Source organism: Halalkalibacter alkaliphilus (genome assembly GCF_023555415.1).
GTDB classification, from domain to species: Bacteria; Bacillota; Bacilli; order Bacillales; family Bacillaceae_D; genus Halalkalibacter; species Halalkalibacter alkaliphilus.
The window spans coordinates 115344-173014 of sequence record NZ_JAKRYL010000001.1 but is presented as its reverse complement, the minus strand read 5'-3'; the positions used below and the strand labels follow the sequence as shown (position 1 = coordinate 173014).

Below are 57671 nucleotides of genomic sequence, written 5' to 3'. Positions count from 1 at the left end.
CAATGGTAACACCAAAACGTGAACCGGGTGAGCATGGATCATAAATCGCATGCCCAACCTGAGTAGAGTGCTCAGGATTGATACGCAAGCCGACTTTTTTACCAGCTTGAAGTACTTTGTCCTTAAACTTTTCTATCTGCGAGAAAGAGTTAAAGATAATATGATCACAATAAGAAATGATTTCGTCAATCTCATCATCACGATAAGCTGGGGCAAAGACATGATTTTCTTTGCCCAACTCTTCATGACCAAGTCTTGCTTCATATAACCCGCTTGCTGCTGTCCCGCTCAAATACTTCCCAATAAGGGGGTACATCGTCGACATCGAGAAAGCCTTTTGTGCCAGGATGATTTTCGCACCTGTCCGCTCCATGACGCCGTTTAAAGTCTTTAGGTTCTTTTCCAAAAGATTTTCATCTACTACATAACAAGGTGTTGGTAATTCTTCAAACCGCATTTTAACGTACAGTCTCCGCTTCTTTGATCGGCTCATTATCCACAAGTTCTGGGTTTAAGCTTTCTTTCCAAGGTAAGCCCCACTTGTTTAATGCTTCCATGAATGGATCTGGATCGAATTCTTCAATGTTGTATACGCCTGCTTTGTTCCATTTTCCAGTCATAATCATCATAGCACCGATCATGGCAGGAACACCTGTTGTATAAGAGACTGCTTGTGAGCCTACTTCATTGAAGCATTCTTGGTGGTCACATACGTTGTATACGTAGTATGTTTTTTCTTTTCCATCTTTTTTCCCTTTGAAAATACAACCGATGTTTGTTTTTCCTTTTGTACGTGGGCCAAGAGTAGATGGATCAGGTAGTAGTGCTTTTAAGAATTGAAGTGGAACAATTTCTTTCCCTTCATATTCAATTGGCTCAATTGAAGTTAAACCAACATTTTCAAGACATTTTAAATGAGTTAAGTAGCTCTCGCCAAATGTCATGAAGAAGCGAATACGTTTAATGCCAGGGATATTGACAGCAAGAGATTCAAGCTCTTCATGATATAATAAGTACATATCTTTTTCCCCGATTTCTGGGAAGTTGTAGACACGTTTGATTTCCATTGGATTCGTTTCTACCCATTCGCCGTTTTCCCAGTAACGTCCGTTTGCAGAAACTTCACGGATGTTGATCTCAGGGTTAAAGTTCGTAGCAAAAGGATAGCCATGATCTCCTGCGTTACAGTCAAGAATATCGATGTATTCAATTTCATCAAAGTGATGCTTTAGTGCATGGGCAGAAAAGACACCTGTTACCCCAGGATCAAATCCGCTTCCTAAAAGAGCTGTGATTCCAGCTTTTTCAAAACGCTCGCGGTAATCCCACTGCCATTTGTATTCAAACTTTGCCGTATCTTCCGGCTCATAATTCGCTGTATCCAAGTAGTGTGTTTTTGTTGCAAGGCAAGCATCCATAATTGTTAAATCTTGATATGGCAACGCTAAGTTTATAACGATATCTGGCTTTACCTCTTCGATTAATGCGATTAATTCATCAACATTGTTTGCATCAACTTGTGCAGTCGTAATTTTCGTTTTCCCGCCATCGAGTTTCGCTTTTAAATCATCACATTTTGACTTTGTACGACTTGCAATACAAATTTCTTCAAATACCTCGCTGTTTTGAACACATTTGTGGATGGCTACAGATGCCACTCCACCACAACCAATAATAAGCGCTTTTCCCATTATCCTATCTCCTAACTAAATAAATTTTACAAATGGAAGAGAAGTCTTAACAAACTCATAGAATATCTATACCCAAAGATTTTATGGGTATAACCTATCAAGAAACGTTTGAACAACAAAAAGCAAGTGCCAAACGCATGATTGCGCACAACACTTGCTAAGATATTATTAGTCATAAATATTAAAAAGCATAGTAATTCCTGACAAACGTCATATGTATACGTCTGCTACCATAAAAGTCTAAGAACATTATGATAGAAAGCTCTTTAATATTTCAAATATCTTAATTGGATCAGAGTCTATATAGCAAATAATTACTTTTTAGCACTCTTATTGACCGTTTCACAAGTTGATGTGCAAAATGCACTGGTTGTAAAGTAACCAACTTATAAAATTTGAGCTTTTAACTCAATCAATAAGGCAACTAAGTTGCCAGTCGGCTTTGACCAGCTGTCCGTATGGCTTTAACTTACCGTTTGTAAGTGGTCAAAATTATCTGCTTGGAAAGACCTGATTTCAGTAAAATTTAGCTCTCCAAATAATGCTTCTCTAGCGTAGCAACATCTAATCAAAATATCAATAGGGATATTGAAAAAAAATAAAAAAATTCAACTAGGAATTTTATCCATTTTTAATGATGGAATCATTTCGATTATCTATAGAGAGGCGAATAAATCTAAAACAAAACAAAATACTTCTTGATATTAATTATTAATAAGTATTGATTTTAGATTTTGTTGGTGATAAACTAAGAAAAAAGTTGGCATTCATAAGAAGTAGCAAGGAGGAATAATCATGTATAAAGTAAATAATTCGATGGTAATTGAGAAAATGGACGAGCACTTTTGCCTTGTATCTGAATTAAAAGGGAAGAAAGTAGTAGAGATGTGCTTTGCTACAATTGAAGATGCACTGTCTTATTCATTTGAGCGTAAGTATTGCACAACTTGTTAATGGAACAAGTGATCATATATAGTAAAAGCTAGCCGTATAAATGTTTGACGGCTAGCTTTATTTTTAAAATCATCCTAATTCCAGCAATCGTGTTTCGTTTAAACTTCGTGGCTTGAGTTTTATTTTTATAAATTATACTTAATAGTAGGTGTATTTAATGGTAACTAAGCAAGAAATTCGTGAGTTGAAATGGGAATATTTAACAGGAAACAAATTAGGGAGGTTTCCCTTTCCATTACAAAACCGTATTCCGAATTTCAAAGGTGCAGAAAAGGCGGCGAATTTTGTAATAACTATGCCTGAATATGAAAAAGCAAAAGTAATTAAGGTTAACCCAGATGCTCCTCAACTTCCAAACAGAGCACAAATTTTAAAAGACGGAAAGGTCCTACTCGTGCCTACACCAAGGCTAAAAGCTGGCTTTATTATGATCAAGCCAGAATGGGTTCCTGCTGGTGAAGAAAGAAAGGCAGCTAGTCTTTCCCACATGAAATCATACGGAAGAGAAATTGTGCTTACTGAAGTTCCAAAAATAGATCTATTTTTCGTTGGCTCTGTCGCGCTACATAAAGACGGTAGAAGAATTGGTAAAGGTGAAGGATATGCAGATAGGGAATATGCCATTATGCGAGAACTTGGGAATCCGGATGTTCCAGTTATAGGAACTGTCCATAGTGCACAATTAACAGATATTGATATACCAAGGGATCCGTTTGATCTAACAGTTGACAGGATAGCAACTGAAAGTGAATTAATTAAAACTAACTCCCCTTATAGGAAGCCAGCAGGAATCCAGTGGGAGTTAGTAACTGAGAGTGAATTTGAAGAAATGCCTGTATTAAAAGAGATATGGGAGCTTACAAGAGGCTAACTTTCCTTTTTCTAAAGAAGGTGGGATTGTTTTGCCCTTTTAAACAATTACCAATAAAACAAGCCTAATTCCATTGGAACTAGGCTTAGCATTGTTACTTCTTAACCACTGGTATCCAAATTTCACTCTTCTCCTCTTTGCTTGCTAGTATTTCAGGAGCTTCTGCATGCTCATACCCAGAGGAAGGGAACCACTCTGAATATATTCGTCCCCACATATCTTGGACTCGGTCCCAATCTCCTTCTATCTCGAATACAGCCCATGAGAGAGCAGGAATGTGTAGTTCGGCAAAATGAAGGGGAGATTCCTTTGTAGTTGCAGCGGCAATATAATAATCCAGTTCGCCCTCGTTTGTTTGGTCATCTGAAAAATTTGCGCAAACATTAAGCAAACCATGTGGTTCGATATTGGAGATTTGTTCAATCTCATTGATTGTGTGTGCACTTATGGTTTCCCACATCTCATCAATCTCAGGGTTCGTTCCACCCGCAACTAATTTGATCCTGTTTTTTACTCCTACAATTTTAAATGCACCCATTTCTTCCAAACGATAATTCATTTCGGTTCCTCCCTTTATGGTTAATTGGAAGGTCATGCGGGGATAAGCTTTTAGTGAATGTCCATTCGCCCTAGCTTCTGATGGAGTGACTCCATGAAGGTTGTGAAATGCCCTTGCAAAGGAATCGGGTGAATGGTAGCCATATGTGATTGCCACATCAATCACTTTCATGTCCCGGTCTTTCAAATCAAATGCTGCAAGTGTAAGACGTCTTCGTCGAATGTATTCCGAAAGTGTCACGCCGGCAAGAAATGAAAACATTCGTTTGAAATGGTATTCAGAACATTGTGCTAACCTCGCCACTACTTCAAAGTTAATCTTCTCTTTCAAATGTGCTTCGATGTAGTCAATGGCTCTATTCAAGTTTTCTAGCGAATCCATACGGAAGACCTCCCTTTCACAAAAAGAGTAACAAAATATCCATCTAGCAACCCGATCTTTCGTGCACAAATATGTAGGGTTGTTATTTTAACATAATCTGATGTTGAAAAAGTGATATAAGTGAAACCTGCTTCTTCTAAAAGCGTATATATAAGATAAAAAAATAGGGTGGGAAGGCACCCAATGGCCATTTACTGAGAGGTGGGATGTTGTGTATTATGGCTTAGAACCGAATTTTTGGCTGAATTTAGTACTGTTATTAACGGTTGTTGTAGTATTGATCGTATCATTTGATGTAATTATGAGAAGGTGGTTAAAAGTAAAGAGAGAAAGTCTTTTTTTATATCATCACGTTAACAATAAACACAAAAAAATTGATTGGTCGATCAGAACTTTTGTTATTGTCATGATTATAATTGGGTACATCCTTAATATCCAAAGGGATTACATGGATCGTATGTGGTTTTTTGAAACATGGTTTATCATACTTATTTTTATATTTTTGTCAGGAACAACTCAAGCATATATGGAATGGAAATACGCAGAAAATAGAAATGCTTATCGATTAACTCTAAGTCAATTAGCGTTTGCAACGATATTATTCGTTTTGATATACAAGACGAATTTCTTCGGGCTTGTTGGATAACATGGTAATCCACTTACAGGAACGACTTAACACTTTGCAAGGGTTACTAATTAATATGGAAGTAAAGATTTTAATTGTTTCAAGGTGGTGCTTGAAAATGAATAGAAAAACAAAAGCGAAGATTGGGTTAATTGGATCACTGATTATTTGTCTCTTTGGGGTATATCGCTTACTAGTAGAATTTCCAACTGATGTTTCTCTAGTATTTGTTCCAATAGTATTTGCAGTTTCAGGGTTTATAGGTGTTATAACTATCCTTAAAACTTTTAAAAGAATTGAATGAGTCTATTCCATGTTGTTTTAAAGTAGCAGCATTAATAGCTTCTCTTCATCAATGTAGTGCAATCCTTGAATAAGTAGTGGATTGCACTTTCTTTAGTAAAGACTGGGTCTTTAGGATGCAAATTAATTTTCTTCAAGGAGGGTTTTAATGACTGATAAAACGACATTAGATAATTTTGAAGAATATAATGACCCTATTTTATATGATAAGGAGAATAATATATATCTAGAGGATATTACTTTTTTAGAAAAATGGGCATCAAGAACAGAAGGAATAATTATTGATTTAGCTTGTGGTACAGGTAGAGCAACTATACCTTTAGCAAGGAAAGGATACAAACTAATAGGTGTGGACCTTCATAAAGGTATGTTAAATGAAGCAAGAAAGAAAACGTCTAATCTAAATTTACAAATAGATTGGATAACACAAGACTGCTCTAAGTTAGATTTGAATGTAAAAAGTAAGTTCATCTATTCCGTAGGTAATTCGTTTCAACATTTCCTCACAAATGATGCTCAAGATGGGTTGTTAATGTCAGTTAACAGGCATCTAGAAACTAACGGGATATTTATTTTCGGTACAAGATTTCCAAGTAAGGAGGAATTATTTCAACAGAGTAAAGAGGAATATTGGAAGACTTATATAGATACGGAAACTCAAAATAACGTAGATGTTTATACGATTTGTAGCTATGACCCCTTAAATCAAGTGCAGCATAATACAACAATTAGAAAATTTAAAAATATGGATGAAGAGGTAATCAATGAAGTAAGGACCAGTATAAGCTTACGTTATGTATTTCCAAAAGAAATGGAACGGATTTTAACTGTTAATGGATTTGAAATAATCAATGTTTACGCAGATTGGAATGAAACTCCTTTAACAGAAGATAGTTATCAAATGATTTACGTTTGTAGGAAAATTACAAGATAGAAAAAGTATTTTCGTTCTTTGATGAAATGAGAGCGTTTGTGAAATAAGAGCAGTTGCCTTCTTTACCGAAAAAAATAACAGCCAACTAGGTCTAACCTGATTGGCTGAATGCGAATGAAGAGAAGAAGGTTATTGTTTTAAAGATAAGGAATGTCCTGATCTGTAATATTTATTGAAAAAATTAGTTTTTCTTTCTCAAATAAAGCTTAAAGCATCTTTTAAATCATCAAGTAAATCATCGACTTCCTCAATCCCTACCGAATAGCGAACAAGTCCCTCTGGTATTCCTAATGCAGCGCGCTCTTCGGGGGTATTTTCAATATGACTTGTCGTTCGAGCTGGACCTACTGTTGTTTCGACTGCACCAAGGTTAGCGGCCTTATTGGCAAATTTTAATTTAGGCAAAAATTTGCGAACCGAATCTAACTCTCCTTTAACAGCAAAGCTTAACATTCCACCGAACCCCCGCATTTGCTGCTTAGCTATCTCGTGATTAGGATGGGTTTCTAATCCAGGGTAAAATACCTTATCTACCTTTTCGTGTTTTTGTAAAAAGCGTGCAATCTTCTCGGCACTCTCACATTGCTGTTTAACCCTTAAATGTAGCGTTTTCATTCCACGCAATAGTAAATAGGCAGCCATAGGATCAAGGCTAGCCCCATTGATTTCACGGTAATGAAAAATTCTTTCTATTAGCGTCCTATCATTACTGCAAACTACCCCGCCTAGTGCATCAGCGTGGCCTCCTAAGAACTTAGTCGCACTATGAATGACTAAGTCAACACCGAATTCAAGAGGGTTTTGAAGGATAGGGGTAGCAAATGTATTATCGACAAATACAAGGGCGCCAACTTTATGAGCGACTTTGACCATTCGTTCGATGTCTGTAATTTTCACTGTCGGATTTGTAGGGGTTTCTAAGTAAAGAATTTTGCATCCTTTTTTCACTTCAGCTTCAAGGGTTTCGTGATTTCCTGTTTCGCAAAGGGTAACGTCTATGTTAAGTTTTGGGAGGAATTCTGAGAAAATTTTATTCGTTCCACCATACGTGTCTTTTATAGATACAATACGATCTCCTGGTGATAGCACTGTAGCTAAAGAGTTACTAATTGCAGCCATGCCAGTTGAAAAGCTAGTGGCCGCTTGGGCGCTCTCTAAATTTTTCACTTTGTCTTCGAAAGCTTGAACAGTCGGATTCGTGTTTCTTCCATAAATATGACCAGGCTTTTTACCGGTGGCTACTTGGAACCAGTGATCAATGTCATCATACCCGAATGAGACGCTATGGACAACTGGTACTTGTGTTGCTCCATGTACTAGGTAGTCTTTTTCTCCTGCCCAAACTGATCGAGTCCCCAAACTAACATGTTCCAGCCTTTTCATTGCAATCACTCCTTCGAAAAAGTAAAAGCTTCATAATTGGTAAGAAACTATATGGTAATTCCAACTAATTGGAATCACTCGCTAATTGTTTGTAAATGGATACACAAAATTGAAAGTAACTACTTTGCTATAAAGTCAATTCGTGAGGAAAGTGAATATAGCAAAACCATTTTCGGGTTAGGGGCTGGTTTCTGCCATCACTATCCTCACGAATGAACTCATAAAAAATAGGGCTTACAAGTGGTAAGCTCTATTTTTGTAAAAGCTGAATTCTATAAAAACGATATATATTCGTTGCTTTTTTAACAGGTTGAGAAGCAAGTTTTACTTAATATTAAATTTACTAATATGATATATCTTATTGCCTTATAAGTGTTCTTACCAATATAGAAGATAGATAATTTCTATGCTGAAATGAGATTGAAATCAATAAACCGTAGAAACAAGGGTATTAAACTAAGTAAAATCAAATAAATAAAAGCAACCGAAGATAAATTGATATTTCGGTTGCTAATTCTTAACTGTTATTCAAAGATTCACGGACACTGAGAAACACAAAACAAAGCTTACAAACAGAGTTGTTTTCTTGCTTGAGAAGTCGCATTAATTTGTTTGAGATGCGCGGTCTTCTTTACATTTTTTTAAACAATATCTCTCATAGTTTGGCCACTTACAAATATTCGTTTACTTCTATCATCCATAGTTAATAAGAATATTTCTTTAATACTTTCAAATCCGTGGCTTTCAGCTTGCTCCTGTAGCCAGGCAGTAGTAAGGCCTAACTTTTCTAAATTTGCATAGTTGATCTTCCCTTCTAAGATAAGTACAGAAGGATATCCTTTCTCAGGGGGAACTTTCATCATGTCGTTAGGTGTTAATGAGTCATATTTGGATTTTTTTATAACGCTAATCTGTCCATTAGGTTCTAAAATGGCATAATCAATCTCCGTTAAATCGCTCGCTTGGTTTAGTCTTAAATCCATCATAAGTGATTCAACCGTAATTTTCGCTTTACGCATTTCATCTACCAAGATGTGTCCTTTATTAATGATAATAATTGGTTCCGCCTCTACGATACGCCTTATCCTGGCGTTCTTAAGAGCTAAGTAAGATAGGGTAAGGTGTAACCCAGCAATAAATGAAGCAGCAGCCAAGGGACCGCCGAGCGCAATATCTCCACTTGATAAAGGTTCACCAACCACATCCCCTATAATAACTGCAAAAATAAAATCAATGGGATGAAATGAAACCATCGAGCGTTGACCTAGGATTTTCACTACCATAAAAATGTAAACATATATGATAGTAGCTCGTATAATAAATCCGTATATAGGCAAATCCTCTGAACCATTCCAAACCTCCACAACTTCCCCTTCTTTCTATCTAATTCATATTATTACCACCATGTCCCTTTTGCCCTTTTCTATACCAAGCAACGAAAGAAATTATCGTCGTAATTCAGGTAACGGGGCTAAATTCCAGAAATAAGGTAGTAGAGGGTGTTTGAAAAGAAGTAAGCATTTAATTGTTAAAAATGATATTATTAAACCATTAAAAAATGAGAACAGTGAAAGAAAAGATGTTAGCTGGAGAAATATACAATCCGTTGTGCCAGAATTATTAATAGATAGAAAAAGAAGACAGGAGGGGAATATGGAAACCACGATTAGAAAAGTTGATAAGCAACAAGTGTGGGAATTAAGGCATCAAGTTATGTGGTCAGATAAACCTTTTGATTATATAAAATTAGAAGATGATGATTTAGGTTTTCATTTTGGTCTTATTAGGGAAAACAAATTGATTTCTGTCGTTTCACTTTTTATAAATAATGAAGAAGCCCAATTTAGAAAGTTTGCAACTCTACAACAAGAACAAGGGAAAGGGTATGGAAGTGCCTTGTTAGATTTTGTATTGAAGGAAGCGAAGATCCGTGGCGTCAAGAGAATTTGGTGTAATGCCAGAATAAATAAGGTTGATTTTTATAGGAAGTTTGGTTTACAAGAGAGCAAATCCAACTTTATAAAAGACGGGAAATCCTACGTTATAATGGAGAGATATTTGTAATTGATTAGGAGCTACCTTTTTGTATGTATATGAAAAAAGTACTTAAACAGTAGTAAGACAAGCATAACGAAATAGTAAATATAGACTATGGGAGCGGTACTGGACTAATTAGTTTAGAATTCTCAGATTTAGTAGAATCAATGTTTATATTCAACAGTATTAAGTGATCTCTAAAAAAGAACCATTCATATAAGGGAGGATGTATCATGACCAAACATCAGATTTATACAATGAGTGTCGCAAGAGTCTATCCCCATTACGTTACAAAGGCGGAGAAAAAAGGACGTACGAAAACAGAAGTCGATGAAATCATCCGTTGGTTGACAGGGTATAGCCAGGAAGAGTTAGAAGCGCACCTGGAAAAACAGACAGACTTTGAGACTTTCTTTGCGGAAGCTCCCAAACTGAATCCTGCGCGTGCTTTGATCAAAGGTGTGGTCTGCGGTGTCCGAGTGGAAGACATCGAAGAACCAACTATGCAGGAAATTCGCTATTTGGATAAGCTGATCGATGAGTTAGCAAAAGGAAAAGCGATGGAGAAGATTTTACGGACATAACAATTAAAAACGAAGAAACACTGAAGTTTAGGGATGGCTAATAGACTATGTTAAAGATGAAATCATAATCAAGTAACTCCAGTTAAGGCTTGGGAAGTTCTTATTAAGCCGATATAGCAGAAAATCAACTACAATTGTAGTAATACTACTACTTAGTTTGTTTCGCTACGTGAATCGATAGCGGAACGTGGAAATTTTTTAAGGAGGGAACACATATGGAAGTATTTGAAAAATATTTAGCAGGTATCGATAACCCTGACCATCGTGACCGAACAGAGGAAATTTTGACGTGGGTTGCTAATGAATTCCCACATTTGGAACCACAAATCAAGTGGAATACTCCTATGTTTTCCGATCACGGCACATATATTATCGGCTTTTCCACAGCGAAGCATCATATGAGCGTTTCACCCGAAGAAGTAGGAATGGCGCACTTTGCTGATGAGATTGCACAAGCAGGCTACAGCGCTACCAAAGGATTGTTTCGAATTCCGTGGAAGGAGCCGGTGAACTACGAATTGCTTGAGAAAATGATTAAATTTAATATTAAGGATAAAGCAGAATATACGAATTTTTGGCGGGAATAGAAAATTAGAGGATTGTATGTTTCAGCAAATCTTTTCCTTATTCCAAAAATATCCTAAAAATGTATTAGATCCTTTTTTGATAAGGATTTTGAGCATTTTATTCTTGATATATAATGATAGATAAGGTATAGTTTTGGTACCTTATTGAAAGGAGGGTTATTAAAAATGATGCATGCAGGAAGATTACGCCAGAAAACTTTGAACAATAAGTAACTTAATATGTTCAAAGGCTCTGTTTTCTTAAAGCAGAGTAAACGGGAGTAGTCTGCACATTTTTAATAATCTTCAACGGGAAAGTATACACTTTTTTACGTGAAGAAAGGCAGAATACATCTGTCTTTTTTTCGTATGTCTTTTTTACTCATACAAAGGAAGACATCTATTTGATATAGCCTCGTTTACTCAGAAACACAGACAGTAGTCGGTCTGTGTTTTTTTGATTACATTCCTTTTAATTCCACAAAAAAGGGAGTGTGAAAATCGAACAAAGATTGAAACTGATTAATTAAATTGGACGACAACTATAAAATGAATATTTGGAGGAAATGAACATGAATACACTTAAAGTTAAACAATTAGCAAATTTTAAAGGACTAGATATTTTAGAAGACACGATAAAAATTAATGAGTCTGGTGTTGACTTTCGAGTAGCACATGCCAAAGATCAAAGCGGGAATAAATGGATACTAAGGATTCCACGTAGACCAGAATCTATGAGACATGCCATACAAGAGAAAAAAGCGTTAGAACTCATTTGTAATTATGCAAGCTTCGAAGTTCCCGATTGGTCTATCTTCTCAGAGGACTTAATTGCGTATAAACAATTAAGTGGAGTTCCTGCCGCTACTGTTGACATTGAACAACAAGGATATATATGGAGTTTTGATGAAACCAAAGTACCAGTTGAATATTATCAATCATTAGGAAGAGTTTTAGCCGAGTTACACTCATTACCTCACCAAGAATTTAAAAATATCGGTATGGAAATTCTTAGTGCTAGTGAGTTAAGGGTATCCATGAAACGGCGAATGGAACGGGTGAAAGAACAATACGATATCAATCAAAATTTATGGGACCGCTGGCAGGCATGGCTAGCTGAAGACTCTTTTTGGCCATCTCATGTAGGGGTAAAACATGGAGACCTCCATCCAGGTCATACCCTAATCGATAAGGACAATCATGTAACTGGCTTAATTGATTGGACAGAAGTTGGGATAGCTGATGTGTCTGTAGATTTCATGTCGCATCACCTACTCTTTGGTAGAGATGGACTAACAAAATTAATCGGCGCTTATGACAATGCCGGGGGTAAAACTTGGTCAAGAATGGATGAGCATATTGTCGAACTTCTTTCAACAAGTGGCATCACTGTTGCCGAATACGCTAATGTCTCAGGTATGAAAGACATGCATGATCTAGCTGCACAAATGCTTGCAAGTGAAAGCTAGATATTTTGGCCCACACTTTGTTGAAGTTATTGGCGTAACTCAGAATGAAGCGGGAAGATGTGTACTAGGCATTCCTAGAACAGGGAATAGAGCCTTTTCAAACTTATATAAATGAAAAAGTAACTGCTTGTTATGCCTTTCACAAAAGTGATGAAGGCTAAAACAAAATAGAGAAGTTAGGGAAAAGTCTTTCATAAAGCCGATGAATGACAAAACAGACTAGAAATACAGAGGAAAAATTCTTCATAAAGCCGATGAATGACAAACAGACTAGAAATACAGAGGAAAAGTTCTTCATAAAGCCGATGAATGACAAAACAGAACAGAAATACAGAGGAAAAGTTCTTCATAAATCAATATGAAATTTCTATATTGTGGATAGCCACTTCTTCAACTAATGATTGCGTTCCTGTATTAAAACAGGGACGCATTTTCTTTTTGTGACACACAAAAGGAAATGAATGTTAAACTCAAAACAACGATGATTTAAGTAACGAGCAGATCTCTTTAATATGAAGGAGAATGCGGAAATGAAAAGGTTACTTTACAAATCCTTAAATAACTATACAAGAGAGGGGAAAGTATGTTTTATTTTAAACTTAATGATGATTCTGAGTTGCGTTTGTTAGAACCTAGGCATGCAGATAATCTTTTCATGTTAACAGATAATTCAAGAGATTATCTCAGGGAATGGCTGCCTTGGGTAGATTCCACAAAAGACATAAGCAATTCAAAGGAGTTTATAGAAGTTACACTTAAGCAATTTAGTAATAATAATGGCTTTCAAGCTGGTATTTGGTATAAGGGCGAATTGGCCGGAGTAATAGGGTTACATGGTATAAACTGGGCTAATAAATCAACTTCAATTGGCTATTGGTTAGGTGAAGGATTTCAAGGTAAAGGGTTAATGACCAGTGCTTGTAAATCAGTTATAGAATATTGTTTTAATGAATTAAATTTAAAAAGAATAGAAATCCGGGCAGCAACGGAAAATTATAAAAGCCAAGCTATTCCTGAAAGGCTAGGCTTTCAAAAAGAGGGTTGTCTAAGAAGTTCTGAATTTATATATGATAGATTTGTTGATCATTATGTATACGGGTTAATAAAAGAAGATGACAACCGACTTATATAACAAAAGAGTGCGTTGATCAAGACAATCAACGCACTCTTCCGTGAAAAAGGTTGGTTTTGAAACTACCAAAATTTCAATTGCAAAGCAGGTTAGAATTTATTATGTGTTAATGATGACTTTCATGATGTCCTTCATCCCTTTTACTTGGTAGAGAATCAATGTCTTCTTCGGAGAGGGAGCCCGCAATAAATTGTTTCGTTGGCATCACTTTGGAATCAATCGTTTTTGCTTTTATTTTTACAAAATAGAGACCGTCTTCTTTAATGAGCGTATTTAAGTTAAACATACCGTTTTCTTCTTGTCCAATAATCTATTTCTTCACTATTATCCTTCAATAGAGCCCGTTTGCTTGAGGATAATTAAAGTGCTGACATAAGAATAAACAACTAAAAATGAAGACCAAATGACAACTGTCTGTTAGTATCACTTTACTAGAGTTTTTTTATTGTTGTAAATACAACAATAATAGGTTGAATTTAACGTGTGTCATTTATGTTGCATTTGCAACATAAATATATACAAAGGAGGTAATTATGAAGGAAATTCTTCGTGAAATTGGGATGATAGCAAGGGCGTTAGATTCTATAAGTAATATAGAGTTTAAAGAATATGACCTAACAAAGGGGCAGTATTTGTATCTTGTACGAATATGTGAAACCCCAGGGATCATTCAAGAAAAGTTAGCTGAGATGATAAAAGTAGATCGAACAACAGCAGCTCGTGCTATAAAAAAACTTGAAATGAATGGCTTTATTGAAAAGAAAGAAGATACACATAACAAAAAAATCAAAAAACTTTTCCCAACAGAGAAAGGAAAACATGTTTTTCCTTTTATAAAAAGAGAAAATGATTATTCCAATACGGTTGCATTAAAGGGATTTTCCGAAAGAGAAGTGGAAGCCATTTTCGATCTTCTTCAAAGAGTGAGGAAAAATATAGAGAAAGACTGGGAATTTGTAAAAAAGGGAAACAAGAGAAATTATTGATTATCTGAAGGGGCGATGTATGAAGATGACTGTAAAAATAAAAAAGTGCAACCTTGAAGAATTACAAATACTCCAAGAAATAAGTATTGAAACATTCAATGAAACATTTAAAGGACAAAATTCGCCTGAAAATATGAAAGCCTATCTGGAAAAAGCATTTCATTCTAAACAATTGGAAAATGAATTATCCAACCTTTTCTCGCAATTCTTTTTTGTTTATTTTAATAAAGAGGTTGCTGGTTATTTAAAGGTTAATACCAATGACGCTCAGTCTGAAGATATGGGTGGTGAATCACTTGAAATTGAAAGGATTTATATAAAGAACAAATTTCAAAAACATGGACTTGGTAAATATCTACTAGATAAAGCTATGAAAATGGCGGTGGAACGTAATAAAAAGAAAGTTTGGTTAGGCGTATGGGAAAAAAATGAAAATGCTATTGCTTTTTATAAAAAAATGGGGTTTGTTCAAACTGGAGCCCACTCTTTTTATATGGGTGATGAAGAACAAGTGGACTTTATTATGACCAAAACACTCAACTAACTTTTTGAAAGGTGGATTAGTATGTATATTCCTTCACATTTTAAAGTCACAGAAACAATGAATTACGAGATTATGAAAGAATTTAGTTTTGCGACTCTTTTTTCAGAGCATAATGGAGTGCCATTTGCAACTCATTTACCGTTACTTTTGAATAAGAAAAATACATATTTATATGGACACTTTGCTCGTCCAAATCCTCAGTGGAAAGATATCGAAAATCAAACCGTTTTAGCTGTTTTCCACGGTCCTCATTGTTATATATCCCCATCCTGGTATGAAACAAATAAAGCAGTACCAACTTGGAATTATGTAACCGTTCATGTTTATGGAGAAGTCGAGCTTTTAGAAGATGAAAATGAGTTAATGGATTCCTTACATGAATTGGTAGTGAAATATGAAACTCCTGACAGTTCATACAGCTTAGGAGAGGTAGATCCTGAGTTCCTCGCTGGCATGAACAAAGGAGTTCAAGGTTTCAAAATAAAAATCACTAAGATAGAAGGAAAAGCTAAATTAAGTCAAAACCATTCAGCACTGCGACAAGAGCTAGTTATAAATCAACTAGAACAAATTTCAAATACTGATGAGCAACAGATTTCTTCATTAATGAAGGCAAATCTAAAAAAGTAATTGTTTCATGTTATTTACGAACGAGAGCGATGATTGAGTAACATAATAGTTTTTAAAAGGAGAGATTCATCGGTTCCTTTTTGTATGTTAAGGTTATTATTGGAAGGAGAATGTGGAGATGAAAAGTTTAGTTCCGATTTCACTATTACTATTAACTCTGTTGCTTTCTGCTTGTTCCAATGAGGAAGTTATTAAGCACGATTATTTATTTACAGGCGAAGGACAATATTGGGAAGCTGAGTACATTTATGAAGGAACAGAGATATGGGGAGAAGAAAATAATAGAACTACCTACTCACATGAAAAAAAGGATACATTTGTACTTACATTTAAAGGTTCTTTAGATGAGATGCAGTCAATAAAGAATCTTGATTATTCTTATCAAACATCAGCTGGAGGAAGCAGTGTTAGCAGGGAGTTTGACCAACCACCTAATGATATTTCATTTAGAACAAGTGGTGGAGGAACTGGAGCTAAAATCAACAAAGATGAAACCATACCTGTAATTGTTAAATGGAATGGTTCTGAAGAATCATTTGAGTTGATAAATAAAGCAGAATAAAAACCAGTCTTTTTTATCCATCAATATGAAAGCACACATCATTTGATAGATTGATGTGTGCTAGTTTTTATGTACTTTTATTTTTAGAAATAAATAATAAAAGTTGAGTAAAGATAGCTAGAATAGGTAATTCCAATAATGGTCCTATAACTAATGTCAGAGATATTAATGGTTGGTCTGGAAATGCGGTAATAGCAATTGCTAAAGCGATAGGCGAATTTCTAGCTAAAGTTGTTAAGCTTAAACTTGTTCTGTCGGAGTTCGGGAACTTCATAAGCTTTCCAATCTTTTGACCGACGAAGAAGTTTACAATAAAAAATAAAAGGATTGGTATGGTAATTTGCCACATTAAATCTAAATTATCAAGCAATAATTGCCCTTGTGAAGCAAACATAGCAACGATTGCAAGACTTAGAAAAATAATCGGTAATACGCTGAGATTGGATAAAAGATGATCTCTTACCTGCTGCTTATTTCTCAAGAACATTTTTGTTAGAAAAGCTAAAACTAATGGTATAAATAAAACAATTAAGATACTTTCATTAGAAATGAAAGCTCTATAACTCCAGTCGTTCCACCAAAAATAAGAAGATAAATAGGCAGCATAATGACTTGTAAGATTAAGTTTAAAGGTAAGATTGCCGTTGATAACGCAACATTTCCTTTTGCTATCCCTGTAAAGATTAAATATCAATCAGTGCATGGTGTAACCATAAGCATAATAAATCCAATATACAATGCTGGGTTATCACCTAGAAATACCAGTGCCAGCAGCCATGCTAGGAGAGGTGTCCAAACAAAGTTTATAATGACTGAAGTGTATGTCAATTTGATGTTTTTAAAAGCTTTTTTTATTTCTTCACCGAACTGTTGCAGTGGATCGTGGAGTTGTACAAGTTCTTATCATCCATGATCACCATAATCAAATCTAATTAAAACTTATTAAAGTTATTATGATTTTAATCACAAAGAACCTTAGCGGTAGGTCTTTTCAAAATAAGCGTTCGGTCATAAATGATGGGTAAAGTTTTTTTTGGCAGGGTAGGGTAGTTTAAGAAACTTTTAACAAAGGATTACGTAAAGGTAGTTAGAAAGTTTTATGGGAGGGAATTTTTTAATGTTATGGAGTAAACCAAGCTGTACTTTTTGTGAAAAAGAAATAAAAGGGGATGACGTAGTTTTTGTGAAAATACGTTACCCAAAGCAAAAAGGCTTCACTGAAATTAAGGCATATTTAAGAAATGAAGGTAAATTTATTTGTGAGGAGTGTTTTAATAGTGAATCAAAATAAACCTAATTAATCTACCGGATTTGATAGTATATTAAGCCGTCGAAAGTCTCATTCAACACAAACTTGCAGGATGCATAATAAAAAGTAGGGAGATAAAATTGGAAGTTACAAAAATTAGAAATGAACTATCTGTAAAAGGTAAAAATGGAATTGGATTTTTATTTTCTGCTGTTGTGATTTGGTCAATCATTACAATAATATTTCTACAACCAATAGAAACACAACAAAAAAATATATATATGTTATTTTCAACAGGTTTAATGTTCCCATTATCGGTTGGAATTTCTTCGTTAATTCGGGCTGATTGGAGACTTAAAAATAATCCATTAGGTGATTTAGGTTTATATCTAAATCTGGCTCAAATTATTTACTTTCCTATCCTTTTTTGGGGGATAGCAAGAAATCCAAATGACGCTATTTTATTCTTTGCAATAATAACTGGGGCACATTTTTTTCCCTACGGTTGGTTTTATAATGCTAAACCTTTTTATATAATGGCACCAATAATCTCGATTGTAATAATGTTTTTGGGGTTATTTTTAAACGGAGAAAATTTATGGTTAATCCCACTATCTATGATAGTACTAATTCTGTTTTTGATTTTTTGGCTCATCGTAGACTATAAGAGGAAACCTTAAAGGAAGTAAGCAAAAAGAGTTGAACTACTTCACGAGATAAAGAGTAAGAAAAGTAGGAGAATAAGGTTGAGTACGAGTGCGTGGTGTAATGAAAACGATCATTCAAATGTTATTATTAAAGTAAAGTTTAACTAACCGAGATGGGAGACTTTATAATGAGAACGGAAAAAGCAAAAATGTTAGCTGGAGAAATGTACAACCCTGCTGACCCAGTATTACTAAAAGAACGTGAGGAAGCAAGAAGAAAAGTTAGAATCTATAATCAAACATTGGAAACTGAAGGAGAGAAACGGACTAAATTATTAAAGGAATTACTTGGCTCAACTGGAGAAAGCGTGTACATGGAGCCAAACATTAGATTTGACTATGGCTATAACACATATGTAGGCGAAAATTTCTTTGCGAACTTTGACTGTACGATCTTAGATGTTTGCGAAGTGCGGTTTGGGGATAATTGTATGCTCGCACCTGGAGTACAAATTTACACAGCGACACATCCTATTAACCCAACTGAACGTAATTCAGGTAAAGAATACGCAAAACCGATTACTTTTGGAAACAATGTATGGATTGGCGGAAGTGCAGTCATAAATCCAGGAGTAACAGTAGGAGATAATGTTGTTATCGCATCAGGTGCAGTAGTTATTAAAGATGTACCAGATAATGTAGTAGTAGGTGGTAATCCAGCCAAAGTAATTAAAAAGATTGAAATATAAGCTAATGTACTAAAGGGTGCGCCTGTCTCAATAAGTCACAACAACGTTCTTTCATTATTCTGCTAAGGGAGCAACTTAGCTCAACAAGAAAATAAACTATAGTAGGGGGAGAAGCTATGGGAGGTAATAGGAAAGAAAAAATCTATTATGAACGAGGAACAGAGGATCTAAAAAAGAAGAACATTCGCGCGCACAAACTTATTAAAGAATTTAATCATGTTGAAGTTGAGGAAGATGGAAAGAGAGAAGAGATTATTAGAAACTTGTTTGGGAGTGTAGGCAACAACCCAAGTATTGAGCATAATTTTCATTGCGACTTAGGCTACAACATTCATGTTGGTAATGACTTTTACGCTGGCTATAACTGTACGATTTTAGATATGGCTGAGGTAAGAATTGGTGACAACTGTATGTTAGGTCCTAACGGTGGAATCTATACTGCTGGTCATTCACTTGAATCTACAGGAAGGAATAATAGTGGATTTGCTATACCTATTAAAATCGGTAACGATGTCTGGATTGGGGGAAGTTGTGTCATATTAGCTGGGGTTGATATTGGTGAGAATTCAGTGGTTGCTGCTGGTTCTGTTGTTACCAAGGATGTCCCTGCTAATGTGGTTGTAGCTGGAAATCCAGCGAAGATATTAAGAAGTCTTTAGGGTTGATAGATGCAAAGAGCAGGCGGAATTTCTCACCAGCTCTTTGCGTTTTGTACGTATTACATAACTAACACCCACGCCAGCACTAAAATCACAGCGATAATGGGAATAAGTGCAAGATACATGATTAATTGATTATTGATACTTCGATTACTGCTATAGTTGGAGTCTTCAGCTCTTGTCAGTGATAATGTAATGACTAGAGCTGCGATACACACAATTGCAACTAATATAATTAAAAAAGTCATACGGCCTCCCCTGGCAACTCTCTAATAAATTATCTTACAGTTAAAATAATTAAAATAAAACCATTTTATTTTGCTCCATTTTCTCATCTGTTTTTTATTGGAACTGAATAAGAGCATCTTTAAATTTCAGTATTTAGCAAGCACATTACTCGGAAAAAGCTTTTGCATACTGAACGATACCATGCACATTTTTAAGAGAATGATCAGTTAATTCTAGAGCCATGAATACGTCATCAAGCACCTCAAAATGTACTAGTCATTAAGAAGCGTTTACGCACTAAGTTCTAAACATAAGTTCAACAAACAAAAATCTCCATTTTTTAGTATATTTTTATTTTATAAAGTGATGGTGTCGAGGTCAATCTCAATCTCAATCTCAATATTTTACTACCTGTTAAACAAAGCAGGCAGAAATCCTTTAATATAGAGGGAAGTCTTGTTTAATTTTTTGAAGAATCGAAAGTTAGTTGAGCAAGCTATAATACTAATGAAATACAAAATAAGGTGGAAAAGCAAGCGAAAAGTCTTTCATAAAGCTGATGAATTACGAAACAATACAGAAATGCAGGAGAAAACGTTCATCATAAATGTATTAAAGTTTTCTTTTTAGTATTTAGAAAGTTTTTACAAAAAATGTGAAGGGATTCACTTATGGTAACGTGCAACTGATCTAATAACAGAGTATACATAGGAGTTGATCAGATGGAAGAACAAGTTCAAAGGTATTTTGCCGATTTAGAATCAACAGACAAAGAAACTCAATATGAGGCATACAAGAATATATTAACTTTAACAGAAAAAGAAGTGAACTGGGCATATGAAGTTTGGGGTCAACTAGTACAAGATCTAACCGATCGTGACCATCATAAAAGATCTCGAGCAGCACAATTTCTTTCTTATTTGGCGATAAGTGATCCAGAAAAACGAATGCTTACGGATTTTCCAGCCATATGGGGAGTGACAAGAGATCCTAAGTTTGTCACTGCAAGACATAGCTTGCAATCGATCTGGAGAATAGGATTAGCTGGGGATGAACAATTAGAATTGGTATTGAATCACTTTACTACTCGTTTTAACGAGTGTGTAGAGGAAAAGAATTATACGTTGATTCGATATGATATGATCCAAGGTCTTAGAAACTTATATGATGAAGTAAAGAAAGAAGAGATCAAACAAAAAGCCCTAGATTTAATAACTAAAGAAGAAGATAGTAAATACCAAAAGAAATATGCAAGTGTATGGAAAAATGCATAGTCGCGGGTACAGGGACATTTCGCCACTTCTTTAAGAAGTGGCGAAATGTCCCATGTTGATCTAGTGTACACATATGGCTAGGTCTTTCATGATAAGCATGCAGGTGATTGCTTATGCTTCTACTTTTTGAAAAAACTGAGGTAAATGTTCTTTATGAGCTTCTAACATCTCATTGATAATTTCCTTGGCAATTGAATCAGACGGAGTTAGGGGATTGATCGTTAAAGCAAGAATGGCTTTTTCGTAATCTCCTGTAACGGCAGCTTCTGCTGCTACTCTCTCAAATGATTTAATTTGTTGTACTAAACCTTGAACTTGTACGGGTAATTCTCCTACGACAATTGGTTTTGGACCATCTTTTGTAATCATACAACTCACTTCTACGGCCGAGTCGGAAGGAATACCAGTGATTGCCCCATTATTTTGTGTATTAACTGGTTGAATATCGCGCTTATCATTATAGATGGAAGAAATTAATCGAACGGCTGCGTCACTATAATAAGCTCCACCACGTTCCTCGAGCTGTGGTGGTTTAATAGCTAGATCCGGATTTTTATAAAGCTCAAATAGTTCTTTTTCCAGCTTTTGTACAACTTCAGCACGTGTTTCTCCGGTTTCGTAGTTTTTTAGTTCCTTCTCGAGCATTTGATCTTTTTTGTAGTAATACATATGATATGGACAAGTTAGAACATTTAAAGAGCGAATAAATTCGGGTTCCCAACCTAATCCGTCAATGTTTTTCACAAAGCTGCTGTTGGCTGGATCTGTTAATAGATCTATGACCTTATCTTTTACACTGATTCCATCAACGTAGACATCTAAGCCGTATACCATATGATTTAGTCCGGCAAAGTCAATTCGAATTCGGGAGTGATCTACATCTAATAATTTTGCCACGCCCATTTCGATTCCAATTGGAACATTACATAGACCTACCACTTTTTTGATATTCGAATAACGTAATACGGCCTCAACAACCATACCAGCAGGGTTTGTAAAGTTAATTAACCATGCATTAGGACATAGCTCTTCTATATCTTTACAAATATCTAATATAACAGGTATCGTGCGTAGACCTTTGAATAATCCACCTGGGCCATTCGTTTCTTGTCCAAGGACTCCATATTTTAAAGGAATTCTTTCATCTTTCGAACGAGCATCTAACAATCCTACTCGAAATTGAGTTGTAACAAAGTCAGCATCCTTTAAAGCTGTTTTTCGATCGAGAGTTAAATGCACGTCGATTGGTAGACCAGCTTTTTGAATCATTCGTTTTGCTAAGTTTCCGACAATTTCTAGTTTCTCTTTTCCTTCTTCTATATCGACTAACCATAATTCTCTTACCGGTAATTCATCATATCGTTTAATAAAACCTTCTACTAACTCAGGTGTATAACTTGATCCTCCGCCAATCGTTACAATTTTAATTCCTTTTGTCATTTTACTGCACCTCCGTAAGGATTTGTTTAATAAACTTTATAAGTTGATTCTATCTAGACAATGGAAGGGAGTAAATATATGTAGAACATCTAGAGTTTTTTAACAAGGAAAGGAACTTGTTTCATCTATGTAACACTATGTTTTATTGTTTAGATATAGTAATATGACTAAAAAGAGGGTACTATCTAGTTGAACTTGGAGGTGGGACACACATGTTTACAGCTGAAATGATTGCTTCATTAAATGAATTAGAAACATCCTTGTATAACTATATTATGAAAAATGAAGATAAAGTGGCGTATATGCGAATTCGTGAACTAGCAGATGAAACTCATGTGTCGACTTCGACCATTTTGCGTTTTTGCCGGAAGATGAATTGTGACGGTTTTTCAGAGTTTAAAACTAAACTGAAGTTACATTTGAAAGAGAATAAAAAGACAACGATTAAAAACATTGAACATTCTCTAATGGATTTTTTCGAGAGAATCTCACAGGGCAATTTAGAAGAGCAGATAATGAAGGCAGCCTATTTACTAGCAAGAGCGAATAATGTCATCTTTATTGGGACAGGAAGCTCAGGCATTATGGCTGAATATGGGGCTAGATATTTTTCAAGCATAGGAAAATTCTCCATGTACATCAAAGATCCATACTTTCCCATTCATGCTAAACTTCTTTCCGATAGTGTCGTACTTGCTTTATCTGTATCAGGAGAAACCCCTGCCATCATTTCGCATATTAACCAACTAAAAGGGCAGGGAATTGAAGTCATTAGTATCACAAATAGCAAACACTCAACGATTTCTAAAATATCTGATATAAATATTCCGTATTATGTAACGGAAGAGCGTTTTGAAAATTCGCTTGGTATTGTAACAGAACCACAATTTAAGTATTCGGATATAACGACACAAGTACCGGTTGTTTATATTTTGGAATCAATAGCTCGTGAGGTTTATAAGGAATGTAATTAAAAAGTAATAAGCATTGGAGAAGGTAAGACCAATGCCTAGTTATAAATGGAGAAAAAAATAAGATACAGGATTACGTGTATCTCTTACTGATGGATTAGTCGTACAAGTTGGGAAGCGGAAGTTTGTGAAGGTGAAAATGTAATGTGATGGTAATGGTAATGGACCGGATAGAGTTAATAACAGCTCAAAAGCAGGACGTATTTTTTCTCTTCTAAGTTGAAAACTAAAACAGGAAAATCAACTTAAGGAGAACAATGTGAATAAAAAGAGAGATGCCAAAAACAAATCGTATTATATAGGTCTAATTATCATTCATATCCTTCTTTTGAGTATGACTCTTACTAAAAGGAAAGACAGGAAAACGATTTTTCTTACATTATTATTGATCGTTGGATTCGCTTTTCACTTTGAATATCCTCTTTATATCTTAAAAGCTTATAGATATAGAACAGGGATACTTAGAACAAAAGAAAAAGATAACTCATTTGGATCCGTGTTATCTCAAGCTTTATTTGTTCCTTCTGCAGCCATATTCATATCAGCTTTTCAATTGGGTTGGAAAATGAAAATATTGTTTACATTCTATTTTGTATTCATTGAAAGGTTATTTTTAAAAGTAAAGATTTTCAAAAATAACTGGTGGCATACTTCTTTTACGGCAATTTCTATATGTACCTATTTTTTTGTAAGTGATGTTTGTTATAAGGGGATTAAAAAAAGTAAGAAGTTGTTCTCGAACTTGACTTTGTACCATTCCATTCACCTCACTTATATGAGCTTATTATTTTCAGCTTCGTTATTTGGATTGTTTAGATTTACACCGACTTCCCGGACAACACAGCCTTGGTATGAACACTATTCTTTTACTAAGGTGTATCTTGTGATTGAGACAGTCATTACAACGTTTATATTAGAGCGGAAGAAGAAATGGTTGAAAGTATTGCCTCTATTCATAATTGTTATTGTTGACAGGGTTCTTTTAAAAATGGATCGCTTAAAAGTGAAAGGGAGCTATTGGCTTGGTTTGTTTCCAATTAGAATGATAGCTCATTTATTGTCATTTCAATTGCAAAGATGGATAAAGAAATGAAATGTTAAAAGAGCTCCTTTCTTTCAGATCAAATACAAAGGCGTCTTATTAGGCCAAGCAATAAAGGGGGTTCTTTTTTTTATTACCTCACAATCAATTGTAAATTTATTTGCTTTTTTCACGGATATATGATGTAATTAAGAAGTGTTTTTTATACTTTTATGTATAAAAAGTTTCTTGGCGTAACTCACAGACGAATATTTTATGGCGAATAGTTGTTTTAGCAACTATTCTTTTCATATTGTACCCTTCCTGGGAAAGGGATTATAGAAAGGTAGTAAATATAGAAAGCATAGGTGAGAATAAAATGAACCATTCATATAGAGTGTTATTGTATTACATGTATGTACCAATTGCAGATCCAGAGGCGTTCGCATCAGATCATTTAAACTTCTGTAATGATTTGGGTCTAAAAGGTAGAATTCTCGTTGCAGCAGAAGGTATAAACGGAACGGTGTCAGGCACGATTGAACAAACTGAAAAATATATGCAAACAATGAAGGCTGATTCACGTTTTGCTGATATGGTGTTTAAAGTGGATGAAGCTGAATTGCATGCGTTTAAAAAGATGCACGTTAGATATCGTGAAGAGCTTGTTACACTGCGATTAGAGGATGACGTTAATCCGCTTGAAACAACAGGAAAATATTTAAAGCCTTCAGAATTCTATGAAGCTATGCAAGATCCAAAAACAATCGTCATTGATGCTAGAAATGATTACGAATATGATCTAGGACATTTCCGTGGAGCGATTAAACCAGAAATAACGAACTTCCGCGAACTTCCTGATTGGATTAAAGAAAATAGAGATAAGTTCGAGGGGAAAAAGATTTTAACTTATTGTACCGGCGGTATTCGCTGTGAAAAGTTTTCTGGATGGTTAGTGAAAGAAGGCTTTGAGGATGTCTCTCAATTACACGGAGGGATTGTTACGTACGGAAAAGACCCTGAAGTTCAGGGGAAATTGTGGGATGGACAGTGTTATGTATTTGATGAGCGTATAAGTGTCCCTGTTAATCAAACCGAACACGTCATCGTTGGAAAAGATCACTTTACAGGGGAACCGTGTGAACGATATGTAAACTGCGGTAATCCTGAATGTAATAAAAAGATCATATGCACAGAAGAGAATGAACATATTTACCTACGCGGCTGCACGCATGAGTGTCGAGTGCACCCAAGAAATCGCTACGTTGAAGAGCACAATTTGTCTGAGGAGCAAGTAAAAGATAGACTTTCTCTACTAGGTAAGGAATTAGAAAAAAAGGAACAAGAAGTCCTTTCATAACACATGACGCATGAATTTTCGTAATTGAAAATCTCATGCGTTTTTTGTTGTATAAACACCCTCGTTTGTTGTTAGGTTAGCCATGGAAATAGAAGGACTGTTCGATCCCCTTATTTCTCTCACCCATTAATTGGTAATTAGTTTTAGTGTTGAAAGTGAAGTGAAAAGGGAGAGTGCTTCATCAGAGTATGAAGCCCGAATGGGAACCGAATTGAAACGGAAGAGTGTATCATGTAGAGGATGAAGCCTGAATCGATAGCGAATCGAATAGGAAAAGTGCATCATGAAGAGGATGAAGACCATTTAAGACCGACGCTAATTAGAAAAAGTCTTTCATAAAGAATCCCGCGATTTTATGGGCGTTTACCTATATTTTTGTTCAAGTATAACAGTGGCAAATTGAGAAACAATAGGTTTGTCATCTACTATAACAAAGATCTCATTGGCAATAATAATCATTTGGTTAAAAATCTTATAAATTTACTGAAAGGAAGAAAAGAATGGCTCAATCAAATATTAAAGTTGCAGTTCAGAAATTCGGTAACTTCCTAAGTTCTATGGTATTGCCTAACATTGGTGCTTTTATAGCCTGGGGATTGATTACGGCATTATTCATTCCTACTGGTTTTTTTCCAAATGAAAACCTCGCCCAATTAGTTGGACCTATGGTTACTTATTTATTACCTCTATTAATTGGTTACACAGGAGGTAAATTGGTTCATGATCAGCGTGGTGGGGTTGTAGGTGCTATTGCTACGATAGGTGTGATCGTTGGTGCACCTGATACTCCAATGTTCTTAGGTGCCATGGTAATGGGACCTCTTGCGTCATACATTATTAAGAAGTTTGACCAAGCAATCGATGGGAAAATTAGATCTGGATTTGAGATGCTTGTTAACAATTTCTCTGCTGGTATTATTGGTGGAATGATTGCGATTCTTGCATTCTTAGGTATAGGTCCTTTAGTCCAATCATTTACACAAGTACTTGTCGCTGGTGTTGACTGGTTAGTGGTTGCGGGATTACTTCCTCTAACGAGTATTTTAATTGAACCTGCTAAAATTTTGTTTTTAAATAACGCGATAAACCATGGTGTTATGACACCAATCGGTTTAGAACAAGTTCAATATGCTGGACGTTCGATTCTCTTCCTGCTTGAAGCAAACCCAGGGCCGGGTCTTGGTGTGTTATTAGCATATTTATTGTTTGGAAGAGGAACGGCAAAACAATCCGCCCCGGGAGCAGCAATTATTCATTTCCTTGGTGGTATTCACGAGATTTACTTTCCGTATGTGTTGATGAAACCAATGCTAATTATTTCTGTTATCCTTGGTGGAATGAGTGGCGTATTTACTCTTGTACTTCTAGGCGGAGGTCTAGTTGCACCAGCATCTCCGGGTAGTATTATAGCGATAACTGCTGTTACTCCACCAGAGGGAATGGTGTATGTAGCCAACTTCGCAGCCGTGATCGCAGCGACAGTTGTTTCCTTCATTACTTCTGCTATCGTGCTTAGAACAGGCAAACAAACAGAAGAAGATATTAACGAAGCTACAAAGAAAATGGAGCAAATGAAAGGTAAGAAGAGTTCTGTTGCAGGGAATGTAACTGGAAAAGCTACAGGAAATAAAGGTGTTTTGCCTGAAGATGTTAACAAGATCGTTTTTGCTTGTGACGCAGGAATGGGATCAAGTGCGATGGGGGCTTCACTTCTGAAAAAGAAAGTGAAAGAAGCTGGCCTAGATGTATCAGTAACAAATACAGCGATAAGTAATATACCAGCTGATGCTCAAGTTGTTATTACGCAGGAAGAATTGACGCCTAGAGCACAGAACAAGCTGCCAAGTGCCTATCACATCTCAGTTGATAACTTTTTATCAAGTCCTGAATACGATAAGTTAATTGCAAGCTTGCAAAATGGAGTAACAGAAGAACAGGCAGAGCTTGTTGAAGAATTTGAGAAAGATGCTGTAGGCGTAGAGCCTAATATGGCTGAAGATGATGATTTGTTACTAGAAGAAAATATCTTTATCGGTAAAGAATTCAAAACAAAAGAAGAAGCAATCCGCTTTGCTGGAACAGCGTTAGTAAAAGCTGGTTATGTTGAGGAGAGCTATGTAGATGCAATGATTGAACGTGAAGAGATCACATCTACTTATATGGGTAATAATGTAGCTATTCCACATGGCACAGAAGAAGCTAAGAAAGCAGTCATCAAATCAGGTTTTACAGTTGTCCAGGTACCCAATGGGGTGGAGTTTAACGGAGAAACAACAAAATTAATCTTCGGAATTGCCGGAAAAGATAATACACACTTAGAGATCCTTTCAGGTATTGCTGTGATTTGTTCCGAACAAGCAAATGTTGATCAAATGGTACAAGCCAAAACTGCTGCAGAACTAAAGGATATCATTAATAGTAAATGATCTAAGGGAAAGGCGGGTTCTCCTGCCTTTCTATTCTGCTTTTGCTCTTGAAAGAATGTTACAGTAGAGCAATCATGGAAAAAAGATCTTCGCTAAATAAACGACACTTGTCACCGTGACCATACTAAACACAGTGGACACTAAAACGGTTTGTGCCGCGTACTCTGGGTGATTGCCGTACTCTAATGCAAAGATTGAGCTGTTTCTAGAAGTAGGAAAAGCACTTGCGATAAATAATGCTTGTGCTATCGTTCCTTCAAGATATAGCATGAGAATCACGATGAGCCCAATACAAGGCGATATGATAAGACGTCCTATTAAACTCAAAATCAAAGGCTTTGAAAAGCGATAAATTTTAATAAAGGCACTTTGCGCTCCAAGTGTAATAAGGGCGATAGCAAGAAACGCATTTGCAATGTTTTCAATCGGTGTCCACAAATAGTTTGGAATAGTAATCGCAAAGGCTTGCAGGATAACCGCTAGCAAAAAGGCATAAATAACAGGATTTTTTAAAAAGAGTCCAATCGCATGAAATCCTTTTTTCTCAGCAGACACAGCATTGAATAAACCATATGTGAAGGTAAGGAGATTTTGGAAAATCATGACTATGATTTGTACCGTTAATCCTAGTGGGTTATGCTGAAAAACAAGTTGGCTAATTGGAATTCCAAAATTGCCATTATTGCTTAATACAACACTGTTTTTAAAGGTAGAAGCTAAGCGATTCTCGAATCTCGCAGCTTTAGCCATTCCGGCACTTACGATCATCAGGCAAATATTTTGGATAACGAGAAAACTAAGAATGAGAAATAGAGTATCGCCCTTCATTTCACTTTGATACACATTCGCAAAGCACACCGCTGGTATGAGTAAGTACGTATTTAATTTTGATAATGTCTTCATATCAAACGCAAATTTACGGTGAAGAAATGCACCAACCGCTATAAGTGAGAAAATGGGCAACATCACATTAACAACAATCACTGCTAAAACGTCCATGAACGATCACTCCTCTATTTATAGCTTATAAATGAATGAGTCGTTCGTAAAATTCAATTTATCTATGAAGCGCTATGCAAAAAAGGAATGCTTCGGTTAAAACAAGGGACTGACTCACAAATGTGCGTGTCTTTAGAGGAGAGATCCAATCCTCTAAAGGGCATATAGCGAGCGTTCATTGCTTCGGTGTTTTCCAAAAAGATGTAGTCATTAGGGCTAAAAATTCAATCGTTCAACAAATAGGACAAATTCTTTCATTACCTTCATCTTTAAAGAGTCCTCGTGATAGAACATCCATGTTTTTCTAACTAATGGGTTGCTTTGTTCATCTGTTAGGTCAATTTTATAAAGGTCGGGATGATCATCGACGAGCGCACTAGGAAGAATCCCGTAGCCTAGCCCGTTCAGCACCATTTCTTTACAGGTAATCCCTTTATCGACCTCCATCCCAATGAATGGGGGCTGTGAAAAGGTTCGACTCCACCACTGATCTATGGTTTGCAAAAGCAGGGTGTCCGTTTTATAGTCGATCCTCGGTAGCGAGGGTAAATTGTGAAGCTCAATCTTGTTCTTTGAAGCGATACAAATGTTTTCTTCAAAAAGCAGGAGTTTTGGTCCGGGCCATTGATAGTCGCCACGTACAATGCCAATTTGCACATCGCGGTGATAGACTTGATGAAACACTTCTTGACTCCATCCTGTTGTCACCTTGTAACTCACGTTCGGGAATTGTTCTTGAAACTGGCCTAATAGGCGTGGGAGCTTGTGTGTCGCTATGTAATTTGAGACGCCTAAGCGCAAGGTGCCGCTAACCTCTTCCTCCATATTTAGGACCGTTTCTTTAATGCTTTGAAAACGCTCAAGCATCTCCTCTGCACATTTAGCCAAATACTCACCCTGAGGGGTAAAATGAACTCCTTTTGTACCGCGATTAATGATTGCAGTATTGTATCCTTTCTCGATTTGTTGAATTCGTTTCGTTAATGTCGGTTGTGAGATATATAGACTTTGAGCCGTTTTCGTGATGTTCTTCTTTTCATAAAGCTTCATTAAAATGAGCCAATCCCGTTCATCCATTTTTTTGTCCTCCGTCAATAGCTGTTCTCCGATTCTTTGTATTCTCTCTATCAAATTATAACGCCTTTTTACAAATAGTGTATATGTGAGGGTTGTAATGAGCGGATGAAGTCCTGAATGGAGGCGAATTTCAGCGGAAAAGTGCTTCATAGAGGGGGCAAGATCGAATTAAAAGCAACAAGATTTTGATAAATGCATCATAAGTGAAATGAAGGCCATTTTGAGGACGAAGCCAATCGGAAAAGTCTTTCATAAAGGTAACAATCCCAAATGGAGGGAATGACTATCATTTTAAGTTCGTAAGTTCTTTCAATTATTTTAAATGAACTATTAGAGAACATTACAGATAAAATCTATCCATTTAATATTATATTTAGTTATAATGAAATATATCTTTTGTGGTGGGCGGGGTTAAATTTGAAAAAATCATTTTTGATATTATCTTTATTTATACTTTTATTAAATGTTATGGGCTGTTCTTCTCAAGAAGAGGGCAGTAGTGAACGAGATGAGGCAGTAGGGGAAGATGTAGAAATCATCGTTTCAGCTGCTGCGAGCTTAACTGAAGTGTTAAATGATATCAAAGTTTCGTTTGAAGAAGAGTATCCAAACATTAACGTAACATTTAATTTTGGAAGTTCTGGTGCATTGCAACAGCAAATTATACAAGGTGCACCTGTAGACGTTTTTTTCTCAGCGGCTGAGGATAAATTCGAAGAACTGGTTGAACAAGGTTTTATAAACGAAGAAGACGGTGTCGATTTGGTCGGTAACCAAATCGTTTTAGTTACAATAATCGATAACGAGCAAATTCAATCGTTTGATGATTTGAAGCAAAATGCTCAAACGATTTCGATAGGCACTCCTGAGTCAGTCCCTGCTGGAAAATATGCGAAAGAAATGCTAGAGAATGTAGATTTGTGGAATGAGATTGAAAATAAGATTGTCTTTGCAAAAGATGTGAGGCAAGTGTTAACTTATGTTGAAACGGGGAATGTTGATGCAGGAATTGTCTATCATACTGATGCATTGATCTCTTCGAAGGTGAATATAGTCACAGAAGCCGAGGAAGGAACTCATGAGCCTATAATCTACCCACTAGGCGTCATAAATGAGAGTGAGAAGCGTAACGAGTCAATGATTTTTTATGAGTACCTACAATCTGAGAAGTCATTGCAAATCTTTGAGGAGTATGGATTCCTAAATTTACAAAAATGATGATGAATGATACGTTCTGGTCACCTGTCATCCTTTCAATTAAAGTTGCTTCTATCTCTCTCATAATCGTCTTTATTTTTGGTTTACTTATGGCAAAAGTCATGACAAATAGGACGTTCAAAGGAAAATCAATCGTGGAAACGATGCTGCTTTTACCTTTAGTTCTTCCACCGTCTGTTGTTGGATTTCTTTTAATTGTTATTTTTGGAAGACAGTCATTTATTGGTGACATGATCCAGTTTCTGTTTAATCAGTCAATTATCTTTACATGGTGGGCTGCGGTCATAGCAGCTACGGTCGTTGCCTTTCCACTTATGTATCAGTCAGCGAAAGCAGGATTTGAAACAATCGATAAAAATATTGAAGAGGCATCAAGGGTGGATGGCGCAAGTGAATTAAAGGTCTTCTTATTTGTAACGATGCCGCTAGCTTCAAGAGCAATAATGACTGGTACGATATTAAGCTTTGCACGAGCATTAGGAGAATTTGGTGCCACGTTAATGTTTGCAGGTAACATTCCTGGAAAAACACAAACGATTCCAACGGCTATTTACCTTGCCATGGAATCGGGGAATATGCAACTAGCATGGCTTTGGGTCCTATTGATCATGCTGATTTCATTCATAATGTTATTTTCCATTAATCTTATGAAACGAAGTTATTAGATGAGGCTATATTAGTTCAGTAAAGATCTGTGCGCATGGATTCGTGATGATATCCATGCGTTTTTCGTGGTTTTCATAGGGTGTTGATTGGTTTAAGAGAATAGGGATCGCCAGACACTGTTGAATTCGATTAGTGTCTGGCATTACCTAATTTTGCAAAAGAAAGTGGAAAGCTATGAAGATCCAATTGCAGGAAAAAGAAGGGTGAAAAGGACGTCATAGAGGTAATGAAAACATAAATGCTACAAAAGAAAGGGGAAAAGGTCATCAAAAAGACGATGAAGACCCAGATGCAGAAATAGAATCGAGAAAAGGTCATCATAGAGGTAATGAAGGCATAAAGACATCAAAAGAAAGAAGGAAAGGTTCGTCATAGAACTATGCTTCAAAAAAGATCACTATTAAGAGAGTTTCTTATTCATAATAAGTCCATTGCCGAACGCCAACTTTTTTAAATTTCTCTGTAGAACTTTACTAATTCTCCTTTTGGAGTCTATAGCTATACACCAATTATACATCTCGTTTGTTGTAATTCTTCGATAAGGGAATAGAAGTTTATACTCTCTTGCACTTCGCAGTACTGCGCCTGCAAATGCTTCTTCATGCCAACATTCTTTACAAACACATTTTCTTCCTTCGATCGCAATTGAGAACGAGGTGCACTTGGCACAAGTAATTCCTTTTTGAAGTAGGTCATAATCATAAGTTGGTAGCATCTTAAAGGGAGAGTCCGTAATATGCAGGGAAATTAATTTATCTGCTAGCAACTTGTGTTTGGGATTTAGCTTTGATGGTGTCGTATTTAGTTTACTTAAATATCTATTTATTTGGGTTGGAAAAACAAATGGGATGTTGAGAGGTGTTTGATATAATGTGAATTGGGGGTTGATGAAAACGACGGACGCATGGATAGGGAGGTTAAATCCAAGGTTTTGAAATAATCGCCGTAACAAAGATTCACTTCTAATCAGTTGGTTGAAGGGATTCGTTATTTCAGAATTGGGGATCTTGTAAAATCCTTCTGAATCGTAATAATAATCACCTTCATAATTTTTTACTTCAAATAAGTAAACAGATTCTTGAGTAATAATCAGTGAGTCAATTTGGAATAAAGTATTATTTTGCTTAAGTAGCAAATCATTTACTATAAGGCATTCACACTGAAGATTTTCCGTTAATAAATCAAATGCTTTTTCGCCATCAAAGCCCTTTTCAAGATAGAAGTAGTACTGCTTATCTTTGTCGGATAAATTCATCCTATTGTTTAAGGATCTAAGAATAAGTAATTCATTCGATTCAGTGCGAGATTTATAAGGGCATAATCGTCCACATCCTTTTATTTTTTAATACTAACAAGTCTATTATACATAATAGCTTGAATATTTTGGGTGTTTTTTTAATATAGAGGGGATGAAAGCTGTATTAGAGTAAAAGTAAAGAGGAAAAGTCATTCATAAAAGAAAATGAAGAAGCAAAGGGACCAAAAACAAAGAGGAAAAGTTCATCATAAGGAGGATGAAACCCAAGCCCATGCTCAAACAAAGAGAAAAAGTTCATCATAAGTAGGATGAAACCCAAGCCCATGCTCAACCAAAGAGAAAAAGTTCATCATAAGGAGGATGAAGCCCAAACCCATGCTCAATCAAACAGGAAAAGTCGTTCATAAGGCTGTAGGGACTCCTGAAAAAACTATTGGTAAACATAATTAAAGCCTACTCAATTGATAAAGCTCATTATTCATTCCAAACTTGCAAAAATTACATACATATAATTCTACTAAAAAACTCAATCTTAATGAGCAGCTGTCGTTCAATATGCTATAATTCAGTTTTGGACGAAAACCATTTAAACATTTTCGCGTGTTGAATATCGCAAGTAGGTGGACGCATGAATACACTTATAAAGACATATCGTTGTCCGATTACCATAACGAATAAAGCGAAGGATAAGATGCGAGTGCTCGGGATCGAGGAGCGTTCGTTTTTTTCGTTGGAGAAATCGTTTCGTATATATATAGAAAAATATCCGCAGACGGAGGATCGTCCTCTTTCAGTAGCTTTGTACGTAGATAATGAGGCAAATGTACGGATGGCCGATTTGTACGATGGGCTTGTGGTCATACTGCATTGTGTCGTTGAGAAGGACCGTTTTATTGTAACGAATGTAACGACGAAAACGGCTCGTGCCTCTGTGCAGACAAACTGGCGCCGGTCAGCCGACCTAACATTTGATTTGAATGTTCAGCGGGGGAGTACGATCTCGTTTGATTTGCTAAGCTTGATTCACGGAATGCCGGTTGCGCAGGAAAGTTCCACGTACGTGAAAAAACGTATTGCAAGTTGGGAAGGCTACCTGAAAATTCAGGAACGTTCGGCGGATATCCCAGATATGGATTGTAAGTATTCGGGTCTTACATTCAATGGTGATTTTACCCGGATGACCATTACTGGTTGTCAATTAGATGATAAGCAGTGGAAATCACTCAAAGATTTGAGCGTTAAATTAAAAGGACTGGACCAGGATGTTGGGAAAGTACTAAAAGCGAATCGTTCTGCTCGTAAGGTGGAAGTAGAACTGAACAAAAATATGGAAGAACGGGCTAGAAAGAATCAGATTGACCTCAAGCAAAAAGAAGTGGTTTTCAGTAATTTTGCAACGTTAAGTCAGGTGAAAAGACTCCGGCAAGGATTCAAGCACTTAGAAAATGGCTTAGCTGCTAACCGAGAGCTGGAGCAACTTTTATTTGAAAATAAGCCGCCGGTTCGGCAACCAAAAAAGCTACCACCACTTCAATTTCATAATCGATTAAACGAGTTTCAGCGGGAAGCCGTTACAGGCGCTATTTCTGCGGAAGACTTGTACGTCATTCAAGGGCCGCCTGGAACCGGGAAAACAACGGTTATATCTGAAATCTGCCTGCAAAATGCACGAGCAGGGCTACGCACACTAGTCGCGTCGCAGTCCAATTTGGCGGTTGACAATGCTCTTGGTCGACTGTTAGAAAATAAAGATATTCGCATTCTTCGAGTTGGACGCACGGAAAGCATTGAAGAAGAAGGTAAGAAGTTCATTGAAGAAAATGTAGGACAGTATTGGAAAGACCATACATTAAAAGAAGTTTCCACACAATTTGAAGCACGACAAAAACGTGAAACGGAAATTGAAGCAGAGTGGACGGAGAATGAACAGAAGCTAGAGGAGCTAGAGCCAGAACTCGCGCGTTTGGAAGCGGAGATTGAAGCAAAAAAGAGTGCGAAAGAACAAGTTAGTGAAATTGAGGCTAGTATCAAAGAGCATAGAAAGAACGTGCAAACGGCCGAGCGTGAGCAGCAATCAGCTCAGCAGCGCGTGCTGGAGATTGAGCATTCTCTCCGTTTGTTGGACGAAGAAATAAAAAAGGATGGCATTTTTCTACGTGACGAACCAAACAGTGATGCCATTCAAAAAGAGTACGATGCCATCCAAACAGAAATTCAACAACTACAGCACAGTATCGCCTGTCAGGAACTTGAAAATAAAGTAACTGAAAAAACGCAAACCGTCGAGCAAGCTAAAGCTGAATGCGAAACATGGGCGGGGGCAACGGCAACGATGGATGCGTTAATCACTAAAGTAACGGATGTCAAACAAGTTGACGGCTTAAAATGGATCTTACTTGAACAAAACCTGGAACGGCCGGAAAAAGTTCAGAAGCTTTTGGAAGAACTAAGAGAGATTCGGGTAGAAATCAAACAGCTCGAAAAATTAAAAGAATACAATGACAAACTAAATGGTGCGGTTTCCTATATAGAACGGCTATTAAAGGGGCAGCGAATTTCGTTTGATCAAATTCAGCAGCGTGCTCTAAATCGTTCTGCTGTATATACCGCGGTGGAAATTGATCATTTTTTAGACGAACTTAGAAGTAGGCTAAAAGGTAACGCAAACATCTATCCACAAATGCTTCTAGCAGCACTGGAAGGATTGTACAGCAGGAGACACTTTGTGCGGAAAAAGGCTGTACGGCTAAAGCCTTTTGATACGTATAAAAACATGGCGCAGGAAGCCTTTCGCCAGCTAAAGCAAGAAATGCTAATTCATCTTCAGAGTAAACAGGAAGAAAACAAAAGGTTCTATCAAAAGTGGCAGCAGAAGGTGGATGAGCAAAACGCAGAACTTCATCCGCTTCAAAATAGATTGAAAGAAATGATGGAGGCCGCAGAACCGATTCCGAATGCTCATGAACAGCTTCAACAAAAAGAAGCGAAGGCAGTAGAGCTTCAGAAAGAGAAAGAGCAGTATGAACAAGTAAAGGAACGGGTTAATACAAATCGTCAACAAAGTGAAGAAGAAACGTTGCAACTTCAAGAAGAGGAGCAGAACTTTGCGCAAATTGAAACTCGTTTAGAAGGGTTGTACGGCTTGATTGCAGAGAAGGAAGAAGAGCTAATTCCTTTTTATGAAATTCTTGAGAACGAACCGGAAAAAGAGCATGAAGAAGTCTTAAAGCAAGTGGCGAGCTTGACTTTTACACGGGAGTCACTAAAACAGGAAAAACAAAAGCTTCCTCTTTTTCAGTCCATTCAAGGACAATGGCTTTCCTTGCTTGAAGAAGCAAATGACCACGATCTAGATGAAATTCGTAAACTTTACGTCAAGCATGCTAACGTTATTGGAACAACTTGTGTGGCATCTGCACGGAAGGACTTTATAGATAGTTTCCCTGTCTTTGATGTCGTAATTATTGATGAAGTATCAAAAGCAACACCTCCAGAGCTTCTTTTGCCAATGCTAAAAGGGAAAAAAGTCATCTTAGTCGGGGACCATCATCAACTACCACCTCTTTTAGGAAACGATACGCTAGAAGAGACTTTGCAAGAAATGGCGGACGAAAGTGATGACTTTGAAGGGAAAGTGGAATTGAAAAATCTGTTAAAAGAATCGCTATTTGAGAGGTTGTTTAAAAACTTGCCGAAAAGCAATAAAACAATGCTTGCCATTCAGTATCGCATGCACGAAAATATCATGAAAACTATTTCTCCATTTTATGAGCAGGAAAACGAACGACTCCAATGCGGCTTGCCAGATTCCGATTCGCAGCGGGATCACTTGCTAGAATCGGCACTCATTCACCGAGACAATCATTTATTATGGCTCGATATCCCGAACGAGCCCGCCTTTTTCGAAGAAAGAATGAAAGGTGGAAAAAGCCTCTTTAACTCGGCTGAATTGAAAAGAATTGAGGAGTTGTTAAAGGAACTCGATCAAGCGACGGCAGAGGCGAAGCAAGCTGGAAGAATGAAGCCAGGTGAGAAAAAAAGCATTGGTGTCATTAGTTTCTACGGGGAACAAGTTAAACGGATTGACCGCCTAATTCATCAGGAGCTACACTTGGACCACTTGACGATTCGAACTGGGACCGTCGACCGTTTTCAAGGGATGGAAATGGACGTTATTTTGTTAAGCATGGTGCGTAATCACGATAACAAACAGGATGATATTGGTTTTGCCAAAGACTATCGCCGACTGAATGTCGCCCTATCTAGAGCAAGGGAGCTTCTCGTTTTAATTGGCAGTACGAAAATGTTTACCGAAAAAGCAAGACAAGCAGCAACAAGACAAATGTATAGTCACGTATTAAACGCGGTCAAACAACAAAATGGACTGAGAACGCTTGAAGAGGTGAGCCTGCATGGATAAGGTAATGAAACGTTTACAAGCTAGTTTGCTTGAAAACCCAGCTGTTCAAATCAAAGAGTCTGCTATGTGGTATGTGCCAGTTGAAACTGTTGATGTGACATTTAAACGGGTAAAACGTTCAAAAATGGATATTCTCATGAAGATGATTCTTCTTGCGGTAGAACAGACCGATATCCGGCGCGCTGCTAATTTGTCGGAAATGTTGTTAGTAGAGGAACTCTTTATTGCAGACCTGATGGAAAAAATGAAACGAACAGGTTTGATTCGCCTCGAAAGATCCATTTACAAGCTAACAACAAAAGGGCAAGAGCAACTGAAGACAGGCATCGTGGAAGAAGAATTGGAAGAAGAGGGGGCAGAGCTTTTTTACAGTTCGACTCATGATGAATTTTTTCCAGAGTCTAACTCCTCCTTACCCGAAGTAATTGAAGGTTGGAAGCTTTATCGTTATGCAGAGATCCAGGACATTAACGATAAAGATCGAATCTTTCATGTACTTTCCGAGCAGGAAAATGGGTTGGACGAAAACGGCTTCCAAGCAGTTGTAAGTGAATTAATAAGTTTTGGGCAACAGACAGTTAATCACGTTCCATGTTTGGAATTTCAACTATATAACAAAGAACAGGATATCTACTATGCACGCGTTTGGAACACATGGCTTGAACACTGGGATGATACGCTTGAGAAACAAATAGAAGAGCATGAGCGGATTGAATGGAGAAGAAAGTGGATAGAAGCTTAGGAAAGTTACGGACTGAATGTTTATATTGATTAGAAAAGTTATCAATATGGGAGTGATTCGGTATGGGGATAATCCATTCTTCAGAAAAGTTAGTGAGGTATATTTCAAACATGAATAGCGACAATTCTATGTTTTAATTTCCTATTCCAGGAAAAGGAAAATTCACTTTTGTTTTACAAGAACTAGTTAACTAGTCTATAAAAGATGAAGCGAAAGCTAATCCTGAACTAGAACATATAGTTAAAAAATATGACTTCGGTTTGATGCCGGAGTCTTTTTCTAATTCATTTAGCACTATTGTTTTTTGATGTAGCGCTTAATCGGCGTGACACTAACTACTATCATGTGTATTATGAATTTCTTCTTTTTATAAGAATTTCATATTTATAAAATCTAGAGATCGATTAAATTATTTAAATATTTTATTTTCAACAAAATAATTTCGTTGACTAGTAAAGCGTTATCATGATAAATTTTGATTAAGCGCTTCATCAAAAATAATTTTGTATTTGAACTTTATTAATGATGTGTTTGAAACTTAAGACGAAAGCTACTAACCATGCAAATAAAAAATAAGAAACAAGGAGACGATTAAAATGAAACAGGTAAAAGTAGGGATTGTAGGATTAGGAAGATTAGGTAGACAACATGCAGAAAACTTAGCTTTTCGTATTCCAGGTTGTGAATTGGCTGCGGTGTGCAGCGTGATTGAATCAGAGGTTGAGGAAGTCCAACAACAATGGAATATTCCATATGGCTACACAAGTTATGAAGAAATGCTTGAAAATAAAGAACTTGACGCCATTTTTATTGCTTCTCCATCAGGGTTTCATTGCGATCAAATCAAAAAAGCACTTGCTGCTGGGTTTCATGTATTTAGTGAAAAGCCACTTGGTCTGTATTTGGAAGAGGCTCTTGAAGTACAAGAAGCTGTGAACAATCACCCTGACCAAGTGTTCATGCTAGGGTTCATGCGTCGTTATGACCGCTCGTATATGGCGGCAAAGGAAGCGATTGATAGAGGAGAAATTGGTGAGCCGTTCATGATTCGTTGCTATGGTCTAGATCCAGCTTCAAAAATGGATGGGTTCTTACAGTTTGCTCGTGCGAATTATAGTGGAGGATTGTTCTTGGATATGTCGATCCATGACTTTGACTTAGCGCGCTGGTATTTAGGTGCAGAAGCAAAAGAGACTTGGGCAATTGGTGGCGCTTATGCACGCCCTGAGTTTGACGAAATCAATGATGCGGAAACGGGAGCAGCGATGGTTCGCTTTGAGAATAATGCGATGGGCATCTTTGTAGCTGGAAGGAATTGCGCACATGGATATCATATCGAAACAGAAATTATCGGAACAAAAGGTTCTCTTCGAATTGGAACGGTACCTGAGAAAAATCAAGTGGTGATCATGAAAGAAGTAGGGGTTATCCAAGAGTGTTTCGACGGATTTTTAGAGCGCTTTGAGCAAGCGTACCAAAAAGAAGCGGAAGAATTCATCAATTGCATTCTAGAACAAAGAAAACCGGAAGTAACGGTTGAGGATGGAGTCAAATCAACAGAGCTTGGGTATGCGTGCAAACAATCGTATGAAAGCAAAGAGTTAGTAAAGTTAAATGAGTTCATAGCAGTAGACTAAGGAACTAAAATGAGAGACCGATTATTCCTCGAATGGTACCTATTAAGTCAAGGTAAATGGTATAATTAGAATCAAAAATAAAGAGGGATATGAGATGAAAACTACTATATATGATGTTGCAAAGGAAGCAGGCGTCTCTATTGCTACTGTTTCCAATGTCATCAATAACAACGGCCGTGTAGGGGAGAAAACGAGGCAAAAAGTATTAAAAACAATGGCACAACTAGAGTATTCCCCAAGTGTTGTAGCTTCTGCATTAACAGGGAAGAAAACAAATACAGTCGGGCTTTTGATTCCTGATATCTCTAACCCTTTTTTTGCTGATATTGCAAGGAGCATTGAAGATAGAGGAAATGAACTTGGGATTAGTGTGATTATTTGTAGTACGGATAATCTTGAAGAAAAGGAAAAGAAATATATTTCTCTTCTGATTCGTAAGAGCGTGGATGGATTTATTCTAGCTTCAGGGGTAAAAAGCTTAGATCTATTGGAAGAGGTCATGGAAAAGAAAATTCCTGTCGCCCTGATCGCAAACGACATCCCATCATTGCCAATTACGACTGTAACTATTGATGATTTTAAAGGCGGGTATATTGGGACCAAACACTTACTCTCCTTAAATCATACGAAAATTGCCATGATTGCCGAACATGCCTGGAGCAATATTCAACGAATTAATGGATACAAACAGGCGCTGTTGGAACAAAATGTAGAGCCAAGGGAAGAATACTTCATCAAGACAGAAGCAACGATTGAAAGAGGCAAAGAGGCTGGATTGCAATTGCTCAATTTAGAGGAGCCACCATCAGCGATCTTTGCTTGCAACGATTTATTAGCCATTGGCGCGATCGAGGCAGCTAGAGAACTTGGATTTGATCTTCCGAACGATTTATCTGTCATTGGGTTTGATAATACTGTTCTTTGTAGGCTAACGGTTCCAAAGCTAACCTCTGTATCCCAACCCATTCATGACATGGGGAAGAAAGTGTTTGACATGCTTTTAGATAGCGATTTTACTAATCAAAAGACACTTTTCATGCCGGAGTTGGTTGTAAGAGAGTCTAGTGGAAAATATAAGGATACAGTTTAGTTTTTAGCCTGTTACTTTTGAAGACAAGTGACGGGCATTTTTTTGTTTCGGTTTTACACTGTTTGAAACCACCCTGTGCATTCGCTTATTTGCAGCTTAATTACGTACGTTTTGGAAAGGGCATTAATAACATACATATAGCTAGCGAATAACCAGCTTTGTAATAAAATAATTAAAGATGGGACAAAGGGAATAAAATGGTAATATGAATGTAGTTCACGAGTAGTTTCAGATTCATTGGAGAACGATGATCAATTGTTTGTATGACTCTATCATATTCATTTACCGAGGAGAGACAGGAGACAACAAATGCCTAAATACGTTCTATTCGATTTTGATGGAACCTTGGCCGACTCTAGGAATGTTTTCATTTCTGGATGGAACGCCTTTGCGGAAAAGTATCAATATCGAAAAATTAAATTTGAGGAATTATCCTCACTGAGAAAGTTATCAATCCTTGAAAGGGCCAAGCGTTTGAACTTTCCAATCTTGAAAACGCCACTCATTATTCCAGACTTCTACCGTTTCTACCTGAAAAATGCAAAGGAGATCAAATTGTATCCTAGAATGAAAGAAGTACTCGATACGTTAGAGCGGCAGGGGCATAGCACCGCGATTATTTCCTCTAATTCAGAGGATGTGATCAAAGAGGTATTACTGCGTAATCAAGTATTTAATATATCAAGGGTGTTGAGTTCGAATGTCATTTTTGGCAAGGATCAATTAATTCAAAAATTTCTTAAGGAACATCAATTAAAGAAATCTGATGTTATTTATGTCGGAGATGAGCAACGGGACATAATAGCCTGCAAGTCAGCTGGAATCAAGGTCATATGGGTGAGCTGGGGTTATGACGCGAAAGAGCTTGTGCAGGAACAAAACCCAGATTACCTGGTGTATTCACCGGAGGAGCTGCTGGAGGTTGTTTTGGAAGAACTCGGCAGATAGAACGATTAGATTCCTAGTCACATACAGAGTTTTATGTGACTAGGTGACTTTCTCGTACTTATGGCGGAACGGAGAAGATGTACTCGATGGAAAGGCTAATGCAATTGAAAAATCAGGAAAACATAAAAGTAACTGTTCTATTTACACATTTGAACGAAACACCTTAACCTCTGCTTGTGACTTCACTTGTTTCGGTTGATTGAGATAGTGATAAAACACACCCATGAACAAGCTTCCTCCGATAAAGTTCCCGATGGTAACGGGAATTAAGTTATGAATCGCTCCACCATAGCTAATCGTTTCAGGGTGCTCTAATACAAGCGCAATGGCAAATGCACCCATATTAGCAATGCTATGCTCATAACCTGAAATAAAGAAACAGAATACAAGCAGCATCATCGTAAAGATTTTCGCTCCCTCTGATTTCATATTCATCGGAAGGAAGAAGGCTAAGCAGACAAGCCAGTTACATAAAATTCCTCGAAAGAAAAGCTCTAACCAAGGAGCGTTCATCTTTTGCCCGACGACACTAAATAAGAAACTGTTTACAGATGGATCGTTAAAAAGTCCTGTTAGAAAGATGATGTGTGCAAAGAAGATCGCACCTAGAAAGTTACCAACATAACTCATGCTTAATAATTTCAATGCATTAGACCACATCATTTTCTTCTGCAAGCATGTATACGTATAGTAAAACGCGTTGCCGGTAAATAAATCACCGCCACCAAAGGCAATGAGAATAATCGCCGCTCCGAATGTAATTGCAGCAACTGGATATGTGAATGGAGATCCTTCTACATAAAAAAGATTTCCTGTTTTAAATGCAACAATGACACCAAATCCTATAAAGAGACTAGCTAAAATCGCTCGAAATATGTAACGGAAACGACTTTCGCTAAAAGCCTTCTCTTTCTTTAGGGCTAGTTGTTCGACTTGTTGTAATGCATGATGTTCCATGATAACTTCACCTTTTCTTTTGCCCCTTTATGACAGGGGTTTAACTTTGTTGTCTAAACAACTTTACTACTATAACAAAAGATGAGGAATGGAACTAGAGGGAAAATCAAGGTAGGCGTTTTCATTTAAAAAAATTTTTTTGAGTGTATTTTTTTATTGTATATTCAATAAAATGTCAGTTTATTGGTAATAGCAAACCGATGGTTTAGCCCTAGTATAGAGCAGGTTTGAGCCTTTGTTTTTAAGGGAGTGGTGCACATGCTTGTCATTTCTTACTAGCTTTTAAAAAGCCTAGAAGTAATATATAATAGGAAGTAAATATTTTAATCTAAGAAAAATTCTGATAAACTGTAATTAGGTTTAATTCATCAGAAAAGATATAGGCGCCCTCGCTTACTGAGGTTGTCTAAGTAGGAGCGCCTATATCTTTTCTGCAAATTCTAGGAGAAAAGGTTGGTAGACATGAGCAACAGAGAAACGAAAACCGACGTCATTTTAATTGGCGCTGGAATCATGAGTGCGACTTTAGGAACACTCTTGAAAGAATTAGTACCAGAATGGGAAATTAAAGTGTTTGAGAAGCTCACCAACGCAGGAGAAGAAAGCTCTAATGAATGGAATAATGCAGGAACAGGACATGCGGCACTGTGCGAGCTTAACTACACCGCTGAAAAAGCAGACGGATCAATTGATATTAGTAAAGCTATAAAAATTAATGAAGATTTTCAGGTGTCAATGCAGTTTTGGTCTTATCTTGTAAAAAGCAAGCTTTTACGGAATCCACAGGATTTTATTATGCCATTGCCTCATATGAGTTTGGTCCAAGGCGAAGAAAATGTATCTTTCTTAAAAAAACGTTTTGAAGCGCTTTCAGAAAATCCCTTGTTTAAAGGTATGGAATTTTCCGAAGATCCAGAGAAACTGATGGAGTGGATTCCGCTAATTATGCAAGACCGTTCTACTAAGGAATCGATTGCAGCAACAAAAGTTGACTCGGGAACGGATGTTAACTTTGGTGCATTAACACGAATGTTAGTCGATCACTTAAAGACTAAAAATGTCAAATTAAACTACAAACATAGTGTTACTGATATTACACGTACTAGTGATGGATTGTGGGAATTAAAAGTCCGAAATCTCGACAGCGGTATGGTCGAAAGCCATACGGCAAAATTCGTCTTTATCGGAGGCGGAGGAGGAAGTCTTCATTTACTGCAAAAATCTGGTATTCCTGAAGGGAAAAATATCGGTGGATTCCCGGTAAGCGGAATATTCCTTTCCTGTAATAATCCAGATGTTGTAGCGAAGCATCATGCAAAAGTATACGGCAAAGCTAAGGTTGGTGCGCCGCCAATGTCTGTTCCACATCTTGACACGAGATATATTGATAGTAAAAAATCGTTGCTATTTGGACCGTTTGCCGGATTCTCACCAAAGTTTCTAAAATATGGTTCAGTGTTTGATCTGTTAACATCAGTAAAACCGGATAATCTCGTAACGATGTTGGCAGCAGGCGCCAAAAACATGTCATTGACAAAATATCTAATTCAGCAAGTCATGTTGTCAAAGGAAAAGCGTATGGATGAGTTACGTGAGTTTATCCCAAACGCAAAAAGTGAGGATTGGGATTTAATTGTAGCGGGCCAACGTGTGCAAGTAATTAAAGATACAGAAGCTGGTGGCAAAGGAACGCTTCAATTTGGTACAGAAGTAATTACTGCCGCAGATGGCTCAATCTCAGCATTACTGGGTGCTTCTCCGGGTGCATCTACAGCCGTTTCTGTTATGCTGGAGGTCATTGAAAAATGCTTCCCGGAACAGGTAAAAGAGTGGGAACCAAAAATTAAAGAAATGATTCCTTCTTATGGTGTGTCACTAATGGAAAACCCAGAACTTATTGAAGAAATCCATACTTCAACGTCGAAAACACTTGGCTTTGAGGATAACAAACAAAATTCGAAAAGTAAAAACGATATGTTACAGCAAGCATAAATTGCCATTTGGGTAATTTATGCTTTTTTCTTTTATTATTTATTTTGTATTGGTAACCAAATATACGTTTTGTGCTAATATCGATTTGTTTTCTTCTATTACCCAATACGTGGGTGTGTTATATTTTATTTGTAATAAACATTTATTACTCGTTTGGGTAACCGCTTACTCTAGCATGCTTATTTACGACGATATATGAAAAAAACTGTTTAATAGTAAGGATTAATCCATCAAAAGGATTAAAAACCTGATTTTCGGAATTCACTCGGTGAATAGCCAATGATTTTCCGGAAGAGCCGTGAGAAATAATTTGGATCGTAAATTCCTACCGCAGCAGATACATCACTTATAGTCAATGTATGGTCCTTCAAATATTCAACTGCACGTACCATACGTAAGCGGTTTAGATATTCTACTGGGGGAAGTCCGGTCGCCGACTTAAAGATTGACCGAAAGTAACCGAGACTGATGTTATGTTCACGGGCGTAATTGGAAAAATCGATCTGTTCGGCAAGATTGTCCTCGATAAACTTTTGGGCTTTAGCAATGATATCGTTACGAGGACTTTCTTTGTTAGGCACAATGGCAAACTGGCGTAATCTTGCTCTTGAAATGATAATCAGTATCAAATTTAAATAGTCCTGCTTGACTTGCTCAAAAGCAAAGTCTTGTTCCTTTTGTTCGTAAAGAATAATTTCCATCATCTTTTGAACCCGTTCAGCCTCAGGTACCGACAAATGAATGATGTTCTGACGGTTTAAATCAGCAGGTGAAATTGGATTGTTGCTTTCAGGTTCAGTCAGATCCTTTATCAATCCGCCGAATTGTTCTACCCACCAATCAGCAATTTCTTCAGGGTAAAACTGACAGTTGTACATCGAAACTGGGGTTTCAATGGTATATGTATGCTCCTGGTGTGGAGGGATGAGAAACACATCGCCCGGAATCAATGGCATAGAAATATTCTTGTATTGATGGAGGCAGGAACCTTTTGTAATCAAAACAAATTCCTGAAAATTATGACGATGAAGTGGAACAGATTCCACTGTATGGAACTCTTCCAAGGCAATGGCACTCTTATCAGTACCCTTAAAAGGAAAATATGGAATCATACGTGACCGCTCCTTATGCTACTCGTTAATATAATAATTATAAATTATTTCAAGAAGGAAAATAAGGTGAAAATGGGTCTACAGGAAGGCTATGAACTTTTCTTGTGTTGAGTTCCAAATCGAAATATAATCTATGAAACTAAAAAGGAGAAAGTCTAATGAAAATTGCATTTAATCAAGCTACCACCCTTAAATCATCTACCCTTTATGATGACTTACGTTTTTGTGAGGCGAACGGGTACGATTTTATCGAAATCAGAATTGATAAGTTAAAGGAATATTTAATCGACCATACAGTTGAAGAATTGAAACAGTTCTTTCGGCATTCTCATATCAAGCCTCTATCGTTTAATGCTATTGAATTCTTTACCTTCCAACCTGATACAACGTTTAATCTAATGAAAGAAGACGTTCGTATAGTGGAATCAGTAGGAAAAGAAATTGGTTGCGACTTGGTCGTAGTGGTTCCAACGTTTGATATTGGTGACGTCACTTGGAGTAAGATTAAAGAAGAGACTAAAACACGTCTCCATGAGTTTCTAACGTTAACGGAAGCATCAAATTTCAGATTTGCCCTAGAGTTTGTTGGTTATCCGCATTGTTCGATTAATACGCTTGATGGTGCCTATGAAATCGTAAAAGAGGTAAGTAACAATAGAGTTGGGCTCGTTGTTGATTGTTTCCATCTGTATGCGATGAATTCCAACCTTGCATTATTAAACGAAATATCAAAAGAACAAATTTTCTTATTCCATATTGATGATGCGGAAGACATTCCTGCAGGTGTCATTCGTGACCACCAAAGGGTATGGCCAGGGGACGGTGTCATTGATTTAGAGCGTATTATTAAGTTGGTTCAAGCTACTGGATTTGACGGTCCTGCATCGATTGAGTTATTTAGACCTGAGTATTGGGAACTTGAGCCTGAAGAATGCATTAAACAAGGGAAAGCTAAGACGGAATTTGTTTTAAAAACATTACAAATTAAAGTGAAGAATTGAATTTAGTGGAATGTAAATAATTACCCAAAAAGTTAAGAGCTTATCAAGAGCTAGTTGTACAATGCAAACTAATATCCAGAAAGCTATGACGTATAATTGACTCCTTTATTCGCATAATAGAAAAGAAGGAGTGATACATATGGCGAAGCGAAATGGCAAAACAAATGCTGATCAAAAAAATAAACAAGGATTTGACTCAAGTAAAACCGATTCTGAGTTCTCTAAAGAACCGGGTAGTGCAGCAGCCAATAGAGCGCACAAAGAAAAAGCTAAAAAAATGAAATCATCTAAAAATCAAGGAGAATGGAACGGGATGAATTAATTCTTTTTTAGCGTCTAATGGGAAGGCAATCTCTCCCCCCAATAGGCCACTGAAAAAGGTGGTTTCCCCTTTTTCAGTGGCCTCAATATTATCGGGGGTGTCTCAATGGTTTTTGACCTTGGGACCCACCCAAATCCTTTTCAAAACACCTTTTCTTTAATGATAACCCCTGAAATCCCCAAAATTAATGTTTAAACTCATGCTGTCCAATCACAACGGTTGTTTCTCTTGTATCTAGCCAACGATTTGTAGCAATGGCAGGATTGTAGAAGAATAATGAATCTTCGGTTATATTTCTCATGTCTGATAATGCTGCATCAACGGCCTCGATAGACTCCTCATCAGCTGGTTGATCGACCTGACCATTCATTACAGGTTCAAATTGTCCAGGCTCATAAATAACTTCTTTTATCGTATCAGGAAATTGTGGACTTTCTAGTCTGTTCAAGACCACATCCGCTACTGCCACTTTTCCTTCGAAAGGTTCTGTCTGCGCTTCAGCTCTTACAATTCTAGCAAGTAGATCTAGTTCTTTTTCTGAGAGAGTTTCAACGTGATCCTTGCTTGTTTCGCTACTTGATTTGGGATTGTGTTTCTCATTATGTAAATGAATGTGCTGACCTACATATATTAGGTCAATATTTGTAATTTGTGGGTTTGCTTTTGATAATTCTTCTAATGTTATTCCATTCTTCTTTGCAATTTTCATCATGGTGTCGCCTTTTTGCACGGTGTAAGCAAAAGTAGTCTCAGCAACAAATAGAGCTGCTAGTAGAGTTAGTAGAAAAAACAGTTTCCTCATAAAGATTTTGTCCCCCTAGTACATATTGTTTTTTGAAAGCTCGTCTAACACTCTTATCCCTATGAGAGAATCAGAAAGAATAGTATTACAGTATGTTTACATAGAGATTACAATGGCGCTAAGATTTTCGATTGATATGTTAACCAAAAAAAATAAATTGTTGACATTTAGTGTGTGTAAATGTAAACTTTTCTAAAAATATGGTTAACATTACCATGGGAGGGATGTAGAATCTATGAATGGTGATCGACCACTACAAATAAGAGTTCAAGCCTTTTCAGGAATGAGAGCAACCCTCTTCCTTATTCGATTAGTAATTCCTCTAGGTTATGCATTTAATTCAAAGGCTGATTCGTATGGGGAATAAGATCTTTAATATAAGAATGAGAGCGGCAAAGGGAGGACCTCATGAAAAAGGTGGAAAGCATATTTCCGGTGGAGAGATTCTAGCAAACTATGAAGACATTCAAAAAGCAGTGAATGATCTGGTAGAAAAGGCACTAACGCATTCAAGAGGAAATCCAGACTTTATGCAAATTCAATTTGAAGAAGTTCAAATGCCTGTTCAATTTTTAGCACCCTTATCGATCACAGCCAATCACGTTTTAAGTGTAAGGGAGGGGCAGCAATTGGCCATGCAGCTGCTAAGAAAATGCGGCGTACCCAGCCCATCCATTGAAAAAGCATACGAACTCATCGCCCAGCCAAAAAATGTTGGGATGAGAGGAGCAATGCTTTTACACGTTCAGTCGGGTGAACGTGTTGACAATAGAGGAGAAAAAGGTGTGCGTGTTTCTCGGATGGATTGGGATGCGGCCAACTTTGAAAAATGGGCGATAAGACAGGAGATGCCAAGGAGTGCAAGGGTAAAGGAAGCTATTACACTAGCAACCAAAGTCGCAAGTCACCCAGAAATCGTTGCTGAATTATGTTGGTCAGATGATCCTGATTACATTACAGGGTATGTGGCAAGTGAAAAAATAGGATACCAGCGAATTTCTAAGCTAAAAGAATTTGGCGATGAAAGAGGCTTTCGAATTTTTTTTGTGAAAGATGCTCTGAACCTAGATAGCTATATACATTATCTTGAAAAAGAGCCCACACTACTTTATTGGGAGGAAGATGATGAGAAACGAATTAATTGAAAAAAGTAAAAAGCACCTATGGTTACCTTTCACACAAATGAAGGATTATGATCTAGATCCTCTCATCATAGAAAGTGGAAATGGCATCAAGGTGAAAGACATTCATGGTAAGGAATATTATGATGGGTTTTCATCTGTGTGGCTAAATGTCCACGGTCACCGTAAAAAAGAATTGGATCAAGCGATAAAAGATCAGTTAGAAAAAATTGCTCACTCAACACTATTAGGAATGACAAATGTACCAGCGACAGAACTTGCTGAGAGATTAGTTGACTTAACACCTGATGATCTCACTCGCGTTTTTTATTCGGATAGTGGTGCCGAAGCAATGGAGATCGCACTGAAAATGGCCTTTCAATATTGGAAAAACATAGGAAAGCCCGAAAAGCAAAAGTTTGTTTCGATGCAAGAAGGCTATCATGGCGATACGATAGGGGCGGTAAGTGTTGGGGCGATTGAATTATTTCATCATGTCTACGGTCCCTTAATGTTTGAGAGTTTTAAAGCGCCCATTCCGAATGTATATCGATCAGAAAGCGGAGATCCAGACCAATGTAGAAATGAATGCTTGCAAAAACTTGAAGAACTTCTAAAGAAACATCACGAGGAAATTGCTGCTCTTTCAATTGAATCTATGGTACAAGGCGCAGCCGGAATGATTGTCATGCCAAGTGGTTTTCTACAAGGAGTACGCGCTCTATGCACCAAGTATGATGTGTTAATGATTGTAGACGAAGTGGCAACTGGCTTTGGTCGTACAGGAAAAATGTTCGCTTGTGAGCATGATGGTGTTCAACCTGATTTAATGGCTGCCGGAAAAGGCATAACTGGTGGGTATCTACCTATTGCCGTCACATTTACAACAGAAAAAATATATGAAGCATTTTACGATGACTATGAAAATTTAAAAACGTTTTTTCATGGTCACTCCTATACTGGAAACCAATTAGGGTGTGCTGTTGCTTTAGAGAATTTACGCCTCTTTGAATCAGAACGCATTGTTGAAAACGTTCAAAGGAAATCAGAACACTTGAAGGAAATCCTATCAGACCTATATTCATTGCCTCATGTTGGGGATATTAGACAGTTAGGATTCATGTGCGGCATTGAGCTTGTACAAGACAAATTAAAGAAAATACCTTACCTACTTGAGCAAAGGATTGGTTATAAAGTTTCGTTAAAGATGAGAGAGCTCGGGATGCTCACAAGACCTCTTGGAAATGTCATTGTATTTATGCCTCCACTTGCCAGTACTAAGAGTGAGCTAGAATCAATGGTGAGCATTATGAAGGAGGCGATCGAAAGCGTTTGCGAAGAGGAGGGGGCTGCTTTTGAGCGTAGCGTTTGATTCTTGGCTATCAGAAAGAATCACCACAATAAAAGAGCGTGACTTGTACCGTGAGTTAAGAGTTATGAATAGTGGTCCTAAGCCAATGGTTGACATGAACGGGCGAAAAAAGTTGATTTTTTCTTCCAACAACTATTTAGGTCTAGCAAGTGATCAGCGACTAATTGATGCGGCAAGGTCAACGGTTAAAGAATTTGGGATTGGTAGCAGTGGATCAAGATTAACAACTGGTAACAGTTGCTGGCATGAAAAATTGGAAGAAAGAATTGCTAGCTTCAAGCAAACAGAGGCATCGTTGCTTTTTTCTAATGGGTATCTTGCAAATATAGGTGTTTTGTCATCCTTACCTACAAGTGGAGATATCATCTTGAGCGATGAGTTAAATCACGCTAGTATCATCGATGGGTGTCGTCTTTCAAAAGCTAGAACACTTTTATACAAGCATGTTGATTTACAAGATCTCGAAAACAAACTAAAAGAATCAAAGCCATTTACTAGACGGTTTATCGTTACAGATGGTGTATTCAGTATGGATGGAACGATTGCGCCATTAGATCAAATCATAGCTCTAGCAAAAGTGTACGATGCTTACGTGATTGTCGATGATGCACACGGTACAGGAATTTTGGGTAAAAAAGGAAGAGGGATAAGTGAGTATTTTGGAGTTAAACCAGATGTGATGATAGGGACCTTGAGTAAAGCTGTTGGAACAGAGGGAGGGTTTGTCGCTGGATCTTCTCTATTAAAAGAGTTTTTAATCAACCAAGCACGAACATTCATTTTCCAAACCGCAATCCCGCCTAGTGTGTGTGCTGCTTCTTTTGAGGCGATTAACATTATTGAAGAAGAGTCTAGAAGAAGAGAGGCATTAATGGAAAAAGTGATGTTGATTCGAAATAGACTGCTAGCATTAGGGTTTCACGTGAAAGGAAATAAGACACCGATTATTCCTGTCATTCTTGGAGAAGCAAAAAAAGCTGTATCGGTTGCCAATAAGTTACAAGAACACGATATCTTTGCCCCAGCCATCCGCCCTCCAACGGTAAAGGAGGGAGAATCTCGTATCCGTTTAACGGTAACCGCAGAGCATTCCAATGACGATATCGATCGATTAATCAAGGCTTTCGAAATGATACGTAACGAACCAGAGGTGATGAAGTGAAGGGAATTTTTATAACAGGGACGGATACAGATGTCGGGAAAACCGTTATTTCGAGTGGGATCGCCGGAGTGCTAAGGGATCAAGGTATAAATGTTGGTGTGTTCAAACCTATGTTAAGTGGAATCAAGAGAGACGATCCAGAAAGTGATACATTTTGGCTGAAAAAAATGGCAAAGACTTCACTCACCCTTGAGGAAATTACTCCATTTCAATTCAAACAGCCATTGGCCCCGGCGGTTGCACAAGAGCTAGAAGGAACGAACATCACGCTGGAAGATATTTTAAAGCATTGGAAAACCATTCGAGAAAAACATGATTATTTCATTGTTGAAGGAGCTGGCGGGATTTCCGTTCCATTAGGAAAGGATTTTTTAGTCAGTGATGTAATTAAAGCACTTAACTTCCCGGTACTAATTGTCGCCCGACCGAATCTCGGGACGATTAATCATACGTTTTTGACGGTGGAATACGCCAAAAAATTAGGCTTAACGATTGCCGGAATCATTATAAATGGAATGAGTGAACAGAAAGACCTAGCCGAGGAAACGAGTCCTAAAAAAATAGAAGAAATGTGTTCAGTCCCCATTTTAGGAATTATTCCAAAAATACCATGTATAACTGATGTGACCGCAAAGCAGTTAATTAAAGATCATATAAATGTAGATCAACTGGAGGGGTGGATATGATGCAATGGTTGGAACTATCAAACAAAGTATTAGAAGGGCAGGAGTTAACGAATGACGAGGCTATGTCCATATTAGAATGTCCGGATGAAGAAGTGTTGCTGCTAATGCATGCTGCTTATCAAATTCGCAAGCATTATTACGGGAATAAAGTGAAGTTGAATATGATCATGAATGCAAAGTCTGGTCTGTGTCCTGAGAACTGTGGATATTGCTCTCAATCTTCTATTTCGAATGCCCCAATTGATTCGTATCGATTTGTAAATAAGGAAACAATTCTTACCGGTGCTAAAAAAGCGTTTGAGCAAAATGTAGGTACGTATTGCATCGTTGCAAGCGGCAGAGGGCCTTCTAATAAAGAAGTTGATCAAGTAGTAGAAGCAGTAAAAGAAATAAAGGATAGCTATGGATTAAAGGTATGTGCCTGTCTAGGGATCTTAAAGCCAGAGCAGGCGGTTCGTTTAAAAGAAGCTGGTGTGGACCGGTATAATCACAACTTAAATACATCAGAAAGTCATCATGATCAAATTACAACGTCACATACGTATGGTGACCGTGTCAATACGGTTGAAATTGCAAAGGAGTCCGGGCTTTCTCCTTGCTCTGGGGTCATCGTTGGGATGAAGGAATCTAAACAAGATGTCGTTGATATCGCAAATAGCTTAAAGGCACTTGATGCTGATTCGATTCCTGTAAATTTTTTACATGCTATTGACGGCACTCCGTTAGAGGGAGTAAATGAATTACACCCCCTCTACTGTTTAAAAGTCCTTGCTCTGTTCCGTTTTATAAATCCAACTAAAGAAATTAGGATTTCTGGAGGGAGAGAAGTGAACCTTCGTTCGTTACAGCCACTAGGCCTGTATGCTGCTAATTCAATCTTTGTAGGCGATTACTTAACAACAGCAGGACAGGAAGAATCCGAGGATCATAAAATGCTTAAAGATTTAGGCTTTGAAGTAGAAAGTGTTGAAGAAATGAGAGCGAGTTTAACGACAGAAAAATTATAAAAAAGTAGAAGAAGAGATGCACATCTAAACGCATCTCTTCTTTAGGAGGTGCACTAATGAAGAATCAACAAACAAAGATCAGAACGTCGGACTTTGTCCAAGATCCGTATTCGTTTTATGATAATATTCGCTCCACTAACCCTATCTATAAGGGTAATTTCTTCCGTTACCCTGGTTGGTATGTAACGGGATATGAAGAAGCGAACCTTATTTTAAAGGATATTCGTTTTCAAAATCGCATTCCACTTCCAGAAACAACGAAAAAATACGAAGTCTTAAAAAATGTGCAAAAGCAGATGATGCTTTATAAAAACCAACCAGATCATAATCGGTTACGTAAGATTGTGAGCGAGCGTTTTACTCCTAGAGCTTTGGAGCAATTAATTCCTATTATAAAAGAAACAGCGAATGGTCTCTTTTGCCATGTAGCAAATCAAAAAAGGATGAATGTCATATCTGACTTTGCTTTTCCGTTGGCAAGCCTTGTCATTGCTAACATGTTAGGCGTACCGAAACAGGAAAAGGATCAATTCCGCCAATGGGCGTTAACCTTAATCCAAACCATTGATCATACTCGTTCGAAGGAATCTCTAGCTAAAGGGAATGACACTACTTTAGAAATGATTCAATATTTTCAACAATTGATACAAAAGCGAAAGCAAGATCCACAAGATGATTTAATAAGTTTACTCTTATCAGATAATCAAAATGGAGAGCCATTAACAGATGCTGAAATCATCTCAACTTGTATCCTGCTTGTCATTGCAGGTCATGAAACAACGGTTAATTTAATTGCAAATTCCGTATATTGTTTCCTAACACACCCTACTCAATATGATAAATTACAAGCTAACCCCTTGCTACTAGATTCAGCAATCCAGGAGATTTTGCGCTATGAGAGCCCAACTCAAATGACAGCTCGAATCGCTGCAGAAGATTTGACGATCAATCAAACTGAAATAAAAAAAGGAGATCATGTCTATCTATTAATTGGTGCAGCCAATCGAGATCCTAAAAAATTCATCAATGCCAACAGCCTAGATATTACAAGAAGTCCAAATCCCCACCTTTCATTTGGTTCCGGTATTCATTTTTGTCTCGGTGCCACCCTCGCTAAGATAGAAGCACAAGCCGCCATTCAGACAATATTAGAACATACACAGAAGATTAAATTTGAAACAACTGAGATTGAATGGAGAAATCTTGTTGGATTTAGGGCTTTAAAGGAACTACCGATTATTTTTGAATGAAAGCGTATCGTGGGGATCTGGGAGCAAATTGGCAGCTTTTTGATGAACATCAAAGGGGGAAATCAGTTAAGCATGGTACTAGAGAGGAACATTTTGCATTAGATTTGTAGGAGGTATCTAGCGGCTGCGTTTGAAAACAAAACAATCATATAGTTAACTTTTTTTGTGAAGTGCCTGTGTATGTCGAACCTGTCGAAATCAGTTCTATCCCGGTTAAAAGTATATAAGCTTTATTAATAGCCTATTGAGGGAGAAGGATTGATGAAATGAGGTTTGCTAAATATAGAGACCAAATGATTGAAGTTCAAGCGTATACACCGGGGATCCAGTTGTATTCAGTAAGGGAGGAATTTCGTCATGATCCCTTTAGGACGTTGAAAGCGTTAGTTGAGATGGGATATCAGACAGTTGAGTTTGCTGGCTATAATGAAATTCCGGCTTTTACGATGAGTGGGTATTTGCAGAAGCTTGGACTAAGGGCTCCGGCCTCACATGTACCACTTGAGAGACTGGAAGAAGATCTTGAGGGTGAGATCACGTATGCCAAACGAGTAGGGATTCAATATATCGTAATTCCTATGATTGAAAGAAATGTGTTTTATGATGCAAAACTGTATAGGGAAGTTGTGCACACTGTAAAATGGATCGGGGAACAGGTGAAAAAACACAGGTTGCAATTGGTGTATCACAATCATGAGCATGAGTTTGAACGTCTGCCAGGAGGACATTTGATTATCGACCGCTTCCTGCATGATGTGGGGGTTGATTTGATCCAGCTAGAGCTTGATTTGTTTTGGGTGCGTTATGCGGGTTTTGATCCAGTGGCCACATTGCAGAAATACAGAGGCAATGTTCCACTTATTCATGTGAAGGATATGGATGAAGCAGGGCAAACCACAGAAGTAGGGAAAGGAGTCATTAATTATCGTCCGGTGTTTCCAATTCTAGCTGACGTAGGGGTGAAATACTATTTTGTTGAGCAAGAGCATTTTGAGCGAACGCCTCTTGAAAGTGTGGAGATGAGTCTGGATTATTTACGTTCTGTTGGATTGGTTTAATGAGGGAGAGAGTGGGGACGAGGAATATGTCTTATAAAGAATGAACTGAACCCTGAATGAGGCCGGTTATAAAAATCCCAATTCAGGGTGAGTACGATAGTGAGCGTCTCTTTTTTTAGTTTTACTTAAATACTTTCTTTGCTTTAGGGTTTGTTGCTAGAAATCAATTCTAGTTGTTTGGGGACTCAATGGAAGTATAAGCGGTTACTCACCAGAAATATATCTTGTCGATTCGATCATTTCTTAACTTGAAATATGATTGACAAGTTTTATTAATGCTCATTATTAATAATCATTGAAATTTTAATATTGAAAAAGATTAATAATAGTAATACAATAAATATGTTTTTATCCAACATTGGATAGTTATAATAAAAATAGCAAACAATTTATTATAACTTATTTTTAAACTTCGAATTCAAAATTGGAGGGAAAATTAGGATGATCGTACAGGATTTATTAGGAAGTAGAGTGTTAACAAAAATCGAGAATGCATTAGTAATTTATGAAAAAGTACTGATAAGGGATGTACTTATGAGTGGGCATTTTTGCATTGAAGGAAATAAGAAGGTAGAAGAATATATAAAGGTTATTACTGAAAATGATAATGAATCTATTCAGGTGGTTGCTTCCTATAAAGTAGGAGTAGAGTATGCGAGTATAAATGAGATCATCACTAATTTAGAAACTAATAAAGCTTGGAATTTAGAAAAGGTTGCGCTATAAAAGTGAAAGAAAAGAAATTCTTTTAAACTCTTCATTTTGGATGATGACACGAAGTTTAAATAAAAAATGAACCTAGCATAATGAACTAAAAAAGACTCAGGTGCTACTGAATGTTTAATAATTAGATGTAAGGAAAAGGGGTGTCTCAATGGTTTTTTTGAGACAACCCCTTCCTTGTTATTTTGAAAGCATATCATCAATATATTTGTGTATAGCTTCACTATTACCAGAAATCGTTTGTTCTCTATTTTCATCTCTTTTTAATTTCTCCAAAGATTTTTTTAAGATCTCTTCTTCAATATGTTGAGGAACAACTACAACTCCATCTGAATCTCCTACAATAATATCACCTGGATTAACAGTGGTTCCACCTAAAGAAATAGGAATATTCATGTCTCCAAAGCCTCCTTTTCCACCAGCTGCTAATGTTGTTCCTTGACAAAAGACGGGGAAATTTAATGCTTTACTTCCTTTTATATCACGAATTACCCCATTTGTGACAACTCCTATGATTCCTAGTGTTTGTGCCATGCCTAAAACAAAATCTCCGGCAATAGCACGAGTGGTGTCACCATTAATGTCAATAACTAAAACATCGCCAGGCTTAGCCTCTTTCATCGCTTTTAGTACGAGTAGATTATCACCTACAGGTACTTTCACTGTAAAAGCTCTTCCAACCATTTTATAGTCTTCTTTAAGCGGTTTTATCGAAACATCCATGTTCGTCAGTCCTTGTAAAGCATCCGATATACAAGTAGCTGGTATTTCTTCAAATTGCTTAATAATTTTAGTCATAGTAAAACCCCCTATAAT

55 protein-coding genes and 1 pseudogene (1 of these 56 only partly in view) are annotated in these 57671 nt (G+C 37.1%); 41 read left to right on the top strand and 15 right to left on the bottom strand.

Annotated elements, in window-relative coordinates; genetic code table 11:
* Together nspC and MF646_RS00785 are read right to left on the bottom strand one after the other, a co-directional pair.
* Positions 1-457, bottom strand: the start of a protein-coding gene (nspC, locus tag MF646_RS00790; RefSeq protein ID WP_250094579.1) for a carboxynorspermidine decarboxylase. It extends 671 nt beyond the left edge of the window; 457 of the gene's 1128 nt are visible here — the first part of the coding sequence; its start codon is at positions 455-457; its stop codon lies off the left edge, out of view.
* A gap of 1 nt (position 458) precedes the next feature.
* Complete coding sequence (locus MF646_RS00785) at positions 459-1691, bottom strand: saccharopine dehydrogenase family protein (RefSeq protein WP_250094578.1); 1233 nt, start codon at positions 1689-1691, stop codon at positions 459-461.
* Positions 1692-2486: 795 nt separating this feature from the next.
* Here MF646_RS00785 and MF646_RS00780 point away from each other — a divergent pair.
* Together MF646_RS00780 and MF646_RS00775 are read left to right on the top strand one after the other, a co-directional pair.
* Positions 2487-2645 carry a hypothetical protein gene (locus tag MF646_RS00780; RefSeq protein ID WP_250094577.1) on the top strand — a complete coding sequence of 53 codons (159 nt, stop codon included), beginning with the start codon at positions 2487-2489 and terminating at the stop codon, positions 2643-2645.
* A 157-nt stretch (positions 2646-2802) separates the two neighbouring features.
* Positions 2803-3516 (top strand): 5-formyltetrahydrofolate cyclo-ligase, encoded by a 714-nt coding sequence (locus MF646_RS00775; protein WP_250094576.1) that lies wholly within the window; start codon positions 2803-2805, stop codon positions 3514-3516.
* A gap of 94 nt (positions 3517-3610) precedes the next feature.
* On the opposite strand, the gene MF646_RS00770 is transcribed toward MF646_RS00775, so the two are convergent.
* Positions 3611-4456, bottom strand: coding sequence for an AraC family transcriptional regulator (locus tag MF646_RS00770; RefSeq protein ID WP_250094575.1), 846 nt, complete (start codon positions 4454-4456; stop codon positions 3611-3613).
* A 211-nt stretch (positions 4457-4667) separates the two neighbouring features.
* Between MF646_RS00770 and MF646_RS00765 the strand changes: the two genes are divergently transcribed.
* The 3 genes from MF646_RS00765 (at position 4668) to MF646_RS00755 (ending at position 6318) form a co-directional block, all read left to right on the top strand.
* Positions 4668-5102 (top strand): DUF4181 domain-containing protein, encoded by a 435-nt coding sequence (locus tag MF646_RS00765; RefSeq protein WP_250094574.1) that lies wholly within the window; start codon positions 4668-4670, stop codon positions 5100-5102.
* A 97-nt stretch (positions 5103-5199) separates the two neighbouring features.
* Positions 5200-5385, top strand: coding sequence for a hypothetical protein (locus MF646_RS00760; RefSeq protein ID WP_250094573.1), 186 nt, complete (start codon positions 5200-5202; stop codon positions 5383-5385).
* A 147-nt stretch (positions 5386-5532) separates the two neighbouring features.
* Positions 5533-6318 carry a class I SAM-dependent methyltransferase gene (locus MF646_RS00755; protein WP_250094572.1) on the top strand — a complete coding sequence of 262 codons (786 nt, stop codon included), beginning with the start codon at positions 5533-5535 and terminating at the stop codon, positions 6316-6318.
* 195 nt (positions 6319-6513) lie between these two features.
* On the opposite strand, the gene MF646_RS00750 is transcribed toward MF646_RS00755, so the two are convergent.
* Both MF646_RS00750 and MF646_RS00745 read right to left on the bottom strand, forming a co-directional pair.
* Positions 6514-7701, bottom strand: coding sequence for a cystathionine gamma-synthase family protein (locus tag MF646_RS00750; RefSeq protein WP_250094571.1), 1188 nt, complete (start codon positions 7699-7701; stop codon positions 6514-6516).
* A 641-nt stretch (positions 7702-8342) separates the two neighbouring features.
* Positions 8343-9065, bottom strand: coding sequence for a YetF domain-containing protein (locus tag MF646_RS00745; RefSeq protein ID WP_250094570.1), 723 nt, complete (start codon positions 9063-9065; stop codon positions 8343-8345).
* A gap of 139 nt (positions 9066-9204) precedes the next feature.
* Here MF646_RS00745 and MF646_RS00740 point away from each other — a divergent pair, with 139 nt between their 5' ends.
* From MF646_RS00740 to MF646_RS00720, 5 genes are all read left to right on the top strand, one after another.
* Positions 9205-9765, top strand: coding sequence for a GNAT family N-acetyltransferase (locus MF646_RS00740; protein ID WP_338035460.1), 561 nt, complete (start codon positions 9205-9207; stop codon positions 9763-9765).
* 206 nt (positions 9766-9971) lie between these two features.
* Positions 9972-10322 (top strand): DUF2200 domain-containing protein, encoded by a 351-nt coding sequence (locus MF646_RS00735; protein WP_250094569.1) that lies wholly within the window; start codon positions 9972-9974, stop codon positions 10320-10322.
* Positions 10323-10537: 215 nt separating this feature from the next.
* The gene (locus tag MF646_RS00730; protein ID WP_250094568.1) at positions 10538-10909 is read left to right on the top strand and encodes an iron chaperone; all 372 of its coding nucleotides are present in this window, start codon (positions 10538-10540) and stop codon (positions 10907-10909) included.
* Positions 10910-11460: 551 nt separating this feature from the next.
* Complete coding sequence (locus MF646_RS00725; RefSeq protein ID WP_250094567.1) at positions 11461-12357, top strand: macrolide 2'-phosphotransferase; 897 nt, start codon at positions 11461-11463, stop codon at positions 12355-12357.
* 583 nt (positions 12358-12940) lie between these two features.
* A complete protein-coding gene (locus MF646_RS00720; protein WP_250094566.1) occupies positions 12941-13489 on the top strand; it encodes a GNAT family N-acetyltransferase in 549 nt (182 codons plus the stop codon).
* A gap of 106 nt (positions 13490-13595) precedes the next feature.
* Here MF646_RS00720 and MF646_RS00715 read toward each other — a convergent pair whose 3' ends face one another.
* Positions 13596-13775 (bottom strand): hypothetical protein, encoded by a 180-nt coding sequence (locus MF646_RS00715; RefSeq protein ID WP_250094565.1) that lies wholly within the window; start codon positions 13773-13775, stop codon positions 13596-13598.
* Positions 13776-14022: 247 nt separating this feature from the next.
* On the opposite strand from MF646_RS00715, the gene MF646_RS00710 reads away from it, so the two are divergent.
* The 4 genes from MF646_RS00710 (at position 14023) to MF646_RS00695 (ending at position 16211) form a co-directional block, all read left to right on the top strand.
* Positions 14023-14475, top strand: coding sequence for a MarR family winged helix-turn-helix transcriptional regulator (locus MF646_RS00710; protein ID WP_250094564.1), 453 nt, complete (start codon positions 14023-14025; stop codon positions 14473-14475).
* Between the two features lie 25 nt (positions 14476-14500).
* Positions 14501-15019 (top strand): spermidine/spermine N(1)-acetyltransferase, encoded by a 519-nt coding sequence (gene paiA / locus MF646_RS00705; protein ID WP_250094719.1) that lies wholly within the window; start codon positions 14501-14503, stop codon positions 15017-15019.
* 21 nt (positions 15020-15040) lie between these two features.
* On the top strand, positions 15041-15649 hold the full coding sequence (locus MF646_RS00700; protein WP_250094563.1) for an FMN-binding negative transcriptional regulator: 609 nt from the start codon (positions 15041-15043) through the stop codon (positions 15647-15649).
* 118 nt (positions 15650-15767) lie between these two features.
* The gene (locus tag MF646_RS00695; RefSeq protein WP_250094562.1) at positions 15768-16211 is read left to right on the top strand and encodes a hypothetical protein; all 444 of its coding nucleotides are present in this window, start codon (positions 15768-15770) and stop codon (positions 16209-16211) included.
* 67 nt (positions 16212-16278) lie between these two features.
* Here the strand turns inward: MF646_RS00695 and MF646_RS00690 are convergent.
* A pseudogene (locus MF646_RS00690) lies at positions 16279-17072 on the bottom strand (arsenic resistance protein); the annotation flags it as partial.
* 528 nt (positions 17073-17600) lie between these two features.
* On the opposite strand from MF646_RS00690, the gene MF646_RS00680 reads away from it, so the two are divergent.
* The 4 genes from MF646_RS00680 to MF646_RS00660 all read left to right on the top strand — a co-directional run bounded on the left by MF646_RS00680 (position 17601) and on the right by MF646_RS00660 (position 21017).
* The gene (locus MF646_RS00680; protein ID WP_250094560.1) at positions 17601-18140 is read left to right on the top strand and encodes a DUF7010 family protein; all 540 of its coding nucleotides are present in this window, start codon (positions 17601-17603) and stop codon (positions 18138-18140) included.
* A 155-nt stretch (positions 18141-18295) separates the two neighbouring features.
* Complete coding sequence (locus MF646_RS00675; protein ID WP_250094559.1) at positions 18296-18856, top strand: sugar O-acetyltransferase; 561 nt, start codon at positions 18296-18298, stop codon at positions 18854-18856.
* A 116-nt stretch (positions 18857-18972) separates the two neighbouring features.
* Entirely contained in the window at positions 18973-19515 is a 543-nt protein-coding gene (locus MF646_RS00670; RefSeq protein WP_250094558.1) for a sugar O-acetyltransferase, read from the top strand.
* A gap of 950 nt (positions 19516-20465) precedes the next feature.
* A complete protein-coding gene (locus MF646_RS00660; protein WP_250094557.1) occupies positions 20466-21017 on the top strand; it encodes a hypothetical protein in 552 nt (183 codons plus the stop codon).
* Positions 21018-21128: 111 nt separating this feature from the next.
* Here the strand turns inward: MF646_RS00660 and MF646_RS00655 are convergent, their stop codons facing one another.
* Positions 21129-22457 (bottom strand): 6-phospho-beta-glucosidase, encoded by a 1329-nt coding sequence (locus MF646_RS00655; protein WP_250094556.1) that lies wholly within the window; start codon positions 22455-22457, stop codon positions 21129-21131.
* Positions 22458-22669: 212 nt separating this feature from the next.
* Between MF646_RS00655 and MF646_RS00650 the strand changes: the two genes are divergently transcribed.
* The 4 genes from MF646_RS00650 (at position 22670) to MF646_RS00635 (ending at position 28235) form a co-directional block, all read left to right on the top strand.
* The gene (locus MF646_RS00650; RefSeq protein WP_250094555.1) at positions 22670-23431 is read left to right on the top strand and encodes a MurR/RpiR family transcriptional regulator; all 762 of its coding nucleotides are present in this window, start codon (positions 22670-22672) and stop codon (positions 23429-23431) included.
* A gap of 256 nt (positions 23432-23687) precedes the next feature.
* On the top strand, positions 23688-24521 hold the full coding sequence (locus MF646_RS00645) for a hypothetical protein (RefSeq protein ID WP_250094554.1): 834 nt from the start codon (positions 23688-23690) through the stop codon (positions 24519-24521).
* Positions 24522-24828: 307 nt separating this feature from the next.
* Complete coding sequence (gene trhO / locus MF646_RS00640; RefSeq protein ID WP_250094553.1) at positions 24829-25809, top strand: oxygen-dependent tRNA uridine(34) hydroxylase TrhO; 981 nt, start codon at positions 24829-24831, stop codon at positions 25807-25809.
* Between the two features lie 500 nt (positions 25810-26309).
* Positions 26310-28235 carry a PTS mannitol transporter subunit IICBA gene (locus tag MF646_RS00635; RefSeq protein ID WP_250094552.1) on the top strand — a complete coding sequence of 642 codons (1926 nt, stop codon included), beginning with the start codon at positions 26310-26312 and terminating at the stop codon, positions 28233-28235.
* Between the two features lie 72 nt (positions 28236-28307).
* Here the strand turns inward: MF646_RS00635 and MF646_RS00630 are convergent, their stop codons facing one another.
* Together MF646_RS00630 and MF646_RS00625 are read right to left on the bottom strand one after the other, a co-directional pair.
* Entirely contained in the window at positions 28308-29234 is a 927-nt protein-coding gene (locus MF646_RS00630; RefSeq protein WP_250094551.1) for an AEC family transporter, read from the bottom strand.
* A gap of 216 nt (positions 29235-29450) precedes the next feature.
* Positions 29451-30311, bottom strand: coding sequence for a LysR family transcriptional regulator (locus MF646_RS00625; RefSeq protein ID WP_250094550.1), 861 nt, complete (start codon positions 30309-30311; stop codon positions 29451-29453).
* Between the two features lie 468 nt (positions 30312-30779).
* Here MF646_RS00625 and modA point away from each other — a divergent pair, with 468 nt between their 5' ends.
* Positions 30780-31529 carry a molybdate ABC transporter substrate-binding protein gene (gene modA, locus MF646_RS00620; RefSeq protein WP_250094718.1) on the top strand — a complete coding sequence of 250 codons (750 nt, stop codon included), beginning with the start codon at positions 30780-30782 and terminating at the stop codon, positions 31527-31529.
* Positions 31530-31531: 2 nt separating this feature from the next.
* Entirely contained in the window at positions 31532-32194 is a 663-nt protein-coding gene (gene modB / locus MF646_RS00615; RefSeq protein ID WP_250094549.1) for a molybdate ABC transporter permease subunit, read from the top strand.
* Positions 32195-32595: 401 nt separating this feature from the next.
* On the opposite strand, the gene MF646_RS00610 is transcribed toward modB, so the two are convergent.
* On the bottom strand, positions 32596-33450 hold the full coding sequence (locus tag MF646_RS00610; RefSeq protein ID WP_338035459.1) for a nuclease-related domain-containing protein: 855 nt from the start codon (positions 33448-33450) through the stop codon (positions 32596-32598).
* Positions 33451-34081: 631 nt separating this feature from the next.
* Between MF646_RS00610 and MF646_RS00605 the strand changes: the two genes are divergently transcribed.
* The 5 genes from MF646_RS00605 (at position 34082) to MF646_RS00585 (ending at position 42290) form a co-directional block, all read left to right on the top strand.
* Positions 34082-37873 (top strand): DEAD/DEAH box helicase, encoded by a 3792-nt coding sequence (locus tag MF646_RS00605; RefSeq protein WP_250094548.1) that lies wholly within the window; start codon positions 34082-34084, stop codon positions 37871-37873.
* Entirely contained in the window at positions 37866-38615 is a 750-nt protein-coding gene (locus tag MF646_RS00600; RefSeq protein WP_250094547.1) for a hypothetical protein, read from the top strand. The genes MF646_RS00605 and MF646_RS00600 overlap by 8 nt, the downstream gene beginning before the upstream one ends.
* Positions 38616-39211: 596 nt before the next feature.
* Entirely contained in the window at positions 39212-40252 is a 1041-nt protein-coding gene (locus tag MF646_RS00595) for a Gfo/Idh/MocA family oxidoreductase (RefSeq protein ID WP_250094546.1), read from the top strand.
* Between the two features lie 94 nt (positions 40253-40346).
* Positions 40347-41342: a LacI family DNA-binding transcriptional regulator gene (locus tag MF646_RS00590; RefSeq protein ID WP_250094545.1), complete on the top strand. Its 996-nt coding sequence runs from the start codon at positions 40347-40349 to the stop codon at positions 41340-41342.
* A 309-nt stretch (positions 41343-41651) separates the two neighbouring features.
* A complete protein-coding gene (locus MF646_RS00585) occupies positions 41652-42290 on the top strand; it encodes an HAD-IA family hydrolase (RefSeq protein WP_250094544.1) in 639 nt (212 codons plus the stop codon).
* A gap of 141 nt (positions 42291-42431) precedes the next feature.
* Here MF646_RS00585 and MF646_RS00580 read toward each other — a convergent pair whose 3' ends face one another.
* Positions 42432-43247: a formate/nitrite transporter family protein gene (locus MF646_RS00580; protein ID WP_250094543.1), complete on the bottom strand. Its 816-nt coding sequence runs from the start codon at positions 43245-43247 to the stop codon at positions 42432-42434.
* A gap of 462 nt (positions 43248-43709) precedes the next feature.
* Here MF646_RS00580 and MF646_RS00575 point away from each other — a divergent pair, with 462 nt between their 5' ends.
* Entirely contained in the window at positions 43710-45239 is a 1530-nt protein-coding gene (locus tag MF646_RS00575) for a malate:quinone oxidoreductase (protein ID WP_250094542.1), read from the top strand.
* 239 nt (positions 45240-45478) lie between these two features.
* Here MF646_RS00575 and MF646_RS00570 read toward each other — a convergent pair whose 3' ends face one another.
* Positions 45479-46351: an AraC family transcriptional regulator gene (locus tag MF646_RS00570; protein WP_250094541.1), complete on the bottom strand. Its 873-nt coding sequence runs from the start codon at positions 46349-46351 to the stop codon at positions 45479-45481.
* A gap of 158 nt (positions 46352-46509) precedes the next feature.
* Between MF646_RS00570 and MF646_RS00565 the strand changes: the two genes are divergently transcribed.
* Together MF646_RS00565 and MF646_RS00560 are read left to right on the top strand one after the other, a co-directional pair.
* Entirely contained in the window at positions 46510-47352 is an 843-nt protein-coding gene (locus MF646_RS00565) for a sugar phosphate isomerase/epimerase family protein (protein WP_250094540.1), read from the top strand.
* Positions 47353-47491: 139 nt separating this feature from the next.
* Entirely contained in the window at positions 47492-47674 is a 183-nt protein-coding gene (locus tag MF646_RS00560) for a hypothetical protein (protein ID WP_250094539.1), read from the top strand.
* Positions 47675-47858: 184 nt separating this feature from the next.
* On the opposite strand, the gene MF646_RS00555 is transcribed toward MF646_RS00560, so the two are convergent.
* A complete protein-coding gene (locus MF646_RS00555) occupies positions 47859-48476 on the bottom strand; it encodes a cell wall hydrolase (RefSeq protein WP_250094538.1) in 618 nt (205 codons plus the stop codon).
* A gap of 235 nt (positions 48477-48711) precedes the next feature.
* Here MF646_RS00555 and MF646_RS23140 point away from each other — a divergent pair, with 235 nt between their 5' ends.
* From MF646_RS23140 to MF646_RS00515, 9 genes are all read left to right on the top strand, one after another.
* The gene (locus MF646_RS23140; protein WP_275980159.1) at positions 48712-48843 is read left to right on the top strand and encodes a hypothetical protein; all 132 of its coding nucleotides are present in this window, start codon (positions 48712-48714) and stop codon (positions 48841-48843) included.
* Positions 48833-49621, top strand: a complete 789-nt coding sequence (gene bioW, locus MF646_RS00550; RefSeq protein WP_250094537.1) for a 6-carboxyhexanoate--CoA ligase — start codon at positions 48833-48835, stop codon at positions 49619-49621. The genes MF646_RS23140 and bioW overlap by 11 nt, the downstream gene beginning before the upstream one ends.
* On the top strand, positions 49602-50969 hold the full coding sequence (gene bioA / locus MF646_RS00545) for an adenosylmethionine--8-amino-7-oxononanoate transaminase (protein WP_250094536.1): 1368 nt from the start codon (positions 49602-49604) through the stop codon (positions 50967-50969). Before bioW ends, bioA begins: the two co-directional genes overlap by 20 nt.
* Entirely contained in the window at positions 50953-52131 is a 1179-nt protein-coding gene (gene bioF / locus MF646_RS00540) for an 8-amino-7-oxononanoate synthase (protein WP_250094535.1), read from the top strand. The genes bioA and bioF overlap by 17 nt, the downstream gene beginning before the upstream one ends.
* Entirely contained in the window at positions 52128-52817 is a 690-nt protein-coding gene (bioD, locus tag MF646_RS00535; protein WP_250094534.1) for a dethiobiotin synthase, read from the top strand. The genes bioF and bioD overlap by 4 nt, the downstream gene beginning before the upstream one ends.
* Positions 52814-53824 carry a biotin synthase BioB gene (gene bioB / locus MF646_RS00530; RefSeq protein ID WP_250094533.1) on the top strand — a complete coding sequence of 337 codons (1011 nt, stop codon included), beginning with the start codon at positions 52814-52816 and terminating at the stop codon, positions 53822-53824. Before bioD ends, bioB begins: the two co-directional genes overlap by 4 nt.
* Before the next feature lie 56 nt (positions 53825-53880).
* Positions 53881-55074 carry a cytochrome P450 gene (locus MF646_RS00525; RefSeq protein WP_250094532.1) on the top strand — a complete coding sequence of 398 codons (1194 nt, stop codon included), beginning with the start codon at positions 53881-53883 and terminating at the stop codon, positions 55072-55074.
* 266 nt (positions 55075-55340) lie between these two features.
* Positions 55341-56132, top strand: coding sequence for a sugar phosphate isomerase/epimerase family protein (locus MF646_RS00520; RefSeq protein WP_250094531.1), 792 nt, complete (start codon positions 55341-55343; stop codon positions 56130-56132).
* Between the two features lie 441 nt (positions 56133-56573).
* On the top strand, positions 56574-56858 hold the full coding sequence (locus MF646_RS00515) for a hypothetical protein (protein ID WP_250094530.1): 285 nt from the start codon (positions 56574-56576) through the stop codon (positions 56856-56858).
* 177 nt (positions 56859-57035) lie between these two features.
* On the opposite strand, the gene MF646_RS00510 is transcribed toward MF646_RS00515, so the two are convergent.
* Positions 57036-57653 (bottom strand): RraA family protein, encoded by a 618-nt coding sequence (locus tag MF646_RS00510; RefSeq protein ID WP_250094529.1) that lies wholly within the window; start codon positions 57651-57653, stop codon positions 57036-57038.
* Positions 57654-57671: the final 18 nt, after the last annotated feature.

Excerpts from the sequence above, each read along its gene's own strand:
- MF646_RS00785 (WP_250094578.1), bottom strand. The coding sequence starts at position 1,691 with ATGGGAAAAGCGCTTATTATTGGTTGTGGTGGAGTGGCATCTGTAGCC.
- MF646_RS00780 (WP_250094577.1), top strand. The coding sequence starts at position 2,487 with ATGTATAAAGTAAATAATTCGATGGTAATTGAGAAAATGGACGAGCAC.
- MF646_RS00775 (WP_250094576.1), top strand. The coding sequence starts at position 2,803 with ATGGTAACTAAGCAAGAAATTCGTGAGTTGAAATGGGAATATTTAACA.
- MF646_RS00770 (WP_250094575.1), bottom strand. The coding sequence starts at position 4,456 with ATGGATTCGCTAGAAAACTTGAATAGAGCCATTGACTACATCGAAGCA.
- MF646_RS00760 (WP_250094573.1), top strand. The coding sequence starts at position 5,200 with ATGAATAGAAAAACAAAAGCGAAGATTGGGTTAATTGGATCACTGATT.
- MF646_RS00755 (WP_250094572.1), top strand. The coding sequence starts at position 5,533 with ATGACTGATAAAACGACATTAGATAATTTTGAAGAATATAATGACCCT.
- MF646_RS00750 (WP_250094571.1), bottom strand. The coding sequence starts at position 7,701 with ATGAAAAGGCTGGAACATGTTAGTTTGGGGACTCGATCAGTTTGGGCA.
- MF646_RS00735 (WP_250094569.1), top strand. The coding sequence starts at position 9,972 with ATGACCAAACATCAGATTTATACAATGAGTGTCGCAAGAGTCTATCCC.
- MF646_RS00730 (WP_250094568.1), top strand. The coding sequence starts at position 10,538 with ATGGAAGTATTTGAAAAATATTTAGCAGGTATCGATAACCCTGACCAT.
- MF646_RS00725 (WP_250094567.1), top strand. The coding sequence starts at position 11,461 with ATGAATACACTTAAAGTTAAACAATTAGCAAATTTTAAAGGACTAGAT.
- MF646_RS00720 (WP_250094566.1), top strand. The coding sequence starts at position 12,941 with ATGTTTTATTTTAAACTTAATGATGATTCTGAGTTGCGTTTGTTAGAA.
- MF646_RS00715 (WP_250094565.1), bottom strand. The coding sequence starts at position 13,775 with ATGTTTAACTTAAATACGCTCATTAAAGAAGACGGTCTCTATTTTGTA.
- MF646_RS00710 (WP_250094564.1), top strand. The coding sequence starts at position 14,023 with ATGAAGGAAATTCTTCGTGAAATTGGGATGATAGCAAGGGCGTTAGAT.
- paiA (WP_250094719.1), top strand. The coding sequence starts at position 14,501 with ATGACTGTAAAAATAAAAAAGTGCAACCTTGAAGAATTACAAATACTC.
- MF646_RS00700 (WP_250094563.1), top strand. The coding sequence starts at position 15,041 with ATGTATATTCCTTCACATTTTAAAGTCACAGAAACAATGAATTACGAG.
- MF646_RS00695 (WP_250094562.1), top strand. The coding sequence starts at position 15,768 with ATGAAAAGTTTAGTTCCGATTTCACTATTACTATTAACTCTGTTGCTT.
- MF646_RS00675 (WP_250094559.1), top strand. The coding sequence starts at position 18,296 with ATGAGAACGGAAAAAGCAAAAATGTTAGCTGGAGAAATGTACAACCCT.
- MF646_RS00670 (WP_250094558.1), top strand. The coding sequence starts at position 18,973 with ATGGGAGGTAATAGGAAAGAAAAAATCTATTATGAACGAGGAACAGAG.
- MF646_RS00660 (WP_250094557.1), top strand. The coding sequence starts at position 20,466 with ATGGAAGAACAAGTTCAAAGGTATTTTGCCGATTTAGAATCAACAGAC.
- MF646_RS00655 (WP_250094556.1), bottom strand. The coding sequence starts at position 22,457 with ATGACAAAAGGAATTAAAATTGTAACGATTGGCGGAGGATCAAGTTAT.
- MF646_RS00650 (WP_250094555.1), top strand. The coding sequence starts at position 22,670 with ATGTTTACAGCTGAAATGATTGCTTCATTAAATGAATTAGAAACATCC.
- trhO (WP_250094553.1), top strand. The coding sequence starts at position 24,829 with ATGAACCATTCATATAGAGTGTTATTGTATTACATGTATGTACCAATT.
- MF646_RS00635 (WP_250094552.1), top strand. The coding sequence starts at position 26,310 with ATGGCTCAATCAAATATTAAAGTTGCAGTTCAGAAATTCGGTAACTTC.
- MF646_RS00630 (WP_250094551.1), bottom strand. The coding sequence starts at position 29,234 with ATGGACGTTTTAGCAGTGATTGTTGTTAATGTGATGTTGCCCATTTTC.
- MF646_RS00625 (WP_250094550.1), bottom strand. The coding sequence starts at position 30,311 with ATGGATGAACGGGATTGGCTCATTTTAATGAAGCTTTATGAAAAGAAG.
- modA (WP_250094718.1), top strand. The coding sequence starts at position 30,780 with ATGGGCTGTTCTTCTCAAGAAGAGGGCAGTAGTGAACGAGATGAGGCA.
- modB (WP_250094549.1), top strand. The coding sequence starts at position 31,532 with ATGAATGATACGTTCTGGTCACCTGTCATCCTTTCAATTAAAGTTGCT.
- MF646_RS00610 (WP_338035459.1), bottom strand. The coding sequence starts at position 33,450 with ATGAATTTATCCGACAAAGATAAGCAGTACTACTTCTATCTTGAAAAG.
- MF646_RS00605 (WP_250094548.1), top strand. The coding sequence starts at position 34,082 with ATGAATACACTTATAAAGACATATCGTTGTCCGATTACCATAACGAAT.
- MF646_RS00600 (WP_250094547.1), top strand. The coding sequence starts at position 37,866 with ATGGATAAGGTAATGAAACGTTTACAAGCTAGTTTGCTTGAAAACCCA.
- MF646_RS00595 (WP_250094546.1), top strand. The coding sequence starts at position 39,212 with ATGAAACAGGTAAAAGTAGGGATTGTAGGATTAGGAAGATTAGGTAGA.
- MF646_RS00590 (WP_250094545.1), top strand. The coding sequence starts at position 40,347 with ATGAAAACTACTATATATGATGTTGCAAAGGAAGCAGGCGTCTCTATT.
- MF646_RS00585 (WP_250094544.1), top strand. The coding sequence starts at position 41,652 with ATGCCTAAATACGTTCTATTCGATTTTGATGGAACCTTGGCCGACTCT.
- MF646_RS00580 (WP_250094543.1), bottom strand. The coding sequence starts at position 43,247 with ATGGAACATCATGCATTACAACAAGTCGAACAACTAGCCCTAAAGAAA.
- MF646_RS00575 (WP_250094542.1), top strand. The coding sequence starts at position 43,710 with ATGAGCAACAGAGAAACGAAAACCGACGTCATTTTAATTGGCGCTGGA.
- MF646_RS00570 (WP_250094541.1), bottom strand. The coding sequence starts at position 46,351 with ATGATTCCATATTTTCCTTTTAAGGGTACTGATAAGAGTGCCATTGCC.
- MF646_RS00565 (WP_250094540.1), top strand. The coding sequence starts at position 46,510 with ATGAAAATTGCATTTAATCAAGCTACCACCCTTAAATCATCTACCCTT.
- MF646_RS00560 (WP_250094539.1), top strand. The coding sequence starts at position 47,492 with ATGGCGAAGCGAAATGGCAAAACAAATGCTGATCAAAAAAATAAACAA.
- MF646_RS00555 (WP_250094538.1), bottom strand. The coding sequence starts at position 48,476 with ATGAGGAAACTGTTTTTTCTACTAACTCTACTAGCAGCTCTATTTGTT.
- MF646_RS23140 (WP_275980159.1), top strand. The coding sequence starts at position 48,712 with ATGAATGGTGATCGACCACTACAAATAAGAGTTCAAGCCTTTTCAGGA.
- bioW (WP_250094537.1), top strand. The coding sequence starts at position 48,833 with ATGGGGAATAAGATCTTTAATATAAGAATGAGAGCGGCAAAGGGAGGA.
- bioA (WP_250094536.1), top strand. The coding sequence starts at position 49,602 with ATGAGAAACGAATTAATTGAAAAAAGTAAAAAGCACCTATGGTTACCT.
- bioB (WP_250094533.1), top strand. The coding sequence starts at position 52,814 with ATGATGCAATGGTTGGAACTATCAAACAAAGTATTAGAAGGGCAGGAG.
- MF646_RS00525 (WP_250094532.1), top strand. The coding sequence starts at position 53,881 with ATGAAGAATCAACAAACAAAGATCAGAACGTCGGACTTTGTCCAAGAT.
- MF646_RS00520 (WP_250094531.1), top strand. The coding sequence starts at position 55,341 with ATGAGGTTTGCTAAATATAGAGACCAAATGATTGAAGTTCAAGCGTAT.
- MF646_RS00515 (WP_250094530.1), top strand. The coding sequence starts at position 56,574 with ATGATCGTACAGGATTTATTAGGAAGTAGAGTGTTAACAAAAATCGAG.
- MF646_RS00510 (WP_250094529.1), bottom strand. The coding sequence starts at position 57,653 with ATGACTAAAATTATTAAGCAATTTGAAGAAATACCAGCTACTTGTATA.